Source organism: Curtobacterium sp. LFS084 (assembly GCF_047977705.1).
Lineage (GTDB): Bacteria > Actinomycetota > Actinomycetes > Actinomycetales > Microbacteriaceae > Curtobacterium.
On the sequence record NZ_JBFPFM010000010.1, the window covers coordinates 1 to 56658 of the forward strand.

At 72.5% G+C, this 56658-nt stretch carries 52 protein-coding genes (1 of these 52 only partly in view); 17 read left to right on the forward strand and 35 right to left on the reverse strand.

The features are described from left to right. Nucleotides 1-109 precede the first annotated feature (109 nt). From ACNQOV_RS07865 to ACNQOV_RS07890, 6 genes are all read right to left on the reverse strand, one after another. Nucleotides 110-454 (reverse strand): hypothetical protein, encoded by a 345-nt coding sequence (locus ACNQOV_RS07865; RefSeq protein ID WP_022905218.1) that lies wholly within the window; start codon nt 452-454, stop codon nt 110-112. A gap of 135 nt (nt 455-589) precedes the next feature. Next, nucleotides 590-919, reverse strand: coding sequence for a hypothetical protein (locus tag ACNQOV_RS07870; RefSeq protein ID WP_022905219.1), 330 nt, complete (start codon nt 917-919; stop codon nt 590-592). A gap of 340 nt (nt 920-1259) precedes the next feature. Beyond that, nucleotides 1260-1817, reverse strand: a complete 558-nt coding sequence (locus ACNQOV_RS07875; RefSeq protein WP_416394052.1) for a low molecular weight phosphatase family protein — start codon at nt 1815-1817, stop codon at nt 1260-1262. A 2-nt stretch (nt 1818-1819) separates the two neighbouring features. Further along, nucleotides 1820-3112 (reverse strand): adenylosuccinate synthase, encoded by a 1293-nt coding sequence (locus ACNQOV_RS07880; protein WP_402265168.1) that lies wholly within the window; start codon nt 3110-3112, stop codon nt 1820-1822. A 195-nt stretch (nt 3113-3307) separates the two neighbouring features. Beyond that, nucleotides 3308-3478 (reverse strand): hypothetical protein, encoded by a 171-nt coding sequence (locus ACNQOV_RS07885; RefSeq protein WP_022906203.1) that lies wholly within the window; start codon nt 3476-3478, stop codon nt 3308-3310. A 107-nt stretch (nt 3479-3585) separates the two neighbouring features. Next, complete coding sequence (locus ACNQOV_RS07890) at nt 3586-7263, reverse strand: S8 family serine peptidase (RefSeq protein WP_416394053.1); 3678 nt, start codon at nt 7261-7263, stop codon at nt 3586-3588. 161 nt (nt 7264-7424) lie between these two features. On the opposite strand from ACNQOV_RS07890, the gene ACNQOV_RS07895 reads away from it, so the two are divergent. Genes ACNQOV_RS07895 through ACNQOV_RS07905 form a run of 3 tightly spaced genes read left to right on the forward strand, consistent with a single transcriptional unit; the run spans nt 7425 to nt 10869 of the window. Then, nucleotides 7425-8090, forward strand: coding sequence for a TetR/AcrR family transcriptional regulator (locus ACNQOV_RS07895; protein ID WP_049973454.1), 666 nt, complete (start codon nt 7425-7427; stop codon nt 8088-8090). Next, entirely contained in the window at nt 8087-8803 is a 717-nt protein-coding gene (locus tag ACNQOV_RS07900; protein WP_416394054.1) for a hypothetical protein, read from the forward strand. The genes ACNQOV_RS07895 and ACNQOV_RS07900 overlap by 4 nt, the downstream gene beginning before the upstream one ends. Continuing rightward, nucleotides 8800-10869 carry a YhgE/Pip family protein gene (locus ACNQOV_RS07905; RefSeq protein WP_416394055.1) on the forward strand — a complete coding sequence of 690 codons (2070 nt, stop codon included), beginning with the start codon at nt 8800-8802 and terminating at the stop codon, nt 10867-10869. The genes ACNQOV_RS07900 and ACNQOV_RS07905 overlap by 4 nt, the downstream gene beginning before the upstream one ends. Before the next feature lie 76 nt (nt 10870-10945). Here the strand turns inward: ACNQOV_RS07905 and ACNQOV_RS07910 are convergent, their stop codons facing one another. From ACNQOV_RS07910 to ACNQOV_RS07920, 3 genes are read right to left on the reverse strand one after another with little or no spacing between them, the layout of a single operon-like run. After that, nucleotides 10946-11569: an NAD-dependent epimerase/dehydratase family protein gene (locus ACNQOV_RS07910; protein ID WP_416394056.1), complete on the reverse strand. Its 624-nt coding sequence runs from the start codon at nt 11567-11569 to the stop codon at nt 10946-10948. Continuing rightward, on the reverse strand, nt 11566-11742 hold the full coding sequence (locus ACNQOV_RS07915) for an NAD-dependent epimerase/dehydratase family protein (protein ID WP_416394057.1): 177 nt from the start codon (nt 11740-11742) through the stop codon (nt 11566-11568). The genes ACNQOV_RS07910 and ACNQOV_RS07915 overlap by 4 nt, the downstream gene beginning before the upstream one ends. A 10-nt stretch (nt 11743-11752) precedes the next feature. Continuing rightward, a complete protein-coding gene (locus ACNQOV_RS07920; RefSeq protein ID WP_416394058.1) occupies nt 11753-12649 on the reverse strand; it encodes a hypothetical protein in 897 nt (298 codons plus the stop codon). A gap of 237 nt (nt 12650-12886) precedes the next feature. On the opposite strand from ACNQOV_RS07920, the gene ACNQOV_RS07925 reads away from it, so the two are divergent. Beyond that, nucleotides 12887-13885: a LacI family DNA-binding transcriptional regulator gene (locus ACNQOV_RS07925; protein WP_416394059.1), complete on the forward strand. Its 999-nt coding sequence runs from the start codon at nt 12887-12889 to the stop codon at nt 13883-13885. A 125-nt stretch (nt 13886-14010) separates the two neighbouring features. On the opposite strand, the gene ACNQOV_RS07930 is transcribed toward ACNQOV_RS07925, so the two are convergent. Together ACNQOV_RS07930 and ACNQOV_RS07935 are read right to left on the reverse strand one after the other, a co-directional pair. After that, complete coding sequence (locus ACNQOV_RS07930; RefSeq protein WP_416394109.1) at nt 14011-14601, reverse strand: TrmH family RNA methyltransferase; 591 nt, start codon at nt 14599-14601, stop codon at nt 14011-14013. Nucleotides 14602-14674: 73 nt separating this feature from the next. Continuing rightward, nucleotides 14675-15352 carry a TetR/AcrR family transcriptional regulator C-terminal domain-containing protein gene (locus tag ACNQOV_RS07935; protein ID WP_022906214.1) on the reverse strand — a complete coding sequence of 226 codons (678 nt, stop codon included), beginning with the start codon at nt 15350-15352 and terminating at the stop codon, nt 14675-14677. 178 nt (nt 15353-15530) lie between these two features. Between ACNQOV_RS07935 and ACNQOV_RS07940 the strand changes: the two genes are divergently transcribed. Both ACNQOV_RS07940 and ACNQOV_RS07945 read left to right on the forward strand, forming a co-directional pair. After that, nucleotides 15531-16328, forward strand: a complete 798-nt coding sequence (locus ACNQOV_RS07940) for an HAD-IIA family hydrolase (RefSeq protein ID WP_416394060.1) — start codon at nt 15531-15533, stop codon at nt 16326-16328. 2 nt (nt 16329-16330) lie between these two features. After that, entirely contained in the window at nt 16331-17143 is an 813-nt protein-coding gene (locus ACNQOV_RS07945; protein ID WP_416394061.1) for a methyltransferase domain-containing protein, read from the forward strand. Nucleotides 17144-17614: 471 nt separating this feature from the next. Here the strand turns inward: ACNQOV_RS07945 and ACNQOV_RS07950 are convergent, their stop codons facing one another. From ACNQOV_RS07950 to ACNQOV_RS07960, 3 genes are all read right to left on the reverse strand, one after another. Continuing rightward, a complete protein-coding gene (locus tag ACNQOV_RS07950) occupies nt 17615-18490 on the reverse strand; it encodes a L,D-transpeptidase (protein ID WP_416394062.1) in 876 nt (291 codons plus the stop codon). 58 nt (nt 18491-18548) lie between these two features. Then, on the reverse strand, nt 18549-20336 hold the full coding sequence (locus ACNQOV_RS07955; protein ID WP_416394063.1) for a phosphatase PAP2 family protein: 1788 nt from the start codon (nt 20334-20336) through the stop codon (nt 18549-18551). 114 nt (nt 20337-20450) lie between these two features. Further along, nucleotides 20451-21335 carry a CPBP family intramembrane glutamic endopeptidase gene (locus ACNQOV_RS07960; RefSeq protein WP_416394064.1) on the reverse strand — a complete coding sequence of 295 codons (885 nt, stop codon included), beginning with the start codon at nt 21333-21335 and terminating at the stop codon, nt 20451-20453. A 22-nt stretch (nt 21336-21357) separates the two neighbouring features. Here ACNQOV_RS07960 and ACNQOV_RS07965 point away from each other — a divergent pair, with 22 nt between their 5' ends. Beyond that, nucleotides 21358-22047 carry a metal-dependent transcriptional regulator gene (locus tag ACNQOV_RS07965; RefSeq protein ID WP_402265207.1) on the forward strand — a complete coding sequence of 230 codons (690 nt, stop codon included), beginning with the start codon at nt 21358-21360 and terminating at the stop codon, nt 22045-22047. Nucleotides 22048-22469: 422 nt separating this feature from the next. Here ACNQOV_RS07965 and ACNQOV_RS07970 read toward each other — a convergent pair whose 3' ends face one another. Together ACNQOV_RS07970 and ACNQOV_RS07975 are read right to left on the reverse strand one after the other, a co-directional pair. After that, nucleotides 22470-23756 carry a sodium:proton exchanger gene (locus ACNQOV_RS07970; protein ID WP_402265210.1) on the reverse strand — a complete coding sequence of 429 codons (1287 nt, stop codon included), beginning with the start codon at nt 23754-23756 and terminating at the stop codon, nt 22470-22472. Nucleotides 23757-24096: 340 nt separating this feature from the next. Beyond that, nucleotides 24097-24741: a HEAT repeat domain-containing protein gene (locus tag ACNQOV_RS07975; protein ID WP_402265212.1), complete on the reverse strand. Its 645-nt coding sequence runs from the start codon at nt 24739-24741 to the stop codon at nt 24097-24099. A gap of 95 nt (nt 24742-24836) precedes the next feature. On the opposite strand from ACNQOV_RS07975, the gene ACNQOV_RS07980 reads away from it, so the two are divergent. After that, a complete protein-coding gene (locus ACNQOV_RS07980) occupies nt 24837-25790 on the forward strand; it encodes an aldo/keto reductase (protein ID WP_402265215.1) in 954 nt (317 codons plus the stop codon). Nucleotides 25791-25901: 111 nt separating this feature from the next. On the opposite strand, the gene ACNQOV_RS07985 is transcribed toward ACNQOV_RS07980, so the two are convergent. Beyond that, nucleotides 25902-28136: a septum formation family protein gene (locus ACNQOV_RS07985; protein WP_416394065.1), complete on the reverse strand. Its 2235-nt coding sequence runs from the start codon at nt 28134-28136 to the stop codon at nt 25902-25904. Beyond that, nucleotides 28133-28684: an orotate phosphoribosyltransferase gene (pyrE, locus tag ACNQOV_RS07990; protein ID WP_402265221.1), complete on the reverse strand. Its 552-nt coding sequence runs from the start codon at nt 28682-28684 to the stop codon at nt 28133-28135. Before pyrE ends, ACNQOV_RS07985 begins: the two co-directional genes overlap by 4 nt. A gap of 85 nt (nt 28685-28769) precedes the next feature. On the opposite strand from pyrE, the gene ACNQOV_RS07995 reads away from it, so the two are divergent. After that, nucleotides 28770-30437 (forward strand): hypothetical protein, encoded by a 1668-nt coding sequence (locus ACNQOV_RS07995; protein ID WP_022905655.1) that lies wholly within the window; start codon nt 28770-28772, stop codon nt 30435-30437. A gap of 77 nt (nt 30438-30514) precedes the next feature. Next, nucleotides 30515-31852: a M23 family metallopeptidase gene (locus ACNQOV_RS08000; RefSeq protein ID WP_416394066.1), complete on the forward strand. Its 1338-nt coding sequence runs from the start codon at nt 30515-30517 to the stop codon at nt 31850-31852. On the opposite strand, the gene ACNQOV_RS08005 is transcribed toward ACNQOV_RS08000, so the two are convergent. Together ACNQOV_RS08005 and ACNQOV_RS08010 are read right to left on the reverse strand one after the other, a co-directional pair. Next, the gene (locus ACNQOV_RS08005) at nt 31849-32730 is read right to left on the reverse strand and encodes a phosphotransferase (RefSeq protein WP_416394067.1); all 882 of its coding nucleotides are present in this window, start codon (nt 32728-32730) and stop codon (nt 31849-31851) included. The two genes, ACNQOV_RS08000 and ACNQOV_RS08005, sit on opposite strands and share 4 nt — an antisense overlap. Next, nucleotides 32727-33314, reverse strand: a complete 588-nt coding sequence (locus tag ACNQOV_RS08010) for an Asp23/Gls24 family envelope stress response protein (protein ID WP_416394068.1) — start codon at nt 33312-33314, stop codon at nt 32727-32729. The genes ACNQOV_RS08005 and ACNQOV_RS08010 overlap by 4 nt, the downstream gene beginning before the upstream one ends. A 129-nt stretch (nt 33315-33443) precedes the next feature. On the opposite strand from ACNQOV_RS08010, the gene ACNQOV_RS08015 reads away from it, so the two are divergent. Next, nucleotides 33444-34280 carry an exodeoxyribonuclease III gene (locus ACNQOV_RS08015; protein WP_416394069.1) on the forward strand — a complete coding sequence of 279 codons (837 nt, stop codon included), beginning with the start codon at nt 33444-33446 and terminating at the stop codon, nt 34278-34280. Between the two features lie 96 nt (nt 34281-34376). Then, the gene (locus ACNQOV_RS08020; RefSeq protein WP_402265237.1) at nt 34377-34634 is read left to right on the forward strand and encodes a nuclease; all 258 of its coding nucleotides are present in this window, start codon (nt 34377-34379) and stop codon (nt 34632-34634) included. Between the two features lie 4 nt (nt 34635-34638). Here ACNQOV_RS08020 and ACNQOV_RS08025 read toward each other — a convergent pair whose 3' ends face one another. Together ACNQOV_RS08025 and ACNQOV_RS08030 are read right to left on the reverse strand one after the other, a co-directional pair. Beyond that, entirely contained in the window at nt 34639-35046 is a 408-nt protein-coding gene (locus ACNQOV_RS08025) for a hypothetical protein (RefSeq protein ID WP_022905660.1), read from the reverse strand. A 372-nt stretch (nt 35047-35418) separates the two neighbouring features. Then, nucleotides 35419-36342 carry an AEC family transporter gene (locus ACNQOV_RS08030; protein WP_416394070.1) on the reverse strand — a complete coding sequence of 308 codons (924 nt, stop codon included), beginning with the start codon at nt 36340-36342 and terminating at the stop codon, nt 35419-35421. 73 nt (nt 36343-36415) lie between these two features. On the opposite strand from ACNQOV_RS08030, the gene ACNQOV_RS08035 reads away from it, so the two are divergent. Both ACNQOV_RS08035 and ACNQOV_RS08040 read left to right on the forward strand, forming a co-directional pair. After that, nucleotides 36416-37012 carry a nitroreductase family protein gene (locus tag ACNQOV_RS08035; protein WP_416394071.1) on the forward strand — a complete coding sequence of 199 codons (597 nt, stop codon included), beginning with the start codon at nt 36416-36418 and terminating at the stop codon, nt 37010-37012. 159 nt (nt 37013-37171) lie between these two features. Then, on the forward strand, nt 37172-37930 hold the full coding sequence (locus ACNQOV_RS08040) for an HAD-IIB family hydrolase (protein ID WP_022906328.1): 759 nt from the start codon (nt 37172-37174) through the stop codon (nt 37928-37930). Nucleotides 37931-37969: 39 nt separating this feature from the next. Here the strand turns inward: ACNQOV_RS08040 and ACNQOV_RS08045 are convergent, their stop codons facing one another. After that, a complete protein-coding gene (locus tag ACNQOV_RS08045; protein ID WP_416394072.1) occupies nt 37970-38593 on the reverse strand; it encodes a phosphoribosylanthranilate isomerase in 624 nt (207 codons plus the stop codon). Between the two features lie 75 nt (nt 38594-38668). Further along, nucleotides 38669-39721, reverse strand: coding sequence for a serine/threonine-protein kinase (locus ACNQOV_RS08050; RefSeq protein WP_402265248.1), 1053 nt, complete (start codon nt 39719-39721; stop codon nt 38669-38671). Between the two features lie 223 nt (nt 39722-39944). Here ACNQOV_RS08050 and ACNQOV_RS08055 point away from each other — a divergent pair, with 223 nt between their 5' ends. Further along, nucleotides 39945-40148, forward strand: a complete 204-nt coding sequence (locus ACNQOV_RS08055; protein WP_416394073.1) for a DUF2945 domain-containing protein — start codon at nt 39945-39947, stop codon at nt 40146-40148. Between the two features lie 4 nt (nt 40149-40152). Here the strand turns inward: ACNQOV_RS08055 and ACNQOV_RS08060 are convergent, their stop codons facing one another. Both ACNQOV_RS08060 and ACNQOV_RS08065 read right to left on the reverse strand, forming a co-directional pair. After that, nucleotides 40153-40908 carry a DedA family protein gene (locus tag ACNQOV_RS08060; RefSeq protein WP_416394074.1) on the reverse strand — a complete coding sequence of 252 codons (756 nt, stop codon included), beginning with the start codon at nt 40906-40908 and terminating at the stop codon, nt 40153-40155. 51 nt (nt 40909-40959) lie between these two features. Next, nucleotides 40960-42102, reverse strand: coding sequence for an ROK family protein (locus ACNQOV_RS08065; protein ID WP_416394075.1), 1143 nt, complete (start codon nt 42100-42102; stop codon nt 40960-40962). A 36-nt stretch (nt 42103-42138) separates the two neighbouring features. On the opposite strand from ACNQOV_RS08065, the gene ACNQOV_RS08070 reads away from it, so the two are divergent. Further along, entirely contained in the window at nt 42139-43842 is a 1704-nt protein-coding gene (locus tag ACNQOV_RS08070) for a beta-N-acetylhexosaminidase (RefSeq protein ID WP_416394076.1), read from the forward strand. Nucleotides 43843-43901: 59 nt separating this feature from the next. Here the strand turns inward: ACNQOV_RS08070 and ACNQOV_RS08075 are convergent, their stop codons facing one another. Continuing rightward, nucleotides 43902-45455 (reverse strand): hypothetical protein, encoded by a 1554-nt coding sequence (locus ACNQOV_RS08075; RefSeq protein ID WP_416394077.1) that lies wholly within the window; start codon nt 45453-45455, stop codon nt 43902-43904. Nucleotides 45456-45628: 173 nt separating this feature from the next. Here ACNQOV_RS08075 and ACNQOV_RS08080 point away from each other — a divergent pair, with 173 nt between their 5' ends. Beyond that, nucleotides 45629-46666 (forward strand): UDP-N-acetylglucosamine 4,6-dehydratase family protein, encoded by a 1038-nt coding sequence (locus ACNQOV_RS08080; protein ID WP_402265262.1) that lies wholly within the window; start codon nt 45629-45631, stop codon nt 46664-46666. 64 nt (nt 46667-46730) lie between these two features. Here the strand turns inward: ACNQOV_RS08080 and ACNQOV_RS08085 are convergent, their stop codons facing one another. The 8 genes from ACNQOV_RS08085 to ACNQOV_RS08120 all read right to left on the reverse strand — a co-directional run. Beyond that, a complete protein-coding gene (locus ACNQOV_RS08085; protein ID WP_416394078.1) occupies nt 46731-48857 on the reverse strand; it encodes a PTS fructose transporter subunit IIABC in 2127 nt (708 codons plus the stop codon). Nucleotides 48858-48949: 92 nt separating this feature from the next. After that, on the reverse strand, nt 48950-49939 hold the full coding sequence (locus ACNQOV_RS08090; protein ID WP_402265711.1) for a 1-phosphofructokinase family hexose kinase: 990 nt from the start codon (nt 49937-49939) through the stop codon (nt 48950-48952). A 68-nt stretch (nt 49940-50007) separates the two neighbouring features. Beyond that, nucleotides 50008-50796 (reverse strand): DeoR/GlpR family DNA-binding transcription regulator, encoded by a 789-nt coding sequence (locus ACNQOV_RS08095; protein WP_022906144.1) that lies wholly within the window; start codon nt 50794-50796, stop codon nt 50008-50010. 519 nt (nt 50797-51315) lie between these two features. Next, a complete protein-coding gene (locus tag ACNQOV_RS08100; RefSeq protein WP_416394079.1) occupies nt 51316-52257 on the reverse strand; it encodes a carbohydrate ABC transporter permease in 942 nt (313 codons plus the stop codon). Beyond that, the gene (locus tag ACNQOV_RS08105; protein WP_416394080.1) at nt 52254-53300 is read right to left on the reverse strand and encodes a carbohydrate ABC transporter permease; all 1047 of its coding nucleotides are present in this window, start codon (nt 53298-53300) and stop codon (nt 52254-52256) included. The genes ACNQOV_RS08100 and ACNQOV_RS08105 overlap by 4 nt, the downstream gene beginning before the upstream one ends. A gap of 3 nt (nt 53301-53303) precedes the next feature. Next, the gene (locus tag ACNQOV_RS08110; RefSeq protein WP_416394081.1) at nt 53304-54629 is read right to left on the reverse strand and encodes a sugar ABC transporter substrate-binding protein; all 1326 of its coding nucleotides are present in this window, start codon (nt 54627-54629) and stop codon (nt 53304-53306) included. A gap of 199 nt (nt 54630-54828) precedes the next feature. Further along, nucleotides 54829-55383, reverse strand: a complete 555-nt coding sequence (locus ACNQOV_RS08115; RefSeq protein WP_416394082.1) for a DUF2231 domain-containing protein — start codon at nt 55381-55383, stop codon at nt 54829-54831. Nucleotides 55384-55563: 180 nt separating this feature from the next. After that, nucleotides 55564-56658, reverse strand: partial view of an ATP-dependent Clp protease ATP-binding subunit gene (locus ACNQOV_RS08120; RefSeq protein WP_416394083.1) — the 3' portion only. The gene runs 1074 nt beyond the window's last position; the window shows 1095 of its 2169 coding nt (coding positions 1075-2169); its start codon lies beyond the right edge, outside the window — the gene reads right to left on this strand; its stop codon occupies nt 55564-55566.

Below are 56658 nucleotides of genomic sequence, written 5' to 3' on the forward strand. Positions count from 1 at the left end.
CGTTCGTCGTCCGGCAGCCCGCCGGGCGGTCTCAGGCGTACCTGGCGGAATCGGGGGGGCCCCGGGGGGGGGGGGGGCCCCCCGCCCCCCCCGCCTCCTGTCAGGGTCGTCAGATGCTGTCGTGCCGCACGTCCGGCAGGAGGACGTGGAGCCGCTCGGCGAGCCGCTGCTGCGCTTCCTCGAGCGACCGGAAGTCGCCGACGTACTGTCCGAAGGTGTCGGACACGAAGTAGTGGGCACCCTGCCGGTCGACCGTTCCGCCGTAGTAGCCGCCGTAGTTGGCCGCCCAGAGGCCGGTGTCCGGGCGAGTCCAGAGGATCCGCGGGTGGACGGGCTGGTCGACCGCGGTGTCGACCACGATCTCGGCGTGGTCGTCCATGCCTGTGATCGCGACCATCGTGGCGGTGTCGACGGTCACCTCGAGGTGCTGGTGGTGGTCGACGGGCGTGCTCATGGTCGTGCTCCTTCGTGGTGCGTGCTGCTGTGGTGCGGCGTGCCGTGGTGCAGGTGCTGGTGGTGCTGTCTGGAACTGGTGGTGCGGGTGGTCCGGAGACCGGTGCTGGTCGTGCCCGCGGTCCCGAGCGTCGCGCTAGTCGACCGGGCGGATCACGGACGGCAGCATCACGTGCAGCTGGTCCGCGAGCTTCGCCTGGGCCTGCTCGAGCGATGCGAAGTCGCCCACGACGAGTCCGAAGGTGTCCGAGGCGACGTAACGGTCGTCGCGCTTGTCCACCGAGCCGCCGAAGTACCCGCCGTAGTTGGCGACCCACTCTCCGTCGTCCTCCTGCGTCCAGGTGAGCTTGGCGCGGGCCGGGCGGGCGTGCGTCTCTGCCTGGGCCTCGAGGATCGCGATCGTGTCGACCGTCTCGGTGTCGAGCGTGACCTCGGCTCGGGTGTCGGTGCTGACGGTGGTGCTCATGTCGCTCTCCTTCGCGATCCGGGGTACATCTCCTGACACGAGAACGCTACGAGAACGACCCCTCCACCCGCCAGCGATGCCCGTCGATTCACGGGTTCCGCCAATGCACCCCTTCGGAGAAGCCCGGGTTTCCGGGGGCATGCGTCGCACATCCGGGGTACAGGGGACCGATCGGGGTACTCGTTCTCCGGCCATTCCGCCGGCGGGGCCGCGGGCGCCGGGGCCGGGGGCGGTGCTGACGTTTCGCGCCCAGCGACAGCTCACGGGCGCGCGACCGCGTGAAGTGTCGCCCAGCGCGTGAAGTCGACCACGCACCCGGGCCGCAACGGGAGCCCGCGCCTCAGCGCACGGCGCGCAGCGCGTCCGCGATCACCGACAGCGCCCCGGCGATCTCGTCGGCCACGCGCTCGTGCGTCGCCGTCGAGCGTCGGTACGGATCGTCGACGTCGTCGTCGGCCGGGTCCGCGGGCGGCGCCACGGTCCCCCGGAGTCGGGCGACGAGTTCGACGAGCGCCGCGGGCGAGGACACCCCGGCGAGGTCGGCCGGAGCGAGGCCGTCGAGCACCCGGGCGAACTGCGTGATGGTGAAGGCACGCTTCGCCGCCCGGGGTGCGAGGGACACCACGGCGGACCGGTGGGCACGCTCCGCGGTCAGCACGAGGTCGGCCGAGCCCGCGATCGCCTCGGTGAGGTACCGGGCCCGGTGGTCACCGGGCACACCACCGAGCCGCTCGGACTGCGCAGCGGCGGCGGGGTCCATCGGTGCGCCGTCCTGGGCGATGGTGCCGGCAGACTCGACCTCGAACGCGGGTGCGTCCGGGCCGAGTCGCGCCGTGAGGACCTGTGCGCCGAGCGGCGAACGACAGATGTTGCCGCTGCAGACGAACAGGACCCGCATGCTCAGGAGGCGCCGAGCAGGTCGTGCCGCACGACGATCGCGTCACGCCCGGGGCCGACGCCGATCGCGGAGATCCGCGCGCCCGACATCGCCTCGACGGCGAGCACGTAGTCCTGCGCGTTCTTCGGGAGGTCCTCGAACGTGCGGGCACCCGTGATGTCCTCGGTCCAGCCGGGGAACTCCTCGTAGACGGGCTTGGCGTGGTGGAAGTCCGACTGGTTCACGGGGACCTCGTCCACGCGGACGCCGTCGACCTCGTAGGCGACGCAGACCGGGATCGTCGACAGCCCGGTGAGGACGTCGAGCTTGGTCAGCACGAAGTCCGTCACGCCGTTGACGCGCGCCGTGTACCGGGCGATCGGGGCGTCGTACCAGCCACAGCGACGCGGACGACCGGTGGTCGTGCCGAACTCGAAGCCGTTCGCCCGCAGGAACTCCCCGGACTCGTCGAACAGCTCGGTCGGGAACGGGCCGGCGCCGACGCGGGTCGTGTACGCCTTGACGATGCCGATGATCCGCTCGAGCTTGCCCGGGCCGATGCCGGAGCCGGTCGCCGCGCCACCCGCCGTCGCCGACGAGGACGTCACGAACGGGTAGGTGCCGTGGTCGACGTCGAGCATGGTGGCCTGACCGGCCTCGAACAGGACGGTCTCGCCGCGCTCGAGTGCGCGGTGGATCTCGAGCCCGGTGTCGGCGACCATCGGGCGCAGGCGGTCGGCGAAGGACAGCAGCGACTCGACGACCTCGTCGGCGTCGATGGCGCGACGGTTGAAGACCTTGACGAGCAGGTGGTTCTTCTGGTCGAGGGCCGCTTCGACCTTCTGCCGCAGGATGTTCTCGTCGAAGATGTCCTGGATGCGGATGCCGACGCGGTTGATCTTGTCGGCGTAGGTCGGGCCGATGCCGCGCCCGGTGGTGCCGATCTGCCGCTTGCCGAGGAACCGCTCGGTCACCTTGTCGATCGTGCGGTGGTAGTGCGTGATGACGTGGGCGTTCGCCGACACGAGGAGCTTCGAGGTGTCGACGCCGCGGGCCTTCAGCGCGTCGAGCTCCTGGAACAGGACCTCGAGGTCGACGACCACGCCGTTGCCGATGATCGGGGTGACGCCGGGCGTGAGGATGCCGGAGGGCAGCAGGTGCAGGGCGTACTTCTCGCCCCCGACGACGACCGTGTGCCCGGCGTTGTTGCCGCCGTTGAACTTGACGACGTAGTCGATGCGGGACCCGAGGAGGTCGGTGGCCTTCCCCTTGCCCTCGTCGCCCCACTGGGCTCCGATGATCACTGCAGCGGGCATCTGGTTCTCCTCACGTTGGCGGAGGACCTCACACGACCAGTCGGGCCGGTGGTCCACCCGAGTCTATCGGACGGCCACCGGCACGCTACCTGCCGGTCAGGTGCCGGCCCGGCGGACGGTCCCCCGGACGGACTGGAGGCGCGGTGCCAGCCGGCACCGCGCCTCCAGTCCCGCGATCGGGTCGCGATCCGGCGATCAGCTGCGGAAGAAGTCCTGGTAGGACGGGTCGCCCACCGGGGCCGCGTGACCCGGCTCGGCGAGGCGTTGCTCGATCATGGACTGGATGACGTCCGGCGGGGTGAGCCCACGGCGACGCCACTCCATCGGGTTGGCCCGGAGCTGCTTCAGGGTGGTCTGCGTCTGCATGCGGCAAGCCTCGCACTCGATAGGTAGTTTGTCTAACTACATGTCCTCTTGACGCACTGCGGGCCCCGTCACGAACGATGTGACGGGGCCCGCAGTGGTGGTGTGCGCTAGCGGCGTGCGACCTTGGCGGTCTGCTTCGACGTCGCCGTGCCGTCCTGGTAGCCCTTCGCCTTCGCGACGACCTTGACCGAGAACCGGTGACCGGCGTCGGACGTGCCGAGCTTGTACGACGAGCTCGTCGCGCCCTTCACGGCCTTGCCGTCACGGAGCCACTGGTACGAGTACGTCACGCCCGAGCCGTTCCACTTGCCGTGGTTCGCCTTGAGCTTCGACCCGACCTTCGGCGTGCCGCTCACCGACACCCCGCTGCCCTTGACGAGCGTGAGGGTCGGTGCGACCCAGGTCGCCGCGGCGCTCTGGGCCTGGCTGCCGACCGCGTTGCCGAGGTGCAGCAGCAGGATCCGAGCACTCGCGACCCCGGAGCCGCGGGTGACCTGGAGCGCGCCCTTGTCGGCGAACAGCGTGCCGCCCTGGCCACCCTGCGCGAACGTGAGCGTCGGCTTGGCGAGGTTGAACTTCGCCGTCGAGGTCACGTCGACCACCGAGGACCCGCTGGTGGCCGCACCCGGCGCGTACGCCGACTCGGTCTCCACCCGGTACGAGATGGTCTTGCCCGCGGCACCGATCGCCGAGGCCGTCACCGGCAGCACCTTGACGGCACTGTCGAACGTGTTGACGTCCTGGCCGGGAGCGCCGCCGTTCAGCGGGAAGGCGTCGACGACCGGGTCGATGTCCGGGTCGTCGGCAGCCTGGGCGGCCTTGGCGAGGTCGATCGTCGTGACGAGCGTCGCGTCGACCACGGACGACTTCGCGTCGTACACGAGGTAGTCGTCCTTGCCGTCGCCGTTCGTGTCGATGAACACCTCGACGTTGGTCACGGCGCCGGGGTTGGCGTCGGGACCGGCGGTCTGCACACCGAAGGCGAGGGTGTCCGACGCCTTGTCGTAGCTCACGCCGTAGGCACGGACGTCAGCGGCCTTGAGCGACTGCGACGCCGAACCGGCCGGGAACGACTCCACGGCGTCCGTCCCACCGAGCACGAACGGCGCGACCGCGGCGTGGTAGCCCGAGGTCAGGCCGCCCTGGTCGACCGTGCGGCCGCTCAGTGCGAGGTTCGCGGTCTTCTGCGGGCCGGTGAACGTCACGCCCGAGCCACGCACGGCACTGACCGGCTTCGGCGCGACGTACGTGCCGAGACGGAGCGGGTCGAGCGTCTTGTCGGTCGGGGTGAAGGTCACGAGACCGGTGGCGGCCGTGACGAACTCACGCTGGTAGCCCTGCTGCACCGACTCCTGGGTGGGGTCGATGACGCGACGGAGCTGCGTGGGGTCGGTGACGGTGAACGTCAGGTCCACGACGGCACCGCGACCGGGGCCGACGGTGACGCGCTTCGTGCTGAGCGAGAACGCGACGCCCGGCTGGGCCACCTGCGGCTGGTAGGCCACGTCGTAGGTGTGGGCCGACGAGTCGGTGTTCTGGATGAGGAGCGACCGGGTCTGGCTGGTCTTTCCGGCGACCTCGACGACACCGAACGAGGCGGTGACGAGCTGGCCGTTCTCGACGCTCTTCACGGTGGTGTCCGCGGTCACGGCCTGCAGGGCGTCGACGCGACCGGTGCCCTGGCGCAGCAGGGTCGCCGTGCGGGAGCCGTCCTTGACGTCGTGCGTGGCCGTGTTCATGAGCGCGGCCTTGACGTCCGGCGCCGACCAGGTCGGGTGCGACTCGAACGTCAGCGCGGCGATGCCCGCCACGTCCGGCGTCGCCATCGACGTGCCGCTCATCGACATGCGGTCGTCACCGGTGCCGTTGGCCGCCGAGATCACGTTGACCCCGGGGCCGGCGATGTCCGGCTTGACGATGTCACCGAACGAACCGTGGACACCGCGGCTGGTGAACGACGCGAGCGTGTTCACGGCCTCGGGGTCGGTGGCGAGCTCGAAGCCCTTGAGCTCGTCGGCGAACTTGACGTGCAGGGTCCCCGCCTTGGCCGAGGCCGCGAGGCTCGTCACGCTGTCCTTGGTCAGCTCGGCACCCGGGATGGTCGCGTTGCCCGCGATGCCCGAGCTGAAGGTGTTGATCGTGCCCGCGAGGAGCACGCCGACACCGCCGGCTGCCTGGACGTTGTTGAAGCGTGTCCCGGACCCGCACTCGAGCGCGGCGTCGGTCCACTTCAGCCAGACGACCTTGCCGGAGACGGCCGCGGCGTCCGCGCCCGTGAAGGGAGTGCAGCCGTCGACGTTCGTGGTCGGGACGACGACGTCGCCCTCGACCGGCAGCGTGCCCTGGAAGTTCTGGGAGTACTGCGCACGGTACGTCTTCGCGACCGCGGACGGGGCGGTCACCTGGACGCCGTCGTAGAGCGACTGGCCGGTGGCGCTGGCGGCGACCGTCAGGGCGCCCTCGGCGTTGCCGGGCGAGCCACCGATGTCGGTGAAGTCGTCGGCGTTGCCCGAGGCGATCACCGGCAGCACACCGCGGGCGGTGAGGGCGTCGATCTTGGCGTTGTCGGGGTCGTCCGGTGCACCGTAGTCGGAGCCGAGCGACAGGTTGAGGACGTTGATGTCCTTGCCCTCGGTCAGCGCCTGGCCGACCCAGTCGAGCGCGGCACCGGTGAGGTCGGTCGAGCCGCCGCCGTCGCCGAACACCTTGAGGGCGTAGAGGCCGGCCTCGGGCGCGGTGCCCGGACCGATCCACATGTCCTGCACCTGCTGCGTCGTGAGCTTGGTGTAGTCGCCGTCGAAGGTCTTCTTGTCGGCGTCGAGCCCGTAGCCGGCGATCGTGCCGGACACGTGCGTGCCGTGGTCGCCGCCCTTGCCGTCGATCGGGTTGTCGTCCGGTGCGGGGACCGGCTGGTAGGTGTCCGGGTCGCTCGGGTCCGCGTTGTAGGTCGGACCGGCGAAGTCGTAGCCGCCGAGGAACTTCTCGGGGTCGTAGGAGCCCGCCGCAGGTGCGCTCGTCGAGTCGAGCGCCGCCTGGTACGCGGCGGTGGTGCCGGGGCCGCCGAAGTCCGCCTGGGTGTAGTCGAGGCCGGTGTCGAGCACGGCGACGTTCACGCCCTTGCCGGTGTGCCCCGTCTGCTGCCAGGCGTTGAGCGCCCGCGTGTAGACGTCGCTCGCCGCGTTCTTCGGGCTGACGCCGTCGGCTCCCGGCTTCACGAGACTCGGGTCGACGCCGGACGGGGCCGCCGAGGCGTCCTTGTTCACCGTCGGCTCGACGACCTTCTTCGGCGTGAGCGGGATGATGCTCGCGACGTCGGAGCGCTCGGCGACCTTGCGGAGCGCCTCGACGTCGGCGACGACGGCGATGCCGGGCACGGTGTACTCGGTCGAGTAGAGCTCGGTGGCCTTCGCGTCGGACTGCTTGACGGCGGCGCGGACGGCGGCGACGGTCGAGCCGATCGCCTTGACGCGCTGCTTGGCGGCGGAGGACTGCGTCTTCGACCGTGTGAGGTCGCCGCCCTTCGCCTTCGCGTCGACCTCGAGGGCACCCTGGCCGGTCGTCCGCACGAACGCGGCGATCGTCTTCTGGGGCTTCGCGTCACGCAGCGGTGCCGCGATCTTCAGGTCGGCGGGCGAGAGGCCGGACGGGGCCGCGGACGCCGCCCCTCCGACGGCGAGCCCACCGCACGCGAGGGCCGCGGCGGCGATGCCGGCGGTCAGCACGCGTGCGATGCGATGCGGGTTCGGGTTCGGGTTCGGGTTGTCGTTCGGTGTTGCACGGTTCAAAAGGCGCACTCCTGGCTCCGTCCGTGTTCTTCATGGAATTGCTGTGAAGTTATGCGTTCGCTCTCAGGGTGCGCAGTCCGCACTTTGGGGGACTGCCCCCGAACGGGGGTGTCGGATCGAATAACTTGCACACACGTGTGCACGTTATTACGATGGTGCTCGTGACCACTCCCGACCAGTCCGTCCGCGCCCCCCGCCGGGACGCGACCGAGAACCGGGCCGCCCTGATCGAGGCGGCCAAGACCGCGCTGCAGGCCGATCCGGACGTCCCGCTCGAGACCATCGCGTCGGCCGCCGGACTCTCGCGACGTGCGGTCTACGGACACTTCCCGTCGCGGGACGACCTCGTGCGCGAGGTCGTCACGGCCGGGGCCGCGCGGGTCGCCGGCGCGATGCCCACCGCCGCCGACCTCGAGGCACTCCCCCCGGCCGCCCGGCTCGCCGCCATCGCGGTGACGCTCTGGTCCGAGGTGTCCCACGTCCGGTCGATGGCCCGGGTCGCAATCCGCAGCCCGTTCAGCGAGTCCGTGGCCGAGGTCTTCGCACCGCTGCGCGCCCAGGTCCGCGAGGCCTGTGCCCTCGGGATCGCCGACGGCACCATGCGCGACGACGTCGACCCGGCCACCCTCGGCCGGCTCGTCGAGGGCGCGTGCATCGCCGTGCTCGACGAGGCCACCCGCTCCGGCACCTCCGACGAGGACGGACGCCGCATGGTCGTCCTCTCCGCGCTCGGGATGGCGGGCATCGACTGGCGTACGGCGTCCCTGTCCGAGCCCGCCGCACCCGCGACCACCACGAAGGCCTCCCCAGAGAAGGACCGCGCATGACCCTCGAACTCGACCACGTCGGCATCGGCGAGGAGCCCGGTGCCGCACTGCCCGTCGTCTCCGCCGTCGCCGCACCCGGCCGTCCGGGCGTCGTCGCCGTCGAGACCGAACAGGCACCGGTGCTCGCCTCGCTCGTCGCCGGCGGTCGCATGCGTCCGGAGACCGGTCGGGTCCTGCTCGACGGGCACGACGACGACGCCGCGGTACGCCGCACCTTCGCCCTCGTCGACACCCCCGGCGTCGCCGAGCCCTTCCCCGTCCTGACCGTCAAACGCGTCGTACGCGAGGAGCTCGCCTTCGCCGGGCAGCGACCCTCCCGCGAACACGTCGACACGGTGCTCGACGAACTCGGGCTGCGGGAGCACGCCGACACCCCGGTGCAGCGCGTCCCCACCGACGTGCGGGTCCGACTGCTCGCCGAACTCGCCCTGCTGCGGGACGGCGTGACCGGGCTCGTGGTCACCTCGCCCGAGCGGCACGGCGGCGCCGTGGAGGGGTGGTTCGCGGTCGTGCGCGACGTCGCCCGCCGCGGTGTGACCGTCCTGCTCGTGACCTCCAAGGCCGCAGCCGCGAACGTCGAACACCTGCTCGACACGATCGAGCCGCTCGACACCACCCAGACCGAGGACCCCGAGGACGTGGCCCGACCCGACGGAGACGACCCGCGCCTCCAGTCCGAGACCGACCACCTGCCCACGGAGGCGACCGCGTGACCACCACCTCGCTCGTCCGCGCCGAACTGGCGCGACTCACCGCGACCCCGCTCGCACGACTCGCGTTCATCGCGCTCATGATCGTGCCGCTGCTGTACGGCGGCGCCTACCTCTGGGCGAACCGCGACCCGTACGCGAAGCTCGACCAGGTGCCGGCCGCCATCGTCGACCAGGACGCCGGCGCGACGCTCGACGGCGACCGGGTCGACTACGGCAAGGACGTCACGAAGGAGGCCATCGACGGCGCCGACTTCAAGTGGACGGAGACGACCGCGGCCGACGCGCGCTCCGGCGTCCGGAACGGCACGTACGACTTCGTCGTGACGATCCCGCACGACTTCTCGGAGTCGCTCGTCTCCGCACAGTCCGACGACCCGAAGCGTGCCGAGCTCGTGATGACGACGGCGGACACGAACTCGTACCTCGCCTCGACCATCGCGGAGCAGGCGGGCAAGACGATGCGCACAGCCGTCGCCGAGCGGGTCGGCAAGCAGGCGGCGAAGACCCTGCTCGTGGGCCTCGCCGACGTGCGCGACAGCCTGGGCGACGCCGTCGACGGCGCGGGGCAGCTCGCCTCGGGCGCGAAGTCCGCCGCGTCGGGCGCGGCCACGCTCGCGGACGGCACCGGCAAGCTCGCCTCGGGCGCGGCGACGCTCGCGGACGGCACCGCCGCGTTGCCGTCGCAGACCGCTGCGCTCGACCAGGGCGCCCAGCAGGTCGCCTCCGGAGCGGCGACGCTGTCGTCGGGCCTGCAGACGGCGAAGCAGCAGACCGCGTCGCTGCCCGCGCAGACCGCGCAGCTGAACGCGGGTGCGCAGCAGGTCGCGGCCGGCAACAAGGCGCTGGCCGACCAGACCGATCCGGCGCTCGACGCGCTGAACGGCCTCTCCCCCGACACCGTGACGGCGGCGATCACGAAGGCCGCCGCAGACCGTGGGGTGGAACTGACGCCGGAGGTGCAGGCGGTCATCACCTCCACTGTCGAGACGCAGCTCGGAGACGAGCAGACGAAGGCCGACCTGGCGAAGGCCAAGGCCGCGCTCGAGGGCGTCGATCAGCTGCGCGACGGGTCCGCCCAGGTCGCGGCCGGCACCGCCGCGCTCGCCGAGGCGGCACCGACCCTGGCGAACGGGGTCTCCTCGGCGGCGGACGGTGCGTCACGGTTGGCGTCGGGCTCGTCGCAGGTGGCGTCGGGCACCTCCCAGCTCGCGTCGGCGGCGCCCACGCTGTCGTCCGGCGCGGCGTCGCTCGCGTCCGGTGCTTCCTCGGCCGACGACGGCGCGAAGTCGCTGGCCTCCGGGCTCGTTTCACTGCGGGACGGCTCGTCCGAGCTCGCCTCGAAGCTCGACGAGGGCCGCACGAAGATCCCGGCCTCGAACGCCTCACAGCGCGAGGACCAGGCGTCGGTGATCTCGGACCCGGTCAAGGTCGGGGACGACAACGTCGCGGCGGCGGACAACTACGGGGCCGGTCTCGCGCCGTTCTTCATCTCCCTCGCAGCCTGGATCGGCATGTACGCGCTGTTCCTCATCCTCAAGCCGATCTCGAAGCGGGCGATCACCGCGGTGCGGAAGCCCCTCGCGGTGGTGTTCGGCGGGTGGCTGACGCCGGCGCTGCTCGGCCTCGTGCAGATGGTGGCGCTGTTCTGCATCGTCCGGTTCGCCCTCGACCTGAACGTCGTGCACGCCGGGGCGACGATCGGGGTCATGGTGCTGGCATCGGCCACGTTCGCGGCGATCATCATGGCGCTCAACGTGCTGCTCGGCTCCGTGGGGCAGTTCCTCGGCCTGGTGCTCATGCTCGTGCAGCTCGTGACCGCCGGCGGGACGTTCCCGTGGCAGACGCTGCCGGGGCCGTTGGCGGCGCTGCACTTCGCACTGCCGATGACGTACTCGGTCGACGCGATCCGGCAGACGATGTACGGCGGGGACCTCGGTGCGGCGTGGTCGGACGCGGGCGTGCTCGCGTGCTGGCTGCTCGGGGCGCTCCTGGTGTCGTTCGTCGTCACCGCACGGCAGACACGCTCGCGGACGCTGCGCGACCTGCGCCCGAGCCTGATCGGGTAGCGGGGCGCCGGGCGCCGCCGCGCCGCTTCATGAGCAGAAATGGTCGGGTGACCTCAGGGAACCCGACCATTGCTGCTCACGAAGTGCTCCGCCCGAGCGGCAGCCCGACCATGTCGCCACCGAGGTAGCGGAGGTCCTCGGCGGGCAGGGCAGCACGGGCGTCGGGGTCGAGCACGCCCGAGGCGTCGTCGACCGGGACGAAGCCGATCCGCTCCCCCGCGGTGAGGTCGGCCGGGGAGCCGGTGTTCCGGGACAGCGCCCACACGACGTGGTGCCCGGGGTCCCGGAGCGCGACCGTCGCCAGCACCAACCGCACCAGGTCGTCCGGCGAGCTCCACATCAGGAGCGCACGACCGGACGACGGCTGCTCGCCGAACGCCCCGATGCGCGCCGAGACGATCGACATCCCGAACCGATCGGCGAAGAGACTGCCGAGGAGTTCCATCCCGGCCTTCGTCACGCCGTAGTAGGTGTCCGGCCGGGGAAATCGGTCTCCGGGCACGCTCCCCGGTTCGTCGAGCGGCTCGGGCACTCGGCCGACGGCGTGGATCGAGCTCGCCTGGACCACCCGGAGGACCCCGGCCGCGGCCGCTCGCTCGAGCACGTTCTTCGTTCCGGTGAGGTTCGCCGCGACGAGGTCGTCCCACGCGGCCTCGGTCGGGATGCCCGCCAGGTGGACGACGGTGTCGACGCCGATCAATGCGTCGTCGAGGGCATCGGCGTCGACCCGGGCACGAAGCGCTCACCACCGGTCGGTGGGTCGTCCGGGGTGCGCTCGTCGAACAGCACGAGGTCGTGACCGGCCGCGAGGAGTCGCGGCCGGAGCGCAGCGCCGATGCGTCCGGCGGCCCCGGTGATGAGCAGCGTCGCCATTGCCCGGACGCTACCCCCGGCGCGTGAGCACCGACCGCAGGTGTCCGATGGCCTCGCCGAGGTACCGGGTGAGGTCCGAGCGCGACCACCGGATGACGACCCAGCCGAGGCGCTCGGCCTCACGGTAGCGCCGGAGGTCGCTGGCCCACTGCGCGGCATCCGTGCGGTGGTGGTCGCCCTCGTACTCGATCAGGACGCGGTGCCGCGGGTAGGCCATGTCGACCCGGCCGATGAAGGACCCTGCCTCGTCTCGGACCTCGACCTGCAGTTCCGGTTCGGGAAGGCCCGCGCGGACGATCGCGAGCCGTGCCCGCGTCTCCTGGGGCGAACCGGCACCGACCCGGACCAGCTCGATCGCCGTCCGCAGCTTCCGGACTCCTGCTCGGGCTCCGGCCCGGACGAGTGCGGTCCGGAGGTCGTCGATCGTCGTGCGACACCGTGGCTCGGTCACGATCGCGTCGCCGAGCACGATGAGCTCGTCGATCGTCAGCATCGCGCCGCAGTCGACCCACAGCGCTGCGGGAGTGCTCGCGGGCATGCCCCACCGCTCGACGACGTCCGCTCGGTCGGGCGTGATCCGGTGTCCGACCACACCCGTGCGACGCGGTTGGGCGGTCGGGATCGGACTCGTGACGTGCACCGGCGCGCCGTCGTCGACCGGGACGGGCAGCCCCCAGAGCACGGCGGCGGAGACGTGGCTGATGAACTGTCCGGGCAGCAGGACCGGCCGGAGGGCTCGGATCCGCTGGACGGCGTCGGGTGGGCGATCGCGGGGCCACCGGATCGACCGGGTGGGCCGGACGAGGTCGCTCCGACGGAGTCGCTGTCGGGAGACTCCTGCGCGGTCCGCGGCGTGCACGTCGAACGCGCGGTCGCGGAGCGCGGGCGGAAGCGGTCGTGGTCGCATGCGGTCATGCTCGCGACCCGCGCTCCCGCACCACCCCCGACCGGAAGCACTCGTGCAGAACTCGCACCGCGCCTCCCGTGTGGAGGAGTGACCACGCGCAGATCGTGAGCAGGAGATGTCGGGTCGGGACCACGCACCCGACCATTTGTGCTCACGAAGCGGCCCAGCGGCCCAGCGCCGCGCGCGCCGTGCGCCCGCCCCGCCCCGCTACCATCGACGGGAGAGCCACGGAGGTCGATGCAGATCATGGGAGCCGGCAAACCCGCGACCATCTACGACGTCGCCGCGCGCGCCGGGGTCTCGAAGTCCCTCGTCTCGCTCGTGCTGCAGCGCTCTCCCCGGGTGAGCCAGCAGCGCCGCGACGCCGTGCTGAAGGCGATCCAGGAACTCGACTACCGCCCCTCCACCGCGGCGGTCTCACTGGCCGGCACACGCTCGCGGACGATCGGCGTCGTGCTCGACGACTTCCGGAACCAGTGGTTCGTGGACCTGCTGACCGGCCTCCGCGAGTCGCTGCAGGACCAGGGCCACCGGCTCGTCGTTGCCGACCGCTTCCTCAACACCGGGCTCGACGCCTCGCCCGTCGAGGGCTTCCTGTCGATGCGCGTCGAGGGGCTCGTGATCGCCGGTGAGCCCGACACCGACCTGGCCGTCCCGGCCTCCACACCGCTCGTCATCGCCGGTGGACGCGTCGCGATCCCCCGTGCCGACACCGTCGCGAACGACGACCGCGCGGGCGGCGCGATGGCCGCGGAGCACCTGCTCGACCTCGGGCACGCTCGGCTCGGGTTCATCGGCGCCTCGTCGGCCGCGTCCGACGAACGGCGGATCGGCTTCGGGGCCGGGGTCGACGGCCGCGCCGAGGTCGCCACGGTCGTGCTCCCCGGCGAGCCCACCGAGGAGGCCGGTTCCCGCGCGGTCGCGCAGCTGCTCGACGCGCACCCCGACGTCACGGCGGTGTTCGCGGCGAACGACGTGATGGCCCTCGGTGCCCTGTCCGAGCTCGCCGAGCGCGGGCTGCGCGTCCCCGAGGACGTGTCGGTCATGGGCTACGACGACACCCCGCTCGCGGCGACGCGGTACGTCGGGTTGACCAGCATCGACGACCGCAGCGTCGAGATCGGGCGCGGCGCGGGCGAACGACTCCTCGCCCGGATCGCCGACCCGAGCACGGCGGCGACCGAGGTGCTCGTGGAGCCGCGGCTCGTCGCGCGGCGGACGACCGCGGCGCGCTGACGCGCAGGCGGACGGGAGGCGCGGCTCGTCCCCGCACCGCCGGACCCGCCACGCGGGCGGCGCGGTCCGGCGACACCCGCGGTCCGGCCCGGCGACGCCCGCGGTCCGGCCCGGCGACGCCGCCGTCAGGGGAGCTCGGCGTGCTGGACGACCCAGCTGTGCATGACGATCGCCGCGGCGGCCGAGGCGTTGATGCTCCGCGTCGACCCGAACTGCGCGATCTCGAGGTGTCCGTCCGCGCCGGCGACGGCCTCGTCGGTCAGCCCGGGGCCCTCCTGGCCGAACAGGAACACGCACCGCTCCGGGATCGGCGCCGTCTCGATGCGGGACGCCCCGGGGGTGTTGTCGATCGCGATCACCGGACGGCCCTCGGCGCGCATGGCCTCGAGGAAGGCAGCGACGTCGGGGTGGTACCGGACGTGCTGGTACCGGTCCGTCACCATCGCGCCGCGCTTGTTCCAGCGCCGACGCCCGACGATGTGCACGGTGCCCGCGAGGAAGGCGTTGGCGCTCCGCACGATCGACCCGATGTTGAGGTCGTGCTGCCAGTTCTCGATGGCGACGTCGAACGCGTGCCGGCGGGTGTCGAGGTCGGCGACGATCGCGTCCATCGACCAGTACCGGTAGCGGTCGACGACGTTGCGGGTGTCTCCGGTCGCGAGGAGCTCCGGGTCGAGCCGCGGGTCGTCCGGCCAGGGTTCCGGGTGCGGCCCCATCCCGTGCGTCGTCCGCTCGTGGGACGGTTCGGGGACGGCGGTCACGTCCCCAGCGTAGAGCTGGTCCCGGACGTCAGCGGACGCGGGCCTCGATCCCCGCGATGAGGACGTCGAGCCCGAGGGAGAACCGCTCCTCGTACGAGTGCGAACCGAGGATCTCCGCCACGAGTGCGTGCCGCTCCGGACGCCCGGCCGCGGCCGAACCCCGTCCGACCTGGACGCCCGTGTGCCCGACCACGAAGTCGTAGACGACGAAGAACGCGTACATCGCCTCGGCGTCGGGCAGGCCGGCCGACCGCAGCGCGCCGACGACCTTCGCCACGACGGCGTCGGACTCCGTCGAGACCAGGGCCCCGCGACGGCTGTGCGACTCGAGCACGAGCGGGTGGGTGAGCATGAGGTCGCGGAAGGTCGTGGCGAAGGTCCGCACGACCGCGTGCCACTCGTCCGGCCAGACGAACGTGGCGGTGAACTCGTCGACCGTGCGGCGCACGAGTTCGGCGTGCAGGTCGTCCAGGCCACCGATGGTCCGGTGCACGGTCATCGGCGCGACGCCCAGGCGGACGCCGAGCGCACGGAAGGAGAGCCGGTCGAGCCCGTCCTCGTTCGCGATGGCGGTCGCGGCGTCGATCACCTGCTCGCGGCTGAGCACGTTGGGGCGGCCACGGCGTCGTCGCGGGGTCACCTCGGCCTGCTCCGGCGCCGAGGCGGGCCGGGGTGGAGCGGTCGGGGTTCCGGGTTCGACGAGCACGGTGCAGCCTCCTTGGTTCCAGTACGTGTCCCGAAAAGCCTAGGGCAAAGCCGACCGCCGTTCGGTGTCTCGACCATCCCGGGTCCGCGGCCTGCCCGCAAGGGCCGATCCGTTCCTCCCGGCCTTCTCCGAGCCGGCACCGAGCCGGGCCGTCACGGGCGCGCACTAGGGTGAGGGCATGGCATCCCGCGACGAGGTCGAGTGCTGGCTGACCGACATGGACGGCGTGCTCGTGCACGAGAACCAGGCGCTCCCCGGCGCTCCCGAGCTCCTCCAGCAGTGGCAGGACCAGGGCACCGAGTTCCTCGTCCTGACGAACAACTCGATCTTCACGCCGCGCGACCTCAGCGCCCGGCTGCGCGGCTCCGGCATCGACGTCCCCGAGGACCGCATCTGGACCTCGGCCCTCGCGACCGCCGACTTCTGCCGGTCCCAGATGCCCGGCGGCTCGGCGTTCGTCATCGGCGAGGCCGGCATGACCACCGCCCTGCACGAGGCCGGATTCATCATGACCGAGACCGCTCCCGACTACGTGGTCGTCGGCGAGACCCGCAACTACTCGTTCGAGGCGATCACCAAGGCCGTCCGGCTCATCCGCGACGGCGCCCGGTTCATCGTCACCAACCCCGACGCGACCGGTCCGAGCGCCGAGGGGGTCCTCCCCGCGACCGGCGCCATCGCGGCGATGATCGAGAAGGCCACCGGCAAGCAGCCCTACGTGGTCGGCAAGCCGAACCCGATGATGTTCCGGTCGGCGATGAACCGGATCGGCGCCCACTCCGAGAACACCGGCATGATCGGCGACCGGATGGACACCGACGTGCAGGCCGGCATCGAGGCCGGACTCCACACCGTGCTCGTCATGACCGGGATCAGCGACCAGGCCGAGATCGAGAAGTACCCGTTCCGGCCGAGCGAGGTCATCTCGGGCGTGCACGAACTCGTCCGCACCGAACCCTTCGAGGTCGAGATCTGACGATGCGCTGGGACCCCGCACGGTACGCCGCCTTCGCGGACGACCGCGCGCGGCCGTTCCACGACCTCCTCGCGCAGGTCGCGTGGCCGTCGGGTGCCGGCCAGGAGGCGCCACGTCGCGTCGTCGACCTCGGCTGCGGTCCCGGGGCCCTCACCGCCACGCTGGCAGCGCGGTGGCGTCGGTCGACGGTGGTCGGGATCGACAGCTCGGCGGAGATGCTCGCGTCGGCTGCGGCCGACCCGGCCCTGGCGGACGTGCCGAACCTGTCGTTCGCGCTCGGTGCGATCGAGGACTGGACGCCGGGCCCCACCGACGACGTGGTCGTGACGAACGCGGCACTGCAGTGGGTGCCGTCCCACGTGTCCCTGCTGCCGACGTGGCTCGACGCGATGCCGTCCGGTTCGTGGTTCGCGATGCAGGTGCCGGGCAACTTCGGGTCGCCGTCGCACGCGCTCATGCGGTCCGTTGCGGCCTCGGGGCCGTGGGCGTCCGCGCTCGACGGGGTCCTGCGCTCCGAGCCGGTGCTCGACCCGGCGGGGTACCTCGGCATCCTGCTCGACGCCGGGTTCGAGTCCCGCGCCTGGGAGACCACCTACGCCCAGCTCCTGACGGGCGTCGACCCGGTACTGGACTGGGTCCGTGGCACCGGGCTCCGTCCGGCGCTGCAGGCGCTCGACGCGGCGGACCCGACCGGCGCGACGACCTCCGCGTTCGAGGCCGAGTACGCCGCGGCGCTCCGGTCGGCCTACCCGGCTGGCGTGCACGGCACGGTGTACCCGTTCCGGCGGGTGTTCGCCGTCGGCCGCAAGCCCTGAGCCCCGGCCCGGCTCGGCTCGGCTCGGCTCGGCTCGTCTCGGCTCGGCTCGGCTCGGCTCGGCTCGGCTCGTCTCGGCTCGGCTCGGCTCGGCTCGTCTCGGCTCGGCTCGGCTCGGCTCGGCTCGGCTCGGCTCGGCTCGGCTCGGCTCGGCTCGGCTCGGCTCGTCTCGGCTCGGCTCGGCTCGGCTCGGCTCGTCTCGGCTCGGCTCGGCTCGGCTCGGCTCGTCTCGGCTCGGCTCGGCTCGGCTCGGCTCGGCTCGTCTCGGCTCGGCTCGGCTCGGCTCGGCTCGGCTCGGCTCGGCTCGGCTCGGCTCGGCTCGGCTCGGCTCGGCTCGGCTCGGAACGAGGATCTCCCGGCGGCGTGACCGTTCTGGTTCGCGCATCCCGGGTCCTCGGAACCAGGACGGTCAGCCCGCGATCGCAACCTCCGGTCGAGCCTCCGGCGGTCGTCGCCGCCGCCGCTCCGCCCGCTACTCGACCGTGACGAGGGTGCCGAGCGGCAGCGCGTCCACCGCGGCCACCGCCTCGGCGTCGAGCCGGACGCACCCGTGCGACACCGCCCCCGAGGTCGTCGCGTTCCAGTGCAGCCCGATCAGCCCACCGTCGTGCCCGCCGTACGGCTCGTCGGCCGCGCTCGAGTGCAACGAGGTCAGCTGGATCGGGTGGTCGCCGGTCCCCTGCGCCGGGTCGACGTACCGCTGCTCGAGGTAGCCGGTCACGCCAGTCGGCGTCGGGGTGTCCGCCGTGCCGACACCGGCATCGAAGCGCTGGTCGACGTGCCCTGCAGCGTCGACGATCGACACCGATTGGTCCGTCGTCGAGATGACGACGCGCCGGGTCGGGGTCGACACCTCCCGGAGGGACGCCACCGGGACCCACGCCGAGGTCTGTGCCGCGGCCGTGCCCCCGGCCGCCGACGGCAGCTCCTGCCGCGCGGGGGTGAGGACGCGCTCCCAGTCACCGTCGCGCTCGAGCCCGACGACCGTCGTGGGCTGCCGGAGGAAGTCCGTGGCGGCGAACCGCGCGACGGGCGTGGTCCGCGCGGCACCGAACAGGGGTGCGTCGCGGCGGAGCCGGAAGACGGTGTCGGCGGTGACGGTCCGGTCGAACGGCATGAGACCGCCGATGACCGCCGAGTACTGCGCCTCGGGCAGCGCGGCGAGCGCCGCCGCCCCGACGTGCGGCACGGGTGGCGCCGCCGACGGGGTGGGCGTCGAGACGGTGGTGCCGTGCGTCGGTGCCGACTCGGCCGACGGCGAGCCGACGACGAGCGGGACGGCGACGGCTCCGGCGACGACCAGGGCGCCGACGACCGAGGCGCCGGCCCAGAGGGTGCGCTTGCGCATGGGGACTCCGAGGGGGACGACCGGCCGGCGCACGGGGCGCCGGCCGGTCAGAGGTGGGTCAGCCGGAGACGACCGGCAGGTGGACACCGGTACCGGGGTCGACGGTCGCGCCGCCGGTGCCCGTGCCGCCGGTGCCCGTGCCGCCGGCCGCGGGCGTCACGGTGATCGCGAGCGGTGCCACGAGCGTCGAGGCTCCGGAGGCGTCGACGGCGTCGATCGTGTGGGCTCCCGCGGGGGTGCCGGCGGGGATCCGCACGCTGCCGGACACCGAGCCGTCCGCCGCGACGGTGAGCGTGCCGACCGTGACCGGGTCGGAGTGCAGCACGATGCGCAGGGAGGCACCCGGGGTGAAGCCGGTGCCGGCCAGGGCGAGGGATCCGCCCGCGGCGACCGTCGTCCCCTGCGGCGCGGTCAGCACGCCGGTCACGACGTGGGCGGTGCCGCCGGTGGCGAGGACCGTCGCGGTGCCGTCGGCCGAGACCGCGACCGTGGCGCTCGTCGCGGCGGCGAGGTCGAGCCGCTCCCACGAGCCCGCGGCCGAGCCGGACTGGTCGAGCGGGTACCCCGAGGCGATCTCGGTCTGCGCGAGCACCGCGGTGCGCTGGGCGTCGGTCAGCGTCGGGAACGCGGTCAGGAGGAGGTTCGAGGCGCCGGTCGGCACCGACGGGGCGAGGCCGGTCTTCCCGGTCGCGGCGAACCCGTAGGTCATCCGCTCGCGGTACACCGCTGCGGCCGAGGCGCGGTCGGTCACGACCTGCGCGCTGCCGCCCGGCATGGCCGCGCCGCCGTACGGGTCGTCGGAGTAGGCCGCCTCGTGCGCGATGCAGTTCGCGAGCGTGTCGCCGCACTGCTGCTCGAGGTACGACACGAGCTCCTTCCGCGCGGGCTCGAGGACCTCGGTGCGGTACTGCGTGTCCGACCAGCGCGCGGCGAGCGCCGCCTCGCCGTCGATGCGCCCGCCCATGATGTCGAGCGGGTAGTGCACGCCGAGCACGATGCGGTCGTTGCCGGCCTCGGAGGCGCGGGCGAGGAGCTCCGGCGCGAGCTCGGGCACGAGCGTGGCGAGGGTGATGCCCGCCTGGTACGCCGTCGTGGTGTGGCCGCTCGGGAAGGACCCGCCCGTGCAGATGCCGGCGGTCCCGTACCCGGCGTCGAGGACGACGTCGTTCGGCGAGAACTCGTGCGACGTGTCGGTGGTGGCGGGCACGCGGGTGATGTCGAGCGTCCCGTCCGCCGAGGCCCACGCCTTGCCCGCCCGGTTCGCGGCGAGCGACGACGCGTTCACCTTCGACGGTGCGCAGCCGGTCTGGTCGTCGGTCGCGGGCAGCGTCGCCGTGGTGGTGCCCGGCAGGTAGGGCCGGGGGTAGCTGTAGTGCGCCTTCGCGGTGCCCGTGCTGACGTAGGCGCCGCTGGTGCCGTTCGAGGAGTTCACCAGCGCCGAGGTCAGCGGCAGCTTGCCGGAGATGCGCCCCTCGACGTAGATCTTCTCGAGCGCCGGGCCGAGCCCCTGCGACACCGTCATCGACTGGTCGTAGGCGGTGTTCGTCGCGTTCTGGTACTCGGAGTCCTGCAGGGCCTTCCGCTGCTGCGCCGTCGTGGCGTGCTGGTTGATCCACGAGGTCAGCTGGTCGTTCTTCGCCAGCGTGGCCGGGTCGAGCACGGTGCCGTGCAGGTCGTTCGTGCCGCTCGACGTCCAGTACTGGTCGTACCCGTTCAGCAGCGAGACGAGGTCGGGCTTGTCGGTGTCGCTCGGGTACCCGGCCGCGGTGGCGGCGAGGGGCGAGCCGACGACGAGGGCGGTCGCGACGGCGGCGACCGTCAACCCGCGGAGTGCTGATCTGTGCATGCGCGGAACGCTAGGGACGGGTGGTGGCCGAGCGGGGAACGGTGCACCAAGCCGAGGTGAACCGGACCGCAGCCTGTGCGCTCTCGCAGCACCGCGCCTCCAGGCGGACCATCGTCACCAGACCGTGGACGGGAGGCGCGGCTCGTCCCCCTGCACCGCGACGGCCCCCATGGGCGGGACCGCCCGCCACCGGCGCCGCATGCGGCGCGGCCGGTCGTCCCGCCAGGCGACCACCCCGCCGGCGACGACCCCGAACGCGAGGACGACGAACGAGAACAGCCCGATCGCGCCGACGACGACGATCTGCGACGGGTCCCGCACGTCCGTCGTCGCCGACAGGCCGATCGACCCGAAGTCCCAGAACGCGTGCAGCAGCACCGGGAGGAGCAGGCTCCCGGTCACCCGACGTGCGACGTACAGGGTCGAACCGAACGATGCCGCGAACACGACCTGCACGAGCGTCGCGCCGAGTCCGGCACCGGCGAGGGCGTTGAGCAGGTGCAGCACCCCGAACAGCACGCACGAAGCGATCCACACGCCGAACTCCGGCAGCCGTCGCCGCAGCCCGACGAGCAGCACCCCGCGGGTCATCAGCTCCTCGAACACCCCGACGAACAGCACCCCCACGGCGAGCAGCAGGAAGTACCGGACGGGGAGCGCCGACCAGTCCACGAGGGGCAGCCGCACCACGCAGACGACGGCGACGAGGATCGGCGCGACCGCGGTCCAGCGCAGGTGCGTACGCGTCGGGTCGACCGTCGCGATGCGCCACCAGCCGAGCCCGGTCACGACGAGGCAGAGCGCGGCGACGGCGATGCCCTCCGGGACGACGAGGGCCCGCACCACGCTGTCCACCGTCTGTCCGAGGGTCGGGTAGTCGTCGCTCGGCCGGGCCCGCCAGGCGCTGACCGCCGCGAACACCACGAGCGGCGCGAGGCCGATGAGCAGCGACGGCGGGACGGGCCAGCGGCGGCTCGGGGTGGGGGCGTCGTCGGTCACCTGCCGTTTGTACCATTGGGGCATGCGCTTGCCCTCCCTGTCCACGATGGCGGAGGACTACGTCAAGCTCGTGTGGAAGGCGAGCGAGCGCGGCGGGGAGGGCCTGGCCACCCGCGACATCGCTGCGGCCCTCAAGGTGTCCGCCTCGACGGTGTCCGGCAACCTCCGGAAGCTCGACCGCGACGGCCTCATCGAGCACACCCCGTACTACGGCGTCGTCCTCACCCCGCTCGGCCAGCAGGTCGCCGTGGCGATGGTCCGGCGGCACCGGCTGATCGAGACGTTCCTGGTGCAGCGCCTCGGCTACTCGTGGGACGAGGTCCACACCGAGGCCGAGGCGCTCGAGCACGCGGTGTCCGAGACCTTCCTCGACCGGGTCGACGCGGACCTCGGGCACCCGACGCACGACCCGCACGGCGACCCGATCCCGCGCGCCGACGGCACCGTGCCGGACTCCCCCGGCACCCTGCTCGGCGCGATCGAACCCGGGGCGTGCGGCACCGTCGACCGGGTGTCCGACGACGACCCCTCGTTGCTGCGGTACTTCGACGAGCTCGGCGTCGGGCTGGGGACACACCTGCGGGTCGAGCGGGTGCGGGACTACGCGGGGGTGATCGCGGTGTCCCGCCGGGGTCCGTCGGGCGAGGAGTCCCTCGTGGACCTGCCCGCGGCGGCGGCCTCCGCGATCTGGCTCGCCCCCGACGCCGACTGACGCCCCGCCCGCCCGCGCTGCGCCGCCGCGCCGCGGCGGTCGCACGACCCGCCGCTCACGTCCGCCGAGTGGGCACGATCTGCCACGCAGCGACGCCGAGTGTGACGGATTGTGCCCGGTCGGCGCACAGCCGACGGCGCGTCACGCCCGCTCGACGGGCCGTCCCGACCGGCGGACAGGAGGCGTGGTGCCAGCCCGCTCTGCGCCTCCCGTCCCGACCGGCGGAACCCCCGTCCCGCCCACCTCCGCCGAGCGGGCACGACCTGCCGCTCAGCTCCGCCGAACGGGCACGATCTGCCACACAGCGACGCCGAACGGGACAGATGTCGCCCGCTCGACGGAGCGGCGAGCCGAGCCGCTCGCCCCGAGCCGCCCGCCCCGCGCGCCACGCCGGGGCGACCGCGCGGGTCGACCGACGCGGGTCAGCCGCGCAGCACGGGGGACGACGCCCGTCGGAACGGTGCCGTCACCGTCGGCAGGATCTCGCGTCGGTTGATCCAGAACACGACGAGCGCCGCGACGAGGTGCACGATGCTGAGCACCCAGCGCCCGTTCGTGTCCGTCACGAAGAACTGCACCGCGAACAGCGCCGCGAGCGCGATCGCCGACCACCGGTGGAACCGGAGCGCGATGATGATCGCCACGCCGAGGACGGTCTGCGACGCGGTGAGCATGAACTCCTCGATCTGCCGGCCGTCGAGCGGGAGCCCGCCGGACGTCCCGCCGCCGAGCACGTGCGCGATCGGCAGCGAGCCGACGAGCAGCGACCACTGGTTGACCTTCGACGCGATGAGCGTGCCGATGGCCGCGCCGCCCATGCCGCGGAGCGCGAAGAGCGCGGCGACGATGAACTCCGGCGCCTCGGTGGCGAGCGGGGCGAGCCACTGCACGAGGAAGTAGCTGTCGATGCCGAGCGCGCTGCCGGACTGCACGAGGGCGTCGGCGAAGGGCTCCGCCGAGGAGAGGATCACCGCGGCCGCGACGACGAACAGTGCCGCGATCGTCCAGCGCCGGGCTCGCTGCGGCATCGAGGCGATGTTGCCCGCCATGCCGACGAGCTCCTCGTCGTCGTCGCCGTCCTCGACCTTCGAGGCCCGCCAGAGGTACCAGACGAACGCGGCGAGCAGCACGAAGCCGAACCACATCGGGATCGAGCCCATCAGCGGGATGAGGAACGCGACGAGCGCGAGGAGCGCGAGGAACCCGATGTCGAGGCGCGACGACCGCTCGAGCTCGAGGACCCGGGTGGCCGAGGCCGGGAGCGACCCGGTCCGGACGAACCGGCGCGCCACGAGCAGCGAGATGATCACGACGAGCGGCCACCCGAACCCGAGCAGCAACCGGTTCGACCCGGTCATGTTCGCGGCGGCGAACTGCTCGTACGAGGGGTCGTACCCGGAACGGAACGCGTAGTACAGGTCGACCGCGTACTCGGGGAGCACGGCGATGAGGGCGAGGATCGCGATCGCGAGGGCGCCGGCGATGTCCTTCTGGGCGGCCTCGGCGGCCCAGGCGAGCAGGAACGACGCGGCCACGACGGCCCCGCCGAACACGAGCAGGTCGACGAGGGCGTTCGGCGCGAACCCGCCGATGCGGAAGACGACCGCCGGCAGGGCGATGGCGATGCAGATCGCGATACGGCCCCAGGCGCTCGCGCCCATGCGGGGCGGTGCGACGGCGGGCGGCGCGGGAGAGAGGGTGGTCGACATGGTGGTCCTCGTGGTCGAGCCATGACGCTGCACACACTCGAGCGGCTTCGGCCATGGCGGAACGGCCGAAGGTCTCGCTCGCCTCGCGCGCCCCGGTGCGGGGCGGGCGGAGGTGGTGCACCGGGCCGATCATCGTGATGGCCAGTGTGTCGATGCACGCGCTGGGAGCTACTCCCCTTCGCACACCAGCTTGGCGCGCTCCGATCCCCGTCCGCAAGCCGATCGGGCCTGTTCGGCATCCCGAATCCCGGTGTTCCCCGGCCCGCCCCGGAACGGCCGGGAGGCGCATGGCGGGCCTGCCACGCGCCTCCCGGCCGTCATCCGGTCACGCCCACCGCACTCACCCCGTCGCGGAGCGCGTCCGGCCGAGCGCGACCTCGCGTCGGGCACGCTCGAGCGCGAGGCTGCTCGCGGCGTCCGGGTCCCGCAGCAGCCGTCGGACGTCCTCGACGTGCTCGCGGACGCCGTCGCCCTGACGCTGCTGCGCCTCGTCGAGCACGGGGGCGACGACGTCCTCGCCGAGGTCGACGAGTGCCCGGCCGAGGGCCAGGCGTGTCTCGCGGTCGCCGTGCCCGAGGTCCCGTGCGAGTCGTCGGGCGAGCGCGGGCCGTGCGTCGTCGGGGACGAGGCGGACCGAGGCGCGCCAGGCGGTGCGGACGACCCCGTGGTCGAGGTCGCCGAGGAGCTCCGCGACGGCCGGGTACACCGAGCGGTCCCCGATCTTCGACAGGGTGTGCAACGCCTGGCTGCGCGCCTGCGGCTCGGGTCGTGCGAGCTGCTCGACGAGCCGCGGCACGACGAGCTCGGCCGGCAGCCGCACGAGCGCCCAGGTGAGCACCTCCCGCACCTGCAGGTCGGGTTCGATCGCGCACTGCTCGACGAGGACGTCGAGGTCGTCGGGGTCCGGGGTCGTGCCGGCCGTCATCACGGCACGGAGGCGGACGGACGGACGGGGGTCACTGAGGGACGAGGTGAGCGTCGTCATGGTCCTTCCCAGGAGACCCCACGCACCTGGGAGCGGACCGGGCGAGCGGCATAGCGTGGGAGGGACCGCTCCAGTCAGCCCCGGAAGGACCCCCAATGCCCCGCATCGGTACCAGCGACCTCACCGTGTTCCCCCTCGCCCTCGGCGGCAACGTCTTCGGCTGGACCGCCGACGAGCAGACGTCGCACCGGGTGCTCGACGCGTACACCGCGGCCGGCGGCGACTTCGTCGACACGGCGGACGTCTACTCCGCCTGGGCGCCCGGCAACTCCGGCGGCGAGTCCGAACGGGTGATCGGTTCGTGGTTCCGGGCGTCCGGCAAGCGCGACGACGTCGTGATCGCCACGAAGGTGTCCCAGCACCCGGAGTTCCAGGGCCTGTCGGCGTCGAACGTCGCCGCGGCCGCACGCGCGAGCCTCGAGCGCCTCGGCACCGACCGCATCGACCTGTACTACGCGCACTTCGACGACGAGTCCACGCCGCTCGAGGAGACCGTGCGGGCGTTCGACCAGCTCGTGCGCGACGGCCTCGTGCGCTGGACGGCGATCTCGAACTACTCGAAGGAGCGTGCGGCGGAGTGGGTGCGCATCGCGCGGGAGCACGACCTCGCCGTGCCCGTCGCGATCCAGCCGCACTACAACCTGGTGACCCGCGAGCCGTACGAGTCGGACATCGCGCCGCTGGCCGCGACCGAGCACCTCGGGGTGGTCCCCTACTTCGCGCTCGCGGCCGGCTTCCTGACGGGCAAGTACCGCACGGCCGAGGACGTCGCCGGCAAGGACCGCGAGGGCCAGGTCTCGGGCTACTTCAACGAGGCGGGCCTCGCCGTGGTCGACGCCCTCGCGACGATCGCCGCGGACCGCTCGACCGAGGTCGCGACCGTCGCCCTCGCGTGGCTGCAGGCCCAGCCGGACGTCGTCGCGCCGATCGCCAGCGCGCGGAACACCGAGCAGCTGCCGGCGCTCCTGGCCTCGGCGGAGCTCGAGCTCAGCGCGGACGAGCTCCGGACGCTCGACGAGGTCTCGTCGAAGGTCTCCGCCCGCGCGTGAGCCGCGGGTGCGCCGCTGGTGCGCCGCCGACCGCTCCGGAACGACATCGTCGACGTCGTACGACGTCGGTGGTGTCGTTCCGGGTCGGCCAGCCCGCCGGGACCGCAGCCCCTACGCGTTCGGCGCGACCGAGCCCGTCATGGTGCCGCCCGACGACCGGGTCACGAAGCACGAGATGAACGTGTCGCCCTGGTCCCACGTCGCCTGGTCCGGCGCGTACGACCCCTGCACCTGCACGTCGCCGTAGGCCGCCGCGGCAGCGGTGTCGAGCGCCTCGGACGTCTGGCACCGCTCGGCCGCCTGGGACGCGAGGTCGTCCGGCCCCGGCCACTGGTTCGCCGACACCTGCAGGCGTGCGGTGAGCTGGGCGAGGTGCGGGCTCTGGCAGTCCACGACGGTGTAGGTCTGCGCCCACGCATTGGTGAACGGTGACAGGCACTCGCCGCCCGCGAGGTCGGTCCAGGCGTGCTCCCCCGGGCCCGCCGGGGTCGTGGCGAACTGCAGGGTCTGCAGGGTGTTCGACGACGGTGCCGCGGACGCCGGCGACGAGGAGGCCGCCTTCGGGGTCGACGACGCCGACGCGGCCGAGGTCGACGTCGGTGCCGGGGTGCGCTCCTCGATCGAGTTGCCGAGGATCCACGTCGTCAGGGCGAACACGGCGACGAGCAGCACGACGATGAGCGCGATCGACCCCCAGACGAGCAGCAGCTTCCCGCGTCGGCCCTCGTTCCGGAGCTTCGCGAAGCCCTCGTTGATGAAGTTGTCGCGGTCGCCACCGCCGTCGCCACCACCGGAGGACGCTGCGGCTGCCGCTGCGGGCGCCACCGGCGTGCGGCCCGGACCGGCTGCGTGCGCGGGCGTTGCCCCGACGGCCGGCATCATGCGCGTGCCGGTGTCGTGCGGGTCGTAGCCGGTCCCGCCGAGCTGCCCGACCGCCTCGGTGCCGAAGAGGTCCTTGATGGCGCTCGTGTCGCTCGTCTCGCGGCCGTCCCACTCGGACTGGTCGAGGTCGTCCGGCGCGGCCGCCGGGAGCGGTGCCGCGTCGTCCGCGTGCGCCGTCGGCTCGTGGCCGCGGATCCCCATCACGGCGTCGAGGTCCTGCCCGACCGCCGGCGGCAGGTGCGCCGGGTAGGCGGCGGGCTCCGGTTCCGAGGTAGCCGGTTCGACGAGCGGCGGGGCCGCCGTCGGCGGGACGGTGCCGTCGGGCTCGGCCCACCACGGCGTCCCGGCGACGGGCAGTGCGGTGGTCGGCGCGTCGGACGGGAGGCGCGGGTCGTCCTCCGACCCGTCCGTCCGGTCGTCGAGGTGGCCCGGCACCACGGGGGCGGACGGCCCGAGGGCGGGCGGCGGTGCGGGTGCGGGTGCGGGCGCGACGGTCGGTGCGGCAGCCGCCGCGCCGAGGACCGGCGTGCCGTCGACCGGGGTCGGCAGCTCACCGGCGACGACGTCGTCGTCCGACTCGTCCGACTCGTCCGCCAGGCTCCAGCGACCACCGGCGAGCGCCGTGGTGTCGAGCGCGTTCGTCGTCAGCGTCGCCGGGACCTCGCCGGGCTCGTCGTCCCGGATGGCCCAGTCGAACGGTCGTTCGTCGCCGGCCGTGCCCTCGACGTCGCCGCCGGCGGTCCGGAGCAGCTCGGTGAAGCTCGGCGGCTCGTCGGTGGCCGGCAGGACGTTCTCGACGCCGAGCGGTCGGGGTACGACCGGGGCTGCCGGGACGGCCGGCGCGGCGGTCGGCTCGGCGGGAACGGCCGTGCGCGGACCGGTGGCCCGCCCGAGCCAGTCGACGTCCTCGCGCCCGGCGCCGAACGGGTCGGTGCGGCGCCGTTCCTCGTCGATCGCGCGGTTCTCGGCGGCGCGCTCGTCGCGGTGCGACCGGGCCGTCGGCAGGCTGATCGACGAGGGGTGCGGCGCGGTGGAGGGCGGCGGGACCGGTGCTGCGGCGGGGATGCGGTCGGAGAGCGTCGCCCGTTCATGCTCGGCCTCGGCCTGGGGGTTCTCGGACGGCGCCTCGAGCTGTTCGGGCATCGAGATCGCCTGGGTGGCGTCGTCCTCGTCGGCGGACGACGGCGTCGCGCGGACCTCGGGCTCCTCGGCGGTCACCGGCTCGAAGGGTTCCGGCAGGGGCGCGCCGGTCTCGCGCGCGGACTTCTCGGCCTCGCGGCGCTCGCGACGCGACGGCCAGTCGTCGGCACCGCGCGGGGCACCGAAGATGTCGGCGGCGCTGCGGAGACCGTGGAACGGAGCGTCCGGGGCGGAACCGCGCCGCGCCTCCAGTCCGTCGTCCCCGTCTGCGGGTCCGGCGGTCTGGTCGGGCTCGTGCGCGTCGTCCGGACGCTCCTCGGTCATGCGGACAGCCCCAGGTCGGCCAGTCCGATCGCGGCGAAGTAGGGGTACCCGGCGGCCTCGATCTTCTCCTTGGCGCCGGTGTCGCGGTCGACCACGACGGCCACGGCGGCGATGATCGCGCCCTCGCGCTCCAGCGCCTCGGCGGCCTTGAGCGGCGAACCGCCGGTCGTCGATGTGTCCTCGAGCACGATCACGCGCTTGCCCGCGAGTTCAGGACCCTCGACCTGCTTGCCGCGGCCGTGGTCCTTCGGCTCCTTGCGCACGACGAAGGCGTCGTACGCGAGCCCGCGGGCGGCGGCCTGGTGGAGCACGGCGCTGGCGATGGGGTCGGCGCCCATGGTGAGCCCGCCGACCGCGGCGACGTCCGGGACCTGGCCGATGAGGTCGGTCATGACCTGGCCGATGAGCGGGGCGACACGGTGGTCCAGGCTCACCTTGCGGAGGTCGATGTAGTACGTCGCCTTCTTCCCGCTGGTGAGGGTGAAGTCTCCGTGGAACACCGCTTCGTCCGTGATGAACTGGATGAGCTGGTCGCGCGCGTCGGTCACAGCCCACAAGGGTAGCCGGTCGTCCCCGGAGCGCGCTGCCCCGCGTGGGTGGGGCGCTCCGAGCCTCGGTCGGTACGCTCCGGTCATGCCCTCCGACGCGCGCCCCGTCACCGAGGTGACGCGCGGGACCGACGGCGCCGGGCGGCCCGCTCGGGGGCGTGCGGTCGGCCAGGAGGCGCTCGGTGCGCTGGTCGCGCTGGCCCTGTCCGTCATCGCCCTGCGTCACGTCGTCGCGACCCCGAGGGTCACCCTGCTCTGGTACGACGGCGACTCGGTGCTGCTGCCGCTCGTCCGCCGCTCGATGGAGCTCGGGCAGCCGTTCGAGTGGGCGATGTCCCCGGCGCTGTTCTTCTTCCCCGAGCTGCCGGTCTACCTGCTGTGCGCCCTCGTGACCGCGACGCCGCAGCAGGCCCTCGCGCTGAACGGCGTCCTCGTGCTGCTGGCCGTATACGCCCTCGTGCGCGCGGCCGCGAACGAGCTCATGCCGGCCGCCCGGCGCTCGGCACGGATCGCGGTGTCAGCCGTGGCGCTCGGGTTCGTGACGCTCCTGGTGCTCACCGAGTCCTCGGCGACGGCGACCTCGTTGGAGCTCGCGTCCCTGCTCCTCACGACGACGTACTACTACGGGGCGGTCCTGGCGATGCTCGGCACCGCGGTCCTGGTGCTCCGCGCGGTGCGGACCGGGCGGGCGTCCGTGCCGGTCCTCGTCGTGCTGGGCCTCGTCGCCGCGTGCACGACCGCATCGAACCCGCTGTACGTGCCGTGGTCGGCGGCGCCGGTCGTGGTGACGCTGGTGCTCCTCGCGCTCGCACGCCGACTGCCCTGGCGCCTGGTCGCGGTGCTCGCTGGCACGGTGACGGTGGGCTCGGTCGTCGGGTACCTGCTGCGGATCCCGCTCCGGCCGTTCGTCTCCCTCGACCCGTCGACCTACGTCCAGCCGTCGCGTGCCGGCGAGACCCTCGGGTTCTTCGCCGCGCTCACGGACGACCGCGCGGGGTCGGCCGCGGGGGACGCGGGTCTGCTCCTGCTGCTCGTGGGCGTCCTCCTGTCGGTCGGCGGGACCGTGTGGGCGTGGCGGGTCCGGACGTCACGGACGGTCCTCGTCGCCGCCGCGCTCCCCCTCGTCACCGTCGTGGCCGTGTCGGTCGGGGTGGTCGTCGCCGGTTCGGAGACCCCGCGGTACCTCGAGCCGATCGTGACGGCGCCGCTCCTCGCCCTGGTCGCGGTCGCCGAGCTCGCCCGCACCGCCGTCCGCCGGACCCAGGTGCACCGGCCGCGGCGCGGCATCCGGGCCGTGCTCGCCCTCGCCGCCGCCGGGGTCCTGCTCACCGGGGTCGCCACCGCGCCGAGCACCCTCCGCGCGGTCGTCGACGCGCGCTCGGACCCGGCCGCCTGCCTGGACCGCTGGGCCGGGGGACGGGACGTCGTGGGCGTCGGGCAGTTCTGGACCGTCCGCCCCCTCGCGACCTACGCGTCCACGAACGTGCAGCTGCTGCAGGTGCGGGACACGTTCCAGACCTACCCGTGGCTCGTCGACCTCGGCGCGTACCGCGACGCCGCCCCGACCTTCGTCGTGATCGGGTCCGGCGACGTCTGGACGACCGCCGTCGAGGACTCCCTCGGGCCGCCCGCGACGATCACGCACTGCGCTGGGTTCGACGTCTACGACTACGCCGGGACGGCCGGGGCCGCCGTGCTGCAGCGGGACGTCGTCGACAGCGCCGACGCCATCCGGCGGGAACGCGGGTTCTGAACGCCCGCCCTGCGAAGTTCTCCACAGCCGCGCGGCGACGACCCGTCGTGCCTGAACGGATGTATAGGCTCGGGTGCGTGACTCGTCCCCCAAGCCACCCGCGTCGCCGTGCCGCCGTCCGCCTCCGTCTCGCCGCCGCCGCCCTCGCGCTCGCGGGCCTGGTCGGCACGGTGGTGCTCGACGCCCCGGTGGCGAGCGCGGCGACCTACCCCTCGTGGGACGAGGTGATGGCCGCGCGCGGGCAGGAGTCCGCCAAGCAGGACCAGATAACCGAGATCCGGGGCATCATCTCCGGGCTCTCCAGCAAGGTGAAGGCGGCCGAGGCCGAGGCCCAGCGCCTCGGCACCGAGTTCTTCGAGGCGCAGGGCAAGGCGCAGGACGCCGCCGAGAAGGAGCAGCGACTCCGCGCCGACGCCGACGAGCACACCGAGACCGCCGAGCAGAGCGCCGCCCAGGCGGGACAGTTCGCGGCGCAGATGGCCCGGTCCGGTGGATCCGACGTCACGGCGTCGGTCATCTCCGGTGGCCAGGACGCCAGTGACCTCCTCTACAACCTCGGTGCGCTGAGCAAGCTCTCGGAGCAGGCCGAACGCGTCGAGGCGGCAGCCACGGCCGACGCCGCCGTCGCCCGCTCCCTCACCGATCAGGCCGACCGTGCGTCCGAGGCGCTCGCCGACCTCGCTGCCGAGGCCGAGCGCCGCATGCAGGCGTCCCAGGCCGCGGCCGACAAGGTGCAGGCCGCCTACGACGAGCAGCAGTCGAACAAGGCCCGCCTCGACGCCCAGCTCGCGACACTGACCTCCGGCCGCGTCCGGACCGAGGCCGAGTTCGCCAAGGGCGAGGCCGTGCGCAAGGCGGCAGAGGAGAAGGCTGCGCGCGAGGCGTACCTGCGCGCGCTCGCCGCTCAGCGCGCGGCCGCCGCGGCGAACAGCGGCGGCGGTGGCGGCGGTGGCAGCACGGGCAGCAGCGGCTCCGGCGCCAGCGGATCGCCCGGTTCCGGTTCGGGCACCGGGTGGGTCCGGCCGGCGAGTGGCTACGTCATCAGCCCCTACGGGTACCGCGTGCACCCGATCTACGGCTCCGTCATCAAGCACGACGGTGCAGACCTGGCGAGCGGCTGCTCGACGCCCATCGTCGCGGCGGCCGCGGGCACCGTCGACTACGCCGGCTGGTACGGCGGGTACGGCAACTACGTCCGGATCAGCCACGGCGGTGGCGTGCAGACCGCGTACGGGCACATCGTGAACGGCGGGTTCCGCGTCAGCCCCGGGCAGCGGGTCTCGGCCGGGCAGCTGATCGCACTCGTCGGCTCCACCGGCAACTCGACGGGTTGCCACACGCACTTCGAGGTGCACGTGAACGGCGCCACCGTCGACCCGGTGCCGTTCATGCAGGCGCGGGGCGTGGCCTTCTAGTCGTCCCGCCCGGCGGCCGTGTCGACGCCGTCGCTGACCGCCTCGACCCCGTCGCCGCCGTCCGCTGACGTCTCGACGCCGTCGTCGTCCAGGTTCCACAGCGCCCGGTACCAGGCGGTCCGCTCCTCGTCGAGCGGGACTCCGTACGCCTCGTGGAAGAGCCCCTCCCACCCGGGGCCGTAGTTCCAGCCGAGCGCCATCGTCGCCACGCCGAGGTCCGCCCACCGGTCGGCGATCCCCAGGGCGTCGAGGTCCACGTGCCCGGCGAACCGGCCGTCGGCACCGATCAGGGTGTTCGGCGTGCAGGGGTCGCCGTGGCACACCACGACGCGGTCCACGGCCGGCTCGGGGCCGAGCGCGTCCGGGTCGGCCCCGGCAGCGCGGGCGCGTCCGGCCCGCTGCACGGTGGACCACTCGAACGGGCAGTCCAGCACGGGCAGCGTGTCGTGCAGTGCCCGGAGCCCCTCGCCGGCCGCGATGACGGCGGTCCGGGGATCGTCGTGCCACCGCGGATCGACCGCGCTCCACCCGGGGAGTGCCCGCGTGCGCAGCCAGACCCCCTCGTCGTCGACGCCGTGGTCGAGGAGCTCCGGCACCGTCGCGTACCGGGACGCCCACGTCAGCCGGGCGGCCTCGCCGACGATCCACGACGCGTAGGCGTGCGGCAGGACCTTGACGTACTCCTCGGCACGCCCGTCCTCGCCGATGCGGAAGGTCCGGCCGCCGATCTCGTTGACCCACACGGCCTGCACCGATCGCCCTCGCGCCGCGGAGCGGACGACCGACGGCACCAGGACGTCACCCCGTGCACGGGTCAGCCCGTCGATCGCCCGGGGGCCGCCGCTGCCTCGTCGTGCGGCACCGCCGACGGTGGTCACCGGGCGCGACCGCGGGTGGCGTCCGCGCCGTCGACGTCCCGGTCGAGGACCGGGACTCCCACGTCCGCGCCGTCGACGTCCCCGTCGAGCGCCGGGACCCACACGTCCGTGACCACGACGTCGACCGACACGACCTCGAGGCCGACGAGCTCGGTGACGGCGGTGGCGACGGCCGTCCGCACCGCCTCGGCGACGGCCGGGATCGGCCTCGGGTGGTCCACGACGATCGTGAGCTCGATCGCGGCGCGCTCGTCGCCGACCTCGACGCGGACACCCTGTCCGAGCGCGCTCGACCCGGAACCACCACGGCCGAGTGCGCTCGATGCGATCGCGTCCCGGACCGCACCGAACGCCCGGGTCGCGGCGCCGCCGAGTGCGTGGACCCCGGGGACGGCGGCGGCCGCGATGCCGGCGACCTTCGCGACGACGCTGTCGTCGATGATGGTCCGTCCCTCGGTGGCCGCCCGCGTCGTCGTGGCCGTCGCGGACCCCGCCACGCCGGTCGTCGTCGTGGCCGCGGTCCTCGCCACGCCGGCCCGCGTCGTGGCCGCGGTCCCCGCCACGCCGGTCGTCGTCGATGCCATGCGTCCCTCCGGAGGGGTCTCGTCGTGCTCGTCGTGTCCGTCCACCGAACACCATCGTGCCGTGCCCCGCCCGCCCCGTGGCCCCGGCACGCGGACGGCGCCCGGCTGGCCCACGGTAGGTTCGGACCCATGCGCGTGGCGACCTGGAACGTGAACTCCGTCCGCACCCGAGTGGGTCGGATCGTCGACTGGCTGGTGCGCGAGGACGTCGACGTCCTCGGCATGCAGGAGATCAAGTGCAAGCCCGAGCAGTTCCCGTTCGAGTCGTTCGAGGCTGCCGGCTACCAGGTCGAGGCGCACGGCCTGAACCAGTGGAACGGCGTCGCCTTCGCCAGCCGGCTCCCGCTCGAGGACGTCACCCGCGACTTCCCCGGCCAGCCCGGCTTCCTCAAGGGGCACGAGGGACCCGACCTGCCGGTGGAGGCCCGTGCCATGGGCGTCACGGTCGACGGCGTCCGGCTGTGGAGCCTCTACGTGCCGAACGGCCGCGAGCTCGGCGACCCGCACTACACGTACAAGCTCGACTGGCTCGGACAGCTCGCCGACCGCACGTCCGAGTGGCTCCGTGCCGAGCCGGACACACCGCTGGCGCTCATGGGCGACTGGAACGTGGCGCCGCTCGACTCCGACGTGTGGGACGTCGCCGTGTTCGAGGGCCACACGCACGTCAGCGAGCCGGAACGTGCCGCGTTCCGGGCGTTCGAGGAGCGTGGGCTGCAGGACGTCGTCCGCCCGATCGTGCCCGACGGCTACACGTACTGGGACTACAAGTCGCTGCGCTTCCCGCGCAACGAGGGCATGCGCATCGACTTCATCATGGGTTCCGAGGCGTTCTCGGACGTCGTCACCGACGCGACCATCCACCGCGACGAGCGGAAGGGCGACGCGCCGAGCGACCACGTCCCCGTCACGGTCGACCTCGACCTCGAGACCTCACTCGACGACGACCGGCCGATGATCTTCTGACGCCGTCTGTTACTCCCCGCGTCCGTCGGCGTTGAGCCCGGCGGACCGGCCGACGTAGCGTTCCTGCACCGAACCCCTTCGAGAGCAGGTGAAGCCATGTCCCGCACGACCCCGTCGACGATCCTTCCGATCCAGCGCGTCATGGCCGACGCCACGCCCCGTGCCTGGCGGGACGGCATCGTCCTCGAGACCCGTCCGGCCGACCTGGTGGTCGCGTTCCTCGACGGCGACGTGACGCAGCTGCGGGTGGCGGACGCCGACACGCTCGTGTCGGTGGGAGCACCGGTCGCCCACCACCCCGCCGCGGAGATCCTCAGCGCGGGCGGTCGGAAGACCACCGCGCGCGTCGCGTGACGCGTCAGGCGGTCATCGAGGCCAGCATCGCCTCGCACTTCGCGACCATCTCGTCGCACGCCATCGCGCAGTAGCGGCACGTCTCGTCCATGTCGGCGTGCTTCCGGCACTCGGCAGCGCACATCGTGCCCATGGCCGTGACCGTCGTGAGCATCGCCCGCATCGACTGCGCGTCCATTCCAGCCGGACGCATCATCATCCGCATGCCGGTGTCGGCCATCATCGCCGTGTTCGAGCACATCGCGGCGCAGGTGGCCATCTCGCCGCCCGCACGCATGTCGCTCGCGGAGCACATCGTCGCGGCCATCGACGCGGCGTTCATCGCCATCATCGTGTCCTGCATCGCCTCGGCGTCCATCTGGACGGGCACGTCCGTCATCGACATCGTCTTCATCATCGCCATCGTGTCCATCGGGGACCTCCTCTTCCGTTCGGTGGCGCCCACGGTACGCGCCGACCTGCCAGGACACACCGCCCGTTCCACAGGCCCCGCGAGACGGACGGGAGGCGCGGATCCGGCCCGCCCCGCGCCTCCCGTCCGTCGTCGGGTCCCGACACGGGCCCCGAGCGGGCCGGACACGCCGCGCACCGCCCCGCGCCCGGGCAGGACACACCGCGCACCGCCCCGCGACCGGCCGGAACATGCCGCGCGTCGCCCGGCGACCGGGCGGAAAGCGCCGCTACCCGGCGGCGATCGGGACGGTCTCTGCCCGCTCGCGCGGCGTCGTGGCCCGGCGCCGGCGCGGGCACGACCGCGGCCCCGGCCGACGCCGCCAGCGCGCGGCTACGGGTGGAGCAGGGCGGCCACCGCGACCAGCACGGGCACCGAGCCGATCGTCGAGACGAGCACCACGTCGCGCGCGATCGGCACCGCCGCTCCGTACCGCTGCGCGTAGTTGAACACGTTCTGCGCCGCGGGCAGCGCCCCGAGCGTCGTGAGCACGAAGACGTCCTGGTCCCCCAGACCGAACGCGTACCGGGCGAGCACGAACGCCACGGCCGGCATCACGACGAGCTTGATCGCCGACGCCACGATCACGTCCGCCCGGATCGCGGGGTCGCGCAGCGGGGTCGCACCGTGCAGGCTCATCCCGAACGACAGCAGGACGACGGGCACCGCGGCCGCGCCGACCAACGAGAACGGCTCGAGCACCGGCGTCGGCAGGGCGGTGCCCGTCGCCGAGAACACCAGGCCGACGAGCGAGGCGATGATGATCGGGTTCCGGAACGGCCCGGAGACACGACGCGCCCAGCTGCCACCAGCCGAGGTCGCGGTGTCCAGGATCGTGAGCGCGATCGGCGCGAGCACGATGAGCTGGAGCAGGATGACCGGCACGACCGCGGTGGCCCGCCCGAGGACGTACACGGCGACCGGCAGCCCGATGTTGTTCGCGTTGACGTAGCTCGCGGCGAGGGCCCCGACCGTCGTCGTCGCGAGGGGCCGACGGAGCACCAGCCGGAACACGACACCGGCGCCGATGGCCACGACGACCGCGCTGAGGAGCGACACCGCGAGCATCGGCGACAGCAGCACGTGGATGTCCGCCGTGGCGATCGTGTGGAACAGCAGGCACGGCATCAGCACGAAGAACGCGAGCCGGCTCATCACGAACTGGGCGTGCTGGCCGAGCAGTCCGGTGCGTCCGACGACGTACCCGGCGGCGATGATCGCGCCGATGATCGCGAACCCGGTCAACACGCCACCCATCGCCACCATCCTTGCACCATGTGACGTTGCTCAGGCCGGAAATGCGGACGCATCGAATACCGTTGACGCCACCATGACCTCGACGAACTCCACCACGCTGACGCGTTCGACCGACTCCAGCCAGCCCCTCGTCCCGCTGCTCGAAGAGCGGTGGAGCCCCCGTTCCTACGACGAGACCGCGACGATCTCGGACGAGCAGTTCGACGCCGTCCTCGAGGCCGCGCGCTGGGCCGCGTCGGCCATGAACTTCCAGCCGCGCCGCTTCATCGCCGGTCGTCGGGGCACCGAGACCTTCCGGAAGATCAACGAGAACCTGCTCGGCTTCAACGCCGCGTGGGCGTTCCGCGCCAGCGCGCTCGTGGTCGGCTTGCTCGAGACGGTGACCGAGGACGGCGACGAGCGTCCGTTCGCGCAGTACGACCTCGGCCAGTCCCTCGCCGCCCTGACGGTCCAGGCGCACGCCGAGGGCCTGCACGTGCACCAGATGGCCGGTATCGACGCCGAGGGCCTCCGCGCCGCGTTCGACCTGCCCGAGCGCTTCCTGCCGTACACGGTCACCGTGATCGGCACCGTGGCGGACCCGTCGCAGCTCGACGACAAGGCCGCGGAGCGCGAGGTCGCCCCGCGCACCCGCCTCCCGCTCGACGAGGTCGTGCTCGTCAAGGAGTAGCCCTTCCCCACCACACGCGGCCGCATCCCCACCGGGGTGCGGCCGCTGTCGTGTCCGGCCCCGTCGTGCCCCGCGCGCGACACCGCACACATCGCGCACCGCGGCACGACGAGCCCGGTCGTGCGGCGTCCGTGCCGTCGGCTCTGGCAGGATCGGGGCATGACCACGCCCCGCCTCGTCGCCTTCGACCTGGACGACACCCTCGCCCCCTCGAAGTCCGCGCTCGACCCCCGGATGCTCGAGACCTTCGCGTCCCTGCTCGAGGTCGTGCCGGTCGCGGTGATCTCCGGCGGCAACTTCCAGCAGTTCGAGCAGCAGCTCGTCGCACCCCTGCGCCGCCGGGACGGGCTCGTGCTCGACGACCTGCACCTGCTGCCGACCTGCGGCACCGCCTACTACCGGTGGGCCGGTGACGACTGGGCACTGCAGTACGCCGAAGACCTCACCGACGATCAGAAGACCCGTGCCCTCGACGCGGTCGAGGCCGTGGCGAAGGCCGCCGGGTTCTGGGAGTCCGAGACCTGGGGACCCATCCTCGAGGACCGCGGGTCCCAGATCACGTTCTCCGCGCTCGGCCAGTCGGCTCCGGTCGACGTCAAGAAGCAGTGGGACCCGACGGGCGCCAAGAAGGACGAGCTCCGCCGTCTGGTGCAGGCCGAGCTCCCCGACCTCGAGGTGCGCTCCGGTGGCTCGACCAGCGTCGACATCACCCGGAAGGGCATCGACAAGGCCTACGGCATGCAGCGGCTCGCCGAGATCACGGGGGTGCCGCTCGACGCGATGCTCTTCGTGGGCGACCGGCTCGACCCCGAGGGCAACGACTACCCGGTGAAGGCCCTGGGCGTTCCGTGCCACGCGGTCGAGGGCTGGGAGGACACCGACGCGTTCCTCACGGAGCTGATCCCGACCCTGCGCTGACGCGCGACCGCGGTCGGCCAGGAGGCGCGGCGTGCGCCGTCAGGGGATGCTGCGGACCGCCTCGACGAACGCCCGGATCTTCGCGGCGTCCTTGACGCCGCGCTCGGACTCGACCCCGCTCGACACGTCCACCCCGTCCGGGTCGAGCGACTCGATCGCCGCCACCACGTTGGCCGGGGTCAGTCCGCCGGCGAGGATCCACGCCTCGTCGACCTTGCCGGCCACCGCGCCGGGGTCGATGAGCCGACCGCTGCCCGGGACCGCCGCGTCGAGCAGGAGCAGGTCGTGGTCGTACGACGCGCGCTGCTCGGGCGTCTCGCGCAGGTAGTCCTCGGCCGCGACCGCCCGGATCGTGAAGAAGCCGGCGTCGCGGGCCCGGGCGAAGTCGGTCGCCGATTCGCCGCCGTGCAGCTGCAGGGTCGTGAGGCCCACCGCGGAGGCGATGCCGACCACCTCGTCGATCTCCTGGTCGCGGAAGACCCCGACGGCGTCGATGCCGTCCGGCACGCGTTCGACGAGCTCCTTCGCGAGGTCCGCCGTCACGGTCCGGGGGCTGCCGGCGGCGAAGACGAACCCGACCGCGTCGGCGCCCGCGTCGATGGCGGCGTCCACGGTGTCGGGCGTCGACAGGCCGCAGATCTTGATCCAGCGCTGGTCGGTCATGCGGTCCATCCTGCCAGGGACCCCGGACGCGCGGGCGACCGGCGGTGCGCACGGCTCGGGGCCGCGCGCCGGACGCTAGTGCAGCGCGCCGGCGACGTAGGACGCGGCGCAGGCGACGAGGACGCCGAAGGCCGCGAACGACCCGACGAGGACGTTCCGGCGACGCCACCGACGCACGGTCACGAACGTGCCGCGCTTGGCGTGCCGGTGCGCAGCGCGGTGCAGTCGGTGGTCGCGCTTGTGCTTGACGCGCTGCGGTCCGAGCGGCACCGGACCGGTGATCTGCGTCGAGCCACCGCGCAGGGCGTTCGCGATCGCCACCGCGGTCGGGCGTCGGTCGGGGTTCCGCGCGGTCATCTTCGCGAGGAGGTCCCGCCACTCCGGCGCGATGTCGTCGGGGATCTCCGGGTCGTGCCGCAGGCGTGCGAGGGCCGCCTCGATCAGGGTGCCGGAGTACTCCTGCTTGCCGGTCAGGGCCTCGAGCAGCACGAGGCCGAGCGAGTAGACGTCGGTGGCGAAGCCGATCGGCTCGCCGGCGACCTGCTCGGGGCTGAGGTAGGCGGCCGTCCCGATGATCGTGCCGTCGTTGGTCAGGCGGGAACCGTCGACGAAGTGCGCGACGCCGAAGTCCGTCAGCTTCACGGTACGGGCGAACCCGGACGATCCCTCGTCGCTGATCAGGATGTTCGCCGGCTTGACGTCGCGGTGGACGATGCCGCGCGAGTGCACGTACGCCAGGGCGTCGGCGAGCTGGGCGCCGAGGTCGGCCACCTCGTAGTTGTGCAGGGCGCCGCCCGCGAGTCGGCGCAGGAGCGTCGTGTCGGCGATGAGCTCCATCACGATGAAGCGGTGCGGGCCGTCCTCGAAGTCGTGGGTGCCGGCGTCGTACAGCGGGATGAGCCCCGGGTGCGACAGCATGCTCAGGAGCCGGATCTCGCGTTCCTGGCGGACCCGGTCGGCCGTGGTCATCGACTCGGGCGTCGCGAAGAGCTTCACCGCGACGGCGCGGTAGGTGTGCTCGTCACGTGCTTCGTAGACCGACCCCATGCCACCCGTGCCGATGAGCTTCACGAGGCGGTAGCGGCCCGCGAGGACCGTCTCCGCCCGAGTGACGTTCAGCAGGGTCATGGTTGATGTCGTTCCGTCCGAGAGCCGGGTGATCCGGGGCAGTTGCCTCCGCGGTGGCTCATCCAGTACGGTACGCGTCCCACCGGCCTTTCGGGTACGTGTTATGACATCGTGATGGGGGACATTTCTGCCGTGACTTCCCCGAGATCATGCGGATGCATCGGGGTACGTTCGGCCCTTCCACGGGTGAGCGATCACTCGACGTCGACGTCAGGAGGACGCCATGGCACTGTCGAAGGGCGAGAAGGTCCACTGGAAGACCTCGCAGGGCACCACGACCGGGAAACTGGTCGAGAAGAAGACGAAGCACTTCCAGTTCGACGGGCAGTCCTTCAAGCCGACGGACGACGACCCGTACTGGATCGTCGAGTCGGAGAAGACGGGCAAGCAGGCCGCCCACAAGGAGTCCGCACTGACGAAGGCCTGACGGCTCAGTCGCCCGCGGCCTCGGCACGACGTCGGCCGCGGGCGGTGCCGTCGGCCCGTCCGGTGCCGGTGCGTCCCGCGCGGTCGGCACGGATGCGGCGCACCCGGCGGACCACGAAGGTCACCACGACCGCGGCGATCGCCACGTAGAGGACGCGGTCGATCCACTCGGTGTACTGCTCGACCTTGTCGTACTGGGTCCCGAACGCCGCGCCGAGGAGCACCAGGGCGCTGTTCCAGATCCCGCTCGCGATGATCGTGAACACCGAGAACGTCCCGAGGTGCATCCGGTCCGCTCCGGCCGGCAGCGAGATGAGGCTGCGGACGATCGGCACGAACCGGCCGAAGAAGACCGCGCTCCGGCCGTGCCGGTGGAACCAGTCCGCCGCCTTGCGGAAGTCGTCCTCGTCGACGAGGGGCAGCTTGCCGAGCCAACGCGTCGTCCGCTCGAAGCCGATGACGGCGCCGAGCCAGTACAGCACCAGTGCGCCGAGGTAGGAGCCGAGCGTCGCGAGCAGCAGGACGAGCACGAGGTTCATCCGACCGGCTCCGGCCAGGAAGCCGGCGAGCGGCAGGATCACCTCGGACGGGATCGGCGGGAAGACCGTCTCGACGAAGAGCATCAGAGCGACGCCCCACTCCCCCAGGGCGTCGATGAGCTGCAGCACCAGGCCGGACAGTCCGCCCATCTCCTGGTCGGTGGCGGAGTCGCCGGCGGCGACGGTCATGGTGTGGGCAGGCGCAGCCACGGCAGTCGTCATCCCCCGATCGTGCCTGAACGCCCTGTCAGGACCCGGCACGCAACCTGGACGTCAGCCGAGTCCCATGTGCGACGTCCGGACGTGGGTGAGCGATCGCGCCAGGGCACCGCGGGCGACGGCATCGCGGCCGACCGTCGACGGGACGATCTCGACGGGGTGCCGGAGCCCGGGCGTGACGAAACCGGTCAGCGCCTCGCAGAACACCTCGGCCGCCGGCAGGACCTCGCCGCCGACGACCACGACCTCGGGGTCGATGGTCGCGATGAGCTGGACGACCCCGGGGGCGACGTCCTCGGCGAGCGCACGGACCGCCGCGGCCGCCGCCGGGTCCCCCTGCCCGGCCGACGCCATGACGGACTCGACGTCCGCGCCGGGGGCGATCCGCGCCTCCAGTCGGGCGGGTGCGTCGGGCCATCCCGTCGATGCCAGGCCGCCCATCTCGCCGGCGGCTCCGCGCGCACCGCGTGCGAGCGAGCCGTCGACGAGGTACGCCGCGCCGATCTGGCGACCCATCACGAGGTAGAGGCCGTCCTGCACCCCGCGGAAGCGTCCCCACATCGCCTCGGCCGTGGCGGCGAGCTTCGCGTCGTTGTCGAAGAACGTGGTCGACGTGGGGAAGAGGTCGCCGATCCGGCCGGGGACGCGTCGCTCCACCCACTGCGGGACCGCGACGGTGTAGTCGATCTCGCCGGAGCGGTCGACGACGGCGGGGACGCCGAAGGTCGCGGCGAGGAGCCGCGATGGGTCGGTGCCCTCGACGAGCCGCCGGACGACGTCCTGCACGCTCGCCCACGCCTGCTCGGCGGAGGCGAGGTCGGTGTAGACCTCCTCCACCCGGGCGAGCTGGCGGCCGCGCAGGTCCGAGCGGAGCCCCACGATGCTGTGCAGCCCGAGGTCGACGCCGAGCACGGACCCGGCCGCGGCGTCCGCACGGAACCGCTTCGCCCGGCGCCCGGCCTTGTTCGGCGTCGCGATGGCCTCGGCCTCGGTGACCCATCCCTCGTCGACCAGGTCGGCCAGGGCGGCCTCGACGGTGGGACGGGACAGCCCGACGGTCCGACCGAGCTCGGTCACGGTGTGCGAGCCGTCGTCGCGGAAGAGCTCGGCGAGGATCGCGCGCGAGTTGATGAGTCGGAGCATCCCCGGAGCGCTGCCGACGACACCGTTCGGAAGCGTTGACACGGTCTCGTCCACGGCCATAGCCTCCATATTACGAAAGATCATTGAGGAATGGTGGACTCCGACATGCTCATCCCACGGCCGCGCCGCACCGAACCGGGTGTCGGCGCCTTCGCGATCACCCCGTCGACCCGCATCGCCGCAGACGCCGCGAGCGAGTCGGTCCGACTGTACCTGCAGCAGACGCTGCGGGGTTCGACCGGACTGCCGGTGCGCGACGCCGCGGACGACCCGGGGGCGACGGCGGACGTGATCGCGCTCCGTGTGGCTGAGGACGACTCGCTCCCCGCGGGCCCGGGCGGTGACCGCTCCGAGTCCTTCCGACTCGTGGTCGCCCCCGACGGCGTCGAGGTCACGGGCGGCGGCGCCGCCGGCGTGTTCTACGGCGTCCAGGCACTCCTGCAGTCCCTGCCGGCCGACGTGTACCGCAGGGGCCGGGTCGGCGACGGCCCGTGGACGGTCCCGGCGGTCACGGTCGAGGACGCTCCGGCCTTCGCCTGGCGTGGCGTCATGCTCGACGTCGCGCGGCACTTCCGGACGAAGCACGAGGTCATGCGGGTGGTCGACCAGCTCGCGGCCCACCGCCTGAACCGCCTGCACTTCCACCTCACCGAGGACCAGGGGTGGCGCATCGAGATCCGGAAGTACCCGCGCCTGACCGAGGTCGGCTCGTGGCGGAAGGAGTCCCAGGTCGGAGCGCACGTCGCCGACGCCGACGGTGTCCTCCGCCCGGCGTCGTTCGACGGCCGCCCGCACGGCGGCTACTACACGCAGGACGACATCCGCGAGATCGTCGCCTACGCGAGCGACCGGTTCGTCACGGTCGTCCCGGAGATCGAGACCCCCGGGCACGTCCGCGCCGCCCTCGCGGCCTACCCGTCGCTCGGCGTCTCGGGCGACCCGGTCGACGTGTGGACCGAGTGGGGCATCGCCGAGGACGTCCTCAACGCCGAGGAGTCCACGATCGCCTTCTTCCAGGACGTCCTCGACGAGGTCGTCGCCCTGTTCCCGTCCGAGTACATCGGCGTCGGCGGGGACGAGTGCCCCAAGGTGCAGTGGCAGGACGACCCCCGCACGCAGGAGCGCATCCGTGAGCTCGGCCTCGCCGACGAGGAACAGCTGCAGGCGTGGATCATCGGCCGGCTCGCCGCGCACGTCGAGTCGCACGGGCGGCGGGCCTTCGGCTGGGACGAGATCCTCGAGGGCGGCACGCTCTCGAAGTCGGCGACCGTGCTGTCCTGGCGCGGCCTGACCGGCGCCCGGACCGCGGCGAAGCGGGGGCACGACGTGATCTCCGCGCCGGACGACCAGGTGTACCTCGACTACCGGCAGAGCGACCTCGCGACCGAGCCGATCCCGGTGTCGATCGTCCTCACCGTCGACGACGTGTTCGCGTTCGACCCGGTGCCGGCGGACCTCACGGACGCCGAACGCGCGCACGTCATCGGCGGCCAGGGCAACATGTGGACCGAGCACGTGGACACCGCCCGCAAGCTCGACTACCAGCTGTTCCCCCGCGTCGCGGCACTGGCCGAGGCCCTCTGGTCGGCCGACGTCACCGGACCGCGGGACGTCGCGGAGTTCCGGGGGCGCCTCGCCGAGCACACGGCCCGGCTCGAGGCGATGGGGATCGAGTACCGACACGACGCCGGGCCCTTCCCGTGGGAGCAGCGTCCGGGCGTGCCCGGTCGTCCGCACTCGCGCGAGGAACGCGCCGCCTACATCGACGCGGTCACGGCGAACATCGCCGACTGACGAGCCGAGCGGGACGCCGGGGCCACCGTCGGCACCGAGAACGGGCGGCCCATGGTCGCTCAGCCGAAGGTGGGCACCGGCCGGACCTGCTCGACCTCGTGCCCGACGTCCGAGGTCCTCGCCCCGGTGACGACCGCGCAGCTCATCGACAGGCTCCAGAACGAGGTGGGCTCCTGCCGCGTCGGCGGACCCGGGGTGTCCTGCTGCGTCTGCGGCGCACTCCGGATCCGGATCGCCCGGTCGGCCGGGAGCGTGCGGCAGGCTTCGCGGGCGGCGGCCACCGCAGCCGTGTACCGCGGACCGTCCGTGCGCAGGACCGGCCCCAGCGGCCGGAACTGCACGACCACGAGGACGAGCAGGACCACGGCGACGGTCGACCGCACCGCCGTGCCGAGGGCGGGACGGCGGGGAACGCGCCGGGGCCGCAGCGATCGTCGCGACGGATCGGCGGACGCGGGCGCCGCCACCCCGACGGCGCTCCGGGTGCGACCCCAGCGTCGGGGCGTCACGAGCGCGAGCAGGACGAGCACCAGCCCGGCGGTGGCGGGGAACACCCCGTACCGGCTCACCCACGCGTACCGGAGGAACTCCGGCGACATGCCGGCGTAGGCGTAGGCGGGCTTCGGGTTGAGCACGACCGCCGCGCACCAGAGCACGACGGCGTACAGCGCGAGGACGACCGCGAGGGTCCGTTGCGTCCGGTCGCCGCGGACGAGCACCCAGACGAAGGCGACGACGAAGGGCACCAGGAAGAGCAGCCCCACCCAGGGGCCGACGGCCGCGAGGACATCGCCGGACGCGGCCCGCGAGAGGAAGGTCGTCATCCCGGCGTTCAGTCCGAACCCGTCCGCGAGCGACGCGAGGTCGATGGTCGCGCGCCCGACCTGTCCGCGGTGCCGGTCCGAACCGAGCCACACGGCGAGCTGCAGACCGGCACCGGCGAGGAACGCGGCCCTGACGGGCCAGATCCGACGAGCCCTGAGCCCGAGGACGAGCAGCGGCGCGAACACGATCGCCTGCGTCTCGGTCAGGGCGCCGAGCAGGGTCACGACGGCCAGCCCGACGCTCGACGCCCAGGTGCGTGGCCGGTGCAGGAGCACGAACGGCATCATCCACAGGAAGTACGCGTGCACGTTCGCGAGGTTGCCGAGGACCTCGTTCGTCGCGATCGGGACGAGCACCACCGCGAGGGCGATCCCCGCCCGAGCGGCGAGCGCGGCGCCCGGCGTCAGTCGCGCGGTGGCGTCCCGCGTGCACACGAAGACCACCGCCGCGACGAGGCCGGTCCCGACGACGGCTCCGAACGCGATGCCGGTCGCCCACCCCTCGACCGGCAGCACGTGCTGCACGACCCCCGCCACGAGCCGCGGGTACTGGTGCAGGTACCCCGCGTAGCTGCGGGTGAGCGTCCCGAGCGTGCCGTACTGCACGCCTTCGCCGAGGAACGTCCGGCCGTCCTCCGCCCAGAGCACGTCCCGCACCGCCGCGGGCATGCGCGACCAGGCGAGGACGACCGCGAGGACGAAGACCCCGACGGCACCGGCCCGCTCCCAGCGGCCGACGCGGGACCCGTCGTCGCGGATCGGCGCATCGGGGGCGGGTGCTGGTCGCATCGGATCCGTTCGTCTCTCGGTCGGCGACCAGCGTACTGGGCGGTGGAGGACGCCGGGCAGAGCGCCCGCGGCTGCGCGGTGTGCAGTGCAGCACGCCGTCAGGACGAACGTTGTCATTTCACATACAAGGTGTTACCGTGGGATGGTCGATCGCAACCGTCCCGAGGAGCGCCATGTCCGATCCCCTGTCCCAGCCCGACCTCCACGGTCTGGACCTGCACGACCTCGTCGGCACCACTCCGACCCCGACCGACCTCGACGGCATGGCGGACCTCGTCCGCGGGCGCCGCGTCCTCGTGACCGGCGCGGGTGGGTCGATCGGCAGCGAACTGTGCCGGCAGCTCGTCGCGCTGGCCCCTCGCGAGGTCATCATGCTCGACCGCGACGAGACCGCCCTGCAGCAGGTGCAGGTCTCGGTCGCCGGGCACGGCCTGCTCGACACCCGTGACGTCGTGCTCGCCGACATCCGCGACGCCGAGGCGATCGACCAGGTCATGCGGACCCGCCGCCCGGACGTCGTGTTCCACGCCGCGGCCCTGAAGCACCTCCCGATGCTCGAGCAGTACCCGGACGAGGCCTGGAAGTCGAACGTGCTCGGCACCCGGAACGTCCTCGCGGCCGCGGTCGCCGCCGACGTCCCGACGCTCGTCAACATCTCCACCGACAAGGCCGCGAACCCCACGAGCGTGCTCGGGTACACGAAGCGGATCGCCGAGCGGCTGACGGCGTGGACCGCGGCCGAGACCGGTCGACGCTACGTGTCGGTCCGGTTCGGCAACGTCCTCGGCAGCCGTGGGTCGATGATCCCGCTCTTCGCCGACCTCATCCGCGCCGGACGCCCCGTGACCGTCACCCACCCCGACGCCACCCGGTACTTCATGACCATCCCCGAGGCCTGTCACCTCGTGATCCAGGCCGCGGCAATCGCCGAACCGGGCGAGGTCCTCGTGCTCGACATGGGCCAGCCCGTCCGGATCCTCGACGTCGCGACGCGGATGATCGACGTCCTCGGTGGCACGTCCGACATCGTGTTCACCGGACTCCGCGCCGGCGAGAAGCTGCACGAGGAACTCATCGGCGCCGGCGAGGTCGAGCGCCGCCCCGTGCACCCGAAGATCTCGCACGCGTCGGTGCCGCCCCTCGCGCCGAGCGAGCTCGACGCCACCACCGATCCGCGGACGGCGCCGATCGAGCTCGCCGTGGCGGCCTGACACCCGGACACGAACAGGAGGCGCGGTGCCAGCCGGCTCCGCGCCTCCCGTCAGCAGGTGGTGACTAGACCGCCACCGCGACCCGCTCGTCGGCCGTGACCACGGCGTCCTCCGACGCGGCCGGGGCCCGTCGGACCCACTTCTTCAGCCCGACGAGGACCAGCGCCGACACCACGGTGCCCGCCAGGATCGCCACGATGAACATCGCCACGTCCCCGATCGCGAAGAAGACGAAGATCCCGCCGTGCGGCGCCCGCGAGGTCACACCGGCGGCCATCGAGATCGCACCCGTGACCGCGGCACCGATCATGGACGCCGGGATGACCCGCAGCGGGTCGGCGGCCGCGAACGGGATCGCACCCTCCGAGATGAACGACGCACCGAGCAGCCACGCGGCCTTGCCGTTCTCGCGCTCCGGCTTCGTGAAGCCCTTGCGGTAGAGCACGGTCGAGGCGAGCGCCAGGGCCAGCGGCGGGACCATGCCCGCGGCCATCACGGCGGCCATGATCTCGAACGGGACGACGTTCGTGGCGGAGCCGGCACCGAGACCGGCGACCGCGAACGCGTACGCCACCTTGTTCACCGGGCCACCGAGGTCGAACGCCATCATCAGGCCGAGGATGATGCCGAGCAGGATCGCCGAGGCACCGGACAGCGAGTTGAGCCACGCGGTGAGCTGCGTCATGACCCAGGCGATCGGGCCGCCGAGCACCAGGAGCATCAGGCCCGAGGCGATGATCGACGCGAACAGCGGGATGATCACGACCGGCATGAGGCCACGCAGCCAACGCCAGGTCGGGATTCGGCCGATCCAGTAGGCGGCACCACCGGCGATGAGACCACCGACGAGACCACCGAGGAAGCCGGCGTTCATGAACACGGCGATCGACCCGGCGACGAAGCCCGGTGCGATGCCCGGACGGTCGGCGATGGCGTACGCGATGTACCCGGCGAGCGCTGCCACGAGGAACCCGAGGGACACGCCACCGATCTGGAACGCGGCGGCCCCGAGGTAGTAGGCCAGGCCCTCCGGCGGCAGGTTCAGCAGCGTGTAGTTCGTGAGCGTGTAGACCGCGTTGTTCTGCCCGGAGTCACCGTGGGTCAGCGCGATGCCGTACCCGGCGAGCAGGAAGCCGAGCGCGATGAGGAGCCCGCCGCCCGCGACGAACGGGATCATGTAGCTGACACCGGTGAGGAGCCAGCGCTTGAGCGCCTGCCCGAAGTGCTCGTCCTTCGCGGTGCTGGAACCGGCCTCGGCAGCGGAGCCGTGCACGCGTGCGGCGTTGGGGTCGTCCGCGGCGCGGAGCGCCTCGGCGATCATCTTGTCCGGTTCGTCGACACCGCGCTTGACCGGTCCGGCCACGAGCGGCTTGCCGGCGAAGCGACCGCGGTCGCGGACGTCCACGTCGACGGCGAAGACGACGGCGTCGGCGCGGGCGATGAGTGCCGGGTCGAGGGGCTCGACCTGCGAGGACCCCTGCGTCTCGATGTGCATCTCGGCACCCGCGCGCTGCGCGGCGGCGACGAGGGCGTCGGCGGCCATGTAGGTGTGCGCGATGCCGGTCGGGCAGGCCGTCACGCCGACGAGCACCTTGCGGGCGCCGGTCGCGGACCCGGCCGCGGCTCCGTCCGCAGCGTTCGTGGCGGCGGCGGGTCGCGCCTCCTGGCTGGTCGCGGTCGCACTGGAGGCGCTGCTCGCGGTGCCGACACCGGCCTGCGCGACCTCGCCGCTCACCTCGCGGTCGACGAGGTCGACGATCTCCTGCGGGGTGGTGGCGGCGCGGAGCGCGGCGGTGAAGTCCTCGCGGATGAGCGCACGTGCGAGGGTCGAGAGGACCGTGAGGTGGTCCTTGTCGGCCCCCTCGGGCACGGCGATCATGAAGACGATGTCGGCGTCGCCGTCCGGGGCGCCGAACGACACCGTCCGTGCGAGGCGGCTCATCGCCAGGGTCGGCTCGGAGACCGATGCCGACCGGGCGTGCGGGATCGCGATGCCGCCGGGGACGCCGGTGCCGACGCTCGCCTCGCGCTTGATCGCGTCGGCGGCGAGGGACGCCCCGTCCGCCGCGCGGCCGGTCGCGGCCACGCGGTCGGCGAGGACGCGGATGACGTCGCTCGACGTGGCGCCGAGGTCCTCGTCGAGGCCGACGAGCTGGACGCTGATGAGGCGTGGACTCGTGTTGACGGACATGGGTTGCTCCTTTGCAATGGCGCGGGGGGCGCGGGTGCTGCGTGTGTGCGGGTTCGGTGGGCGGGGCGGGCGGCGTGTGCCGTCGTTCGGTGTCAGGCGGGTTCGGGCGCTCGCTCGAGCGCTCGGACCTCGATGCCCGACGGGTCGGTGTGGTCGAGGGCGGGGACGTCGCTGCCGGGGAGTGCAGCGGCTGCGGCTCCGGTGGCGACGGCCTGGGCGAGGCGCTGCTCGGGCGGGTGCCCGGCGACCTCGGCGAGCAGGTACCCGGCGAGGGAGGAGTCCCCCGCGCCGACGGTCGAGCGCGCCACGATCCTGGGTGCGGCGGCGGCGTAGCTCCCGTCCTCGGTGACGAGGACGGCCCCGGCGCTGCCGAGGGTGAGGAGCACGGTGCCGACGTTCTTGTCACGGAGCCGTTGCGCAGCGAGCGCCGCGGCGTCCACGTCCCGCTCGAACTCGTCCGGGTCGCCGCCGACGACCTCGGCGAGCTCCTCGGCGTTCGGCTTCACGAGGTCGATCCGCTCGCCCGACTGCAGCAGGGCGGTGAACGGCACGCCCGACGAGTCGACCGCGATCCGGACGTCGTCGCCGTGGCGCTGCCGGACGGCGCGGACGAGGACCGCGAGGGCGTCGTCGGGCAGCCCCGGGGGCAGGGAGCCGGCGAGGACGACCCAGCGGGCAGCCGGTCCGGTCGCGGTGGCGCCGGCGGCGTCCGCGACGAGGGCCGCGAGGTCGTCGAGGCGGCCGGCGAGCGACGGCCCGGGCTCGTTCAGCTTCGTGGTCGTCCCGGTCGGCTCGGTCACGGTGACGTTCGAGCGCAGCGGGGCACCGATCGGCAGGGCGGCGGTCGGGATCCCCCGCGTCGCGAGACCGAGCAGCACCGGGTCGAGCTCGTCGCCCGGGAGCACGGCGATGGTGTCGCCCCCGCTCGCGACGACGACCCGGGAGACGTTGACGCCCTTGCCGCCGGGCTCCGCCGTCGAACGGGTGGCGCGCTGGACGGCGCCGCGCTGCAGCTCGCCGGCGAGCTCGATCGTGCGGTCGAGGCTCGGGTTCGGGGTGACGGTGACGATGCGGGTGCTCACGATGGAGCCCGGCTCGGCGCTGGTGTTCGGGGCTCTACGACTGTTCGAGGTCACGCTGCTGTTCGGGGTCATGCGACGACCACCTCGACGTCGGCCTCGGCGAGGGCTCCCGCGAGGTCGGCGGGCGGCGTCTGGTCGGTGACGACGGTGTCGATCTCGTCGAGCCGGGCGAACCGCATGAGCGCTTCGACACCGTGCTTGGCGGCGTCGGCCAGCACCACGCTCCGGCGGGCCGCGAGGACGTACGCGCCCTTCACCCCAGCCTCGTACTCGTCAGGCGTGCTCAGGCCGAAGCCCGCCGACAGCCCGTTCGTCCCGACGAACGCGATGTCCGGACGCAGCGCGCCGATCTGCTCGACCGTGGCGGTGCCGACCGCGGCGCTCGTGATCCCGCGGACGCGTCCGCCGAGCAGGTGCAGTTCGACGTGCTCGCTGTGCTGCAGGGTCGCGGCGATCGGGACCGAGTTCGTGATGACCGTCAGGGTCGCGCCGGCCGTGGCGGGCTCCCAGCGGACGAGCTCGGCGGCGACGGCGGCGCAGGTGGTGCCGGCGTCGAGGGCGATGGAGCCGGTGAAGGTCGGCGGGACCAGGCGCATCGCAGCTCGGGCGATGGCGGACTTCGCGGAGTTGTGCTGGACCTCGCGCTCGGCGACGGTCAGCTCGACGACGCTCGACCGGCCGACGGGGACCGCTCCCCCGTGCACGCGGCGCAGTCGGCCGGCGGACTCGAGGGCGTCGAGGTCACGGCGGACGGTCTCGGTCGTGACGTCGAAGTGCTCGGCGAGGTCGGCGACGGAGACCCGTCCTGCCGACTGCAGCGCGGCGGCGATGGCGTCGTGCCGCTCGGTTGCGTACATGCCCGAACTCCTTCGTTCCCGTGGGTTTCGAGAAGAGTACGTCCGGATGCCACAGAAACGCAACCGTTTCAACGCGGAACCAACACGTTCGCAGGTCTGCGGCGCGTCGGCGGCTCGGCGAGCGGGCTTTTTTCGTCCCGTTCGCCCGCCCCAGGCAGCGAGTTCCGCCCGCTCGACGAACGCGAGCCGCGTGTTCCGCCCACTCGGCGCCGCGCCCGCCCGTTCGGCGCCCCGCTCTGCGCCCGCCCGTTCGGCGCCGTGCCTGCCCATGGTCGTCCGGCATCCGCCCGTGGTCGCGCGAACTGTCGCGTGGAGCCTCCGCCCGGCCGCTGGTCGCACGAAGTGTCGCCACCCCGCGGCCGGCCGGCATGTCATGCGACCAACCCGCCACGCACGCGGCACGTCGTGCGACCAGGTGGCACGAGCGCGCATCGCCGAGCGCGATGCCGAGCCCGGGCACGACGACGCCCCGACCGCCGGAGCAAGTCGGGGCGTCGTCGTCCGGAGCGCCGGGGAGCGTCAGCCCTTGACGGCCCCCGCGGTCATGCCGCTCACGAGCCGCCGCTGCACGATGAGGAAGAACACCACGACGGGGATCGAGAACAACACGCTCGCCGCCATGAGCCCGCCGAAGTCGGTGCCCTTGTCCGTCGAGAAGCCCGCCAGCCAGACCGGCAACGTGTACATCCCCTGGTCCTTGAGCATGACGTAGGCGGTCAGGTAGTCGTTCCACGCTGCGATGAACGCGAAGACGCTCGTGGCGATCACCCCCGGCATCACCAACGGGAACAGCACGCTCCACAGGATCCGGAAGGTCCCGGCGCCGTCGACCTTCGCGGCTTCCTCGATCTCGACCGGGACGGCGACGAAGAACCCGCGCATCACCCAGATCGAGAACGGCAGCACGCTCGCGACGTAGGCCAGGATCAGCCCGATGTAGCTGTTCAGCAGTCCGAGCGACTGGAACGACAGGAACAGCGGGATCAGCAGCGCACCCGACGGGATCATCTGCACGAAGAGGATCGCCACGAGGATCGTCCGCCGGCCGCGGAACCGGAAGCGCGACAGGGCCGCCGACGCCAGGAAGCCGACGACGATCGACAGCAGCACGGCGGCCACGACGACGATCGCGGAGTTCCGCAGGTACACGAGGAAGCCGTCCTGCGTCAGCGCCCGCGTGAAGTTCTCGAGCGTCGGTCGCAGCGGCAACCAGATCGGCGTGAGGGTCGTGACCTCGTCGGCGGGCTTGAAGGCGGTGTTCACCATCCAGTAGATCGGGAACACCCAGACCAGGCAGAACACCACCGCGATGGTGTTCGCCACCACGCGCGGCTTGCGTCGCCGGGCACGGACCGGCGCGACCGGCGCGGTGGGCCCGGAGGCACGCCCCGCTCCGGTCACGTCGGGCTGCGCGTCGGAGGCGGTCACCCCGGTCACCCCGGGGGTGGTGGTGGTCGTCACAGGTCTTCCTCCCCGCTCCGGACGAGCCGGCGGATGTAGTAGCTGGTGAGCGCCCCCAGGATCAGCGTCGAGATGACGGCGATCGCGGCTCCCTGCCCGTACGCGTTCGACACGAAGGACTTCACGAACGTCCAGATGCCGAGCGTGAGCGTGGTGTCCTCGGGACCGCCCTTGGTGAGCAGCCAGATCTGGTTGAAGACGTTGAAGTCCCAGATCACCGAGAGGATCGTCACGAGCAGCAACGTCGGCACGAGCGCCGGCAGCGTGATCGCGCGGTACATCACCCACGAGGAGGCCCCGTCGAGCGCGCCGGCCTCGTAGTACTCAGGGGCGATCTGCGACTGCGCGGCGTAGAGCGTCAGCGCGACGAACGGCACGGCCTGCCAGATGACGAGCGAGAGCACGATGGTCAGGGCCTGGCCGGGGCTCGAGGCCCAGTTGTCCTGCGTGTGGTCGCCGAACACGCCGAGCTGGGTGATGAGCCAGTTCAGCACGCCGTAGAACGGCTGGAAGAGCCACTGCCACACCAGGCTCGAGGCGACGTTGGGCATCGCCCACGCCAGCACGAGCACGACGCTCACGACGGTGCGCATGACCACGCCGAGCCGGGTGAGGAGCTGGGACACCGCCATGCCGATGCCGATGGTCCCGATCACCATGGCTCCGGTGACGAGGACCGTGCGGAGGATGACCGGCCAGAAGCTGGCGTCGGTGAGGACGTTCGTGTAGTTCGTGAGGCCGGCGAACCCCGCCTGCCCGGTGAAGATCGCTCGCAACCCGTAGTCCTGGAAGGAGATGACCACCAGGCGGACGAGCGGGTAGACGACGAGCGCCAGGAGCAGGAGTGCGGCGGGGGCGAGCAGGACCAGCGGCGCGCGCGAGGACGTGACGGACCGACGCCCCGCCGCACGCCCGGAACCCTTCCCGCCCCCGGGACCCGATGCCGTGCCCGAGCCGGTGGTCCGACGCCGCCCGAGGGCCCCACGCCGGGTCCCCGGCTCGGCCTGAGCCGAACCGGGGACCCGCTCCGTCGTGGAGGTCATCGACTACTGCTGCGCGTTGAGCGCGGTCGTGAGGTGCTCCGAGAAGCCCTCGGCTGCCTGCTGCGGCGACTTCCGACCGGTGGCGATGTCGGCGAACATCGTCTGGAAGGTCGAGTCACCCTCGATCGTCGCCCAGCCCGGGGTCGCGGGCGTCGGACGGCTGGTCGAAGCAGCCTCGAAGTACGGCTTGTGGAGTTCGTCCACGTCACCGGCGACCGCGTCGAGGAGCTCGGTCGAGTTCGGCTCCCATCCGTCGACCCCGAAGACCTGGTCCTGCTGGAACTTCTTCGAGGTGAGGATCTTCATGTAGTACAGCGCGAGGTCCTGGTTGGCGGACTTGGACGGGATGCCGAGGTCGGAGCCACCCAGGAACACCGGCTGCGTCTTGCCCGCGGTGCTCGACGGCATCGCGAACGTGCCGATCTGGTCCTTGAGCTCGGGCTTCGCCGTGGTGATCGACCCGATCTCCCACGCGGAGCCGAGGATCGCCGACGTGTTCCCCTGCGCGAAGACGTCGGACTCTGCCGGCTTGTCGGTGTTGATGTCCTGCGTGGACTTCGCCGAGTACGAGTTCTGGAAGTCCTTCCACGCGGTGAGGCCCTTGACGGCATCGTCCGAGTCGATCGCGCCCTTCCACTTGCCGTTCTTCTCGGTCGCGATCTGCCCACCGGCGTCCCACACCCACTGCAGCCCGCCGTACCAGTACTGCCCCGGCATGTAGAACGCCGAGAAGTCCGCCTGCGGGTTCTTCGCCTTGACCTTGTCGAGGTCGGCGGTGAGCTCGTCGTAGGACTTCGGGACGTCGGTCACCCCGGCGTCGGCCCACATCTTCTTGTTGTAGATCACCGCGCGGTTGCCGGCGAAGAGCGGGGCTCCGTACAGCTTGCCGTCCACCGTCGCCGGGCCCTCGAGCCCGGAGAGCCAGGTCTGCCCGTCCTGCAGCTCCGACTTGTAGGGCGAGAGGTCCATGAGGCCCCCGGTCGCCGCGTACACGGGCACCTGCGTGTTGCCGAGGTCCACCACGTCCGGGGCGTCCTTCTGGGCGAGCGCCGTCGTGAGCTTGGTCGTGATGCCGTCCCACTGCTGGAGCTGCAGCTTCACCTTGGCGCCGGTGGCCTTCGTGAACTGCTGCTCGGCGACGTCGAGGATCTTCGGGCTGAGGTCGCCGTTCATGATCCAGACGGTGATGGTCTTGCCCTTGCCATCGGGTGTGCCGATGGACTTCGTGCCGCCGTCGGAAGCTCCGTTGCTTCCGGCGGAGCACCCGGTGAGGGCGAGCGCGCCTGCGAGGGCGAGCGCACCGAGTGCGGCGAAACGCGTGCGTGTCACGTTGACTCCCTTGGTCCGACCTTTATGAAAGGACGTTGCGTAATGGTGAGTAAAGACCCATCACGCAGGGATGTCAACCACGGAACCGAAGGCTGTGGACAATCGCGATCCGCATGTTTCCGCGGGATCACGGATGTGGAACGGATGATCGACGACGCTTGACGAACTGGTCATGACCAGGCATGATCAGCACCCGCACTCAGGCGTCGAAGGGCACCTCTCCGTGCCGGCTCACACCGGCCCGCTGCCGGTACGCGAGGTGTCCGCCGAGGTACCCGCCGACGCCGACCACCGCGAGACCCGCGAAACCGAGGAGCTTGCCCGCGCCGTGGTTCCCGCGCTTCCGCTGCATCCACGACAGCCCGTACAACGAGATGCCCACCCAGTTGACCGCCTGGTGCACCCAGCCCGTCCGGAGTTGCGCACGGTCGAGCTCGGACCAGTCGACGTAGCCGGCCACCGATGCGCTGCCGGACGACACGAGCCCCACGCCGACGAGGGTCTTCGCCGCGCGCGCGTTCCCCTTGCCGCCGATCAGGTCCAGCACCGCCGCCGAGGTCCACGCCCCCAGCGGCACCTGCACCAGGAGCGGGTGCAGCGGGTGCCCGAACGGCACGCCGTGCAGCAACTGGCGCAGTGCCTTCGGCTTCGCGAAGGCGTTCACCACGGAACGATCGATGTCGACCGCCTTGTCGAGCACGCTGGCGTGCTCGACGGCGTCGGTGAGGCGACGGAACACTCGGATCTCAGGCATGCCCTGGACCGTAGGCCGGGCGAGACCGGAGCGTTCACAGCGCGCCGGCGCTGAGAACACTCCGGTCTCGCCGAGCGAACCCGCGAACCTGCGAACCGGCGAACCCGCGAACCCGCGAACGAGGCGCCGCCCCAGGAGCCGACACCGCGCCTCCTGTCCAGGGGTCCGGCCCGTCCGCGTCTACTCCTCGACGATCTCCGCGAGCTCGAACGGCTCCACCGTCAGCTCGTCGCCGCCCGGGGCGACGTCGACGCGGACCGTGTCCCCGTCGCGCACGTCACCGGCGAGGATCGCCCGCGCGAGCCGGTCGTCGATCTGGCGCTGCATGAGCCGACGGAGCGGACGCGCGCCGTACACCGGGTCGTAGCCCCGCTCGGCGAGCCAGGTGCGGGCGTCCGGGGTCACGGCCAGCTCGAGGCGACGATCGGTGAGTCGACGGGCGAGCCGGTCCACGTAGAGCGACACGATCTGCCCGAGGTCCTCCTCCGTCAGCGCCTGGAACACGACGATGTCGTCGAGCCGGTTGATGAACTCGGGCCGGAAGGCCTGCTGGACGAGCTCACGGACGGCTTCCTCGCGCTGGACATCGGTGATCGACTGGTCGGTCATGAACTGCGACCCGAGGTTCGACGTCAGGATGAGGATGGTGTTCCGGAAGTCGACCGTCCGGCCCTGCCCGTCGGTCAGCCGGCCGTCGTCGAGGACCTGCAGGAGCACGTCGAAGACCTCGGGGTGGGCCTTCTCGATCTCGTCGAGCAGCACCACGGAGTACGGGCGACGCCGGACGGTCTCGGTGAGCTGCCCGCCGGCCTCGTACCCGATGTACCCGGGCGGGGCGCCGATGAGCCGCGCCACCGAGTGCTTCTCGCCGTACTCGCTCATGTCGATCCGGACGAGGGCCTTCTCGTCGTCGAAGAGGAACTCGGCGAGCGCCTTGGCCAGCTCGGTCTTGCCGACGCCGGTGGGGCCGAGGAACAGGAACGAGCCCGTCGGTCGGTCCGGGTCGGAGATGCCGGCGCGGGTGCGACGGACGGCTTCGGACACGGTCGAGACGGCGGTGCGCTGCCCGATGATCCGCCGACCGAGCTCGTTCTCGAGGTGCAGGAGCTTCTCGGTCTCGCCCTGCAGCAGGCGTCCGAGGGGGATGCCGGTCCACTGGGCGATCACGGCGGCGATGTCCTCGTCGGTGACGCTGTCGTTCACCATGCGGTCAGCGGACTCGGCCTGCTCGGCCGCGGCGAGTTCCGCTTCGATGCGCGGCTTCTCCCCGTACTC

Coding starts and splice junctions, on each gene's coding strand:
- ACNQOV_RS08020 (WP_402265237.1), top strand. CDS start 34,377: ATGTCCCGCACGACCCCGTCGACGATCCTTCCGATCCAGCGCGTCATG.
- ACNQOV_RS08030 (WP_416394070.1), bottom strand. CDS start 36,342: ATGGGTGGCGTGTTGACCGGGTTCGCGATCATCGGCGCGATCATCGCC.
- ACNQOV_RS07920 (WP_416394058.1), bottom strand. CDS start 12,649: ATGCGACCACGACCGCTTCCGCCCGCGCTCCGCGACCGCGCGTTCGAC.
- ACNQOV_RS07885 (WP_022906203.1), bottom strand. CDS start 3,478: ATGCAGACGCAGACCACCCTGAAGCAGCTCCGGGCCAACCCGATGGAG.
- ACNQOV_RS08025 (WP_022905660.1), bottom strand. CDS start 35,046: ATGGACACGATGGCGATGATGAAGACGATGTCGATGACGGACGTGCCC.
- ACNQOV_RS07865 (WP_022905218.1), bottom strand. CDS start 454: ATGAGCACGCCCGTCGACCACCACCAGCACCTCGAGGTGACCGTCGAC.
- ACNQOV_RS07875 (WP_416394052.1), bottom strand. CDS start 1,817: ATGCGGGTCCTGTTCGTCTGCAGCGGCAACATCTGTCGTTCGCCGCTC.
- ACNQOV_RS08050 (WP_402265248.1), bottom strand. CDS start 39,721: ATGACCCTGCTGAACGTCACTCGGGCGGAGACGGTCCTCGCGGGCCGC.
- ACNQOV_RS07880 (WP_402265168.1), bottom strand. CDS start 3,112: ATGCCCGCTGCAGTGATCATCGGAGCCCAGTGGGGCGACGAGGGCAAG.
- ACNQOV_RS08070 (WP_416394076.1), top strand. CDS start 42,139: ATGGTGGACTCCGACATGCTCATCCCACGGCCGCGCCGCACCGAACCG.
- ACNQOV_RS08080 (WP_402265262.1), top strand. CDS start 45,629: ATGTCCGATCCCCTGTCCCAGCCCGACCTCCACGGTCTGGACCTGCAC.
- ACNQOV_RS08060 (WP_416394074.1), bottom strand. CDS start 40,908: ATGACGACTGCCGTGGCTGCGCCTGCCCACACCATGACCGTCGCCGCC.
- ACNQOV_RS08015 (WP_416394069.1), top strand. CDS start 33,444: ATGCGCGTGGCGACCTGGAACGTGAACTCCGTCCGCACCCGAGTGGGT.
- ACNQOV_RS07975 (WP_402265212.1), bottom strand. CDS start 24,741: ATGACGACGCTCACCTCGTCCCTCAGTGACCCCCGTCCGTCCGTCCGC.
- ACNQOV_RS08085 (WP_416394078.1), bottom strand. CDS start 48,857: ATGTCCGTCAACACGAGTCCACGCCTCATCAGCGTCCAGCTCGTCGGC.
- ACNQOV_RS07950 (WP_416394062.1), bottom strand. CDS start 18,490: ATGCGCAAGCGCACCCTCTGGGCCGGCGCCTCGGTCGTCGGCGCCCTG.
- ACNQOV_RS07940 (WP_416394060.1), top strand. CDS start 15,531: ATGGCATCCCGCGACGAGGTCGAGTGCTGGCTGACCGACATGGACGGC.
- ACNQOV_RS07870 (WP_022905219.1), bottom strand. CDS start 919: ATGAGCACCACCGTCAGCACCGACACCCGAGCCGAGGTCACGCTCGAC.
- ACNQOV_RS07955 (WP_416394063.1), bottom strand. CDS start 20,336: ATGCACAGATCAGCACTCCGCGGGTTGACGGTCGCCGCCGTCGCGACC.
- ACNQOV_RS07980 (WP_402265215.1), top strand. CDS start 24,837: ATGCCCCGCATCGGTACCAGCGACCTCACCGTGTTCCCCCTCGCCCTC.
- ACNQOV_RS07995 (WP_022905655.1), top strand. CDS start 28,770: ATGCCCTCCGACGCGCGCCCCGTCACCGAGGTGACGCGCGGGACCGAC.
- ACNQOV_RS08045 (WP_416394072.1), bottom strand. CDS start 38,593: ATGACCGACCAGCGCTGGATCAAGATCTGCGGCCTGTCGACGCCCGAC.
- ACNQOV_RS07915 (WP_416394057.1), bottom strand. CDS start 11,742: ATGGCGACGCTGCTCATCACCGGGGCCGCCGGACGCATCGGCGCTGCG.
- ACNQOV_RS08035 (WP_416394071.1), top strand. CDS start 36,416: ATGACCTCGACGAACTCCACCACGCTGACGCGTTCGACCGACTCCAGC.
- ACNQOV_RS07970 (WP_402265210.1), bottom strand. CDS start 23,756: ATGTCGACCACCCTCTCTCCCGCGCCGCCCGCCGTCGCACCGCCCCGC.
- ACNQOV_RS08115 (WP_416394082.1), bottom strand. CDS start 55,383: ATGCCTGAGATCCGAGTGTTCCGTCGCCTCACCGACGCCGTCGAGCAC.
- ACNQOV_RS08075 (WP_416394077.1), bottom strand. CDS start 45,455: ATGCGACCAGCACCCGCCCCCGATGCGCCGATCCGCGACGACGGGTCC.
- ACNQOV_RS07965 (WP_402265207.1), top strand. CDS start 21,358: ATGCGCTTGCCCTCCCTGTCCACGATGGCGGAGGACTACGTCAAGCTC.
- ACNQOV_RS07985 (WP_416394065.1), bottom strand. CDS start 28,136: ATGACCGAGGAGCGTCCGGACGACGCGCACGAGCCCGACCAGACCGCC.
- ACNQOV_RS08040 (WP_022906328.1), top strand. CDS start 37,172: ATGACCACGCCCCGCCTCGTCGCCTTCGACCTGGACGACACCCTCGCC.
- ACNQOV_RS07930 (WP_416394109.1), bottom strand. CDS start 14,601: ATGGGGCCGCACCCGGAACCCTGGCCGGACGACCCGCGGCTCGACCCG.
- ACNQOV_RS08105 (WP_416394080.1), bottom strand. CDS start 53,300: ATGACCTCCACGACGGAGCGGGTCCCCGGTTCGGCTCAGGCCGAGCCG.
- ACNQOV_RS08095 (WP_022906144.1), bottom strand. CDS start 50,796: ATGTACGCAACCGAGCGGCACGACGCCATCGCCGCCGCGCTGCAGTCG.
- ACNQOV_RS07925 (WP_416394059.1), top strand. CDS start 12,887: ATGCAGATCATGGGAGCCGGCAAACCCGCGACCATCTACGACGTCGCC.
- ACNQOV_RS07945 (WP_416394061.1), top strand. CDS start 16,331: ATGCGCTGGGACCCCGCACGGTACGCCGCCTTCGCGGACGACCGCGCG.
- ACNQOV_RS08055 (WP_416394073.1), top strand. CDS start 39,945: ATGGCACTGTCGAAGGGCGAGAAGGTCCACTGGAAGACCTCGCAGGGC.
- ACNQOV_RS07900 (WP_416394054.1), top strand. CDS start 8,087: ATGACCCTCGAACTCGACCACGTCGGCATCGGCGAGGAGCCCGGTGCC.
- ACNQOV_RS08010 (WP_416394068.1), bottom strand. CDS start 33,314: ATGGCATCGACGACGACCGGCGTGGCGGGGACCGCGGCCACGACGCGG.